The organism is Flavobacterium terrae (assembly GCF_900142035.1).
Classification (GTDB): domain Bacteria; phylum Bacteroidota; class Bacteroidia; order Flavobacteriales; family Flavobacteriaceae; genus Flavobacterium; species Flavobacterium terrae.
Map to the genome: position 1 here is coordinate 1 of NZ_FQZI01000005.1, position 57,671 is coordinate 57,671.

Annotated in this window: 53 protein-coding genes (1 of these 53 running past the window's edge); 26 read left to right on the forward strand and 27 right to left on the reverse strand. The window is 31.7% G+C overall.

All coding sequences use genetic code 11. From position 1 onward, the window contains the following. Positions 1-146: 146 nt before the first annotated feature. The 10 genes from BUC09_RS11865 (at position 147) to BUC09_RS11925 (ending at position 10,876) form a co-directional block, all read left to right on the forward strand. Positions 147-1,178, forward strand: coding sequence for a DNA cytosine methyltransferase (locus tag BUC09_RS11865; RefSeq protein WP_073311825.1), 1,032 nt, complete (start codon positions 147-149; stop codon positions 1,176-1,178). After that, positions 1,153-2,169 (forward strand): BsuBI/PstI family type II restriction endonuclease, encoded by a 1,017-nt coding sequence (locus tag BUC09_RS11870; protein WP_073311826.1) that lies wholly within the window; start codon positions 1,153-1,155, stop codon positions 2,167-2,169. Before BUC09_RS11865 ends, BUC09_RS11870 begins: the two co-directional genes overlap by 26 nt. Positions 2,170-2,354: 185 nt before the next feature. Continuing rightward, on the forward strand, positions 2,355-2,813 hold the full coding sequence (locus BUC09_RS11875; RefSeq protein WP_073311827.1) for a hypothetical protein: 459 nt from the start codon (positions 2,355-2,357) through the stop codon (positions 2,811-2,813). 174 nt (positions 2,814-2,987) lie between these two features. Further along, on the forward strand, positions 2,988-3,515 hold the full coding sequence (locus BUC09_RS11880) for a hypothetical protein (protein WP_073311828.1): 528 nt from the start codon (positions 2,988-2,990) through the stop codon (positions 3,513-3,515). 180 nt (positions 3,516-3,695) lie between these two features. After that, positions 3,696-4,772 (forward strand): ligand-binding sensor domain-containing protein, encoded by a 1,077-nt coding sequence (locus BUC09_RS11885; RefSeq protein WP_073312044.1) that lies wholly within the window; start codon positions 3,696-3,698, stop codon positions 4,770-4,772. Between the two features lie 1,103 nt (positions 4,773-5,875). Continuing rightward, complete coding sequence (locus BUC09_RS11900; protein WP_084127235.1) at positions 5,876-6,973, forward strand: serine hydrolase domain-containing protein; 1,098 nt, start codon at positions 5,876-5,878, stop codon at positions 6,971-6,973. Between the two features lie 1,077 nt (positions 6,974-8,050). After that, on the forward strand, positions 8,051-8,293 hold the full coding sequence (locus BUC09_RS14915; protein WP_234972625.1) for an ATP-binding cassette domain-containing protein: 243 nt from the start codon (positions 8,051-8,053) through the stop codon (positions 8,291-8,293). A gap of 252 nt (positions 8,294-8,545) precedes the next feature. After that, entirely contained in the window at positions 8,546-8,731 is a 186-nt protein-coding gene (locus BUC09_RS14920; RefSeq protein ID WP_234972627.1) for a hypothetical protein, read from the forward strand. Positions 8,732-8,867: 136 nt separating this feature from the next. Continuing rightward, a complete protein-coding gene (locus BUC09_RS11915) occupies positions 8,868-9,500 on the forward strand; it encodes a hypothetical protein (protein ID WP_143161925.1) in 633 nt (210 codons plus the stop codon). A gap of 161 nt (positions 9,501-9,661) precedes the next feature. Beyond that, positions 9,662-10,876 carry a rhodanese-like domain-containing protein gene (locus BUC09_RS11925; RefSeq protein WP_084127237.1) on the forward strand — a complete coding sequence of 405 codons (1,215 nt, stop codon included), beginning with the start codon at positions 9,662-9,664 and terminating at the stop codon, positions 10,874-10,876. Positions 10,877-10,911: 35 nt separating this feature from the next. On the opposite strand, the gene BUC09_RS11930 is transcribed toward BUC09_RS11925, so the two are convergent. Beyond that, positions 10,912-11,679: an SDR family NAD(P)-dependent oxidoreductase gene (locus BUC09_RS11930; RefSeq protein WP_073311832.1), complete on the reverse strand. Its 768-nt coding sequence runs from the start codon at positions 11,677-11,679 to the stop codon at positions 10,912-10,914. A gap of 89 nt (positions 11,680-11,768) precedes the next feature. Next, positions 11,769-12,698, reverse strand: a complete 930-nt coding sequence (locus BUC09_RS11935; RefSeq protein ID WP_073311833.1) for a helix-turn-helix domain-containing protein — start codon at positions 12,696-12,698, stop codon at positions 11,769-11,771. 199 nt (positions 12,699-12,897) lie between these two features. Here BUC09_RS11935 and BUC09_RS11940 point away from each other — a divergent pair, with 199 nt between their 5' ends. The 4 genes from BUC09_RS11940 to BUC09_RS11955 all read left to right on the forward strand — a co-directional run bounded on the left by BUC09_RS11940 (position 12,898) and on the right by BUC09_RS11955 (position 15,466). Then, entirely contained in the window at positions 12,898-13,428 is a 531-nt protein-coding gene (locus BUC09_RS11940; protein ID WP_073311834.1) for a carboxymuconolactone decarboxylase family protein, read from the forward strand. A gap of 66 nt (positions 13,429-13,494) precedes the next feature. Continuing rightward, positions 13,495-13,908 (forward strand): DUF1348 family protein, encoded by a 414-nt coding sequence (locus BUC09_RS11945; protein WP_073312047.1) that lies wholly within the window; start codon positions 13,495-13,497, stop codon positions 13,906-13,908. Positions 13,909-13,917: 9 nt separating this feature from the next. Then, complete coding sequence (locus BUC09_RS11950) at positions 13,918-14,799, forward strand: AraC family transcriptional regulator (RefSeq protein ID WP_073311835.1); 882 nt, start codon at positions 13,918-13,920, stop codon at positions 14,797-14,799. A gap of 94 nt (positions 14,800-14,893) precedes the next feature. Then, the gene (locus BUC09_RS11955) at positions 14,894-15,466 is read left to right on the forward strand and encodes a YdeI/OmpD-associated family protein (RefSeq protein WP_073311836.1); all 573 of its coding nucleotides are present in this window, start codon (positions 14,894-14,896) and stop codon (positions 15,464-15,466) included. Positions 15,467-15,516: 50 nt separating this feature from the next. Here BUC09_RS11955 and yajC read toward each other — a convergent pair whose 3' ends face one another. The 4 genes from yajC to BUC09_RS11975 form a co-directional block, all read right to left on the reverse strand. Next, positions 15,517-15,789 (reverse strand): preprotein translocase subunit YajC, encoded by a 273-nt coding sequence (gene yajC, locus BUC09_RS11960; protein ID WP_073311837.1) that lies wholly within the window; start codon positions 15,787-15,789, stop codon positions 15,517-15,519. A 1-nt stretch (position 15,790) separates the two neighbouring features. Beyond that, positions 15,791-16,294, reverse strand: coding sequence for a DUF1573 domain-containing protein (locus BUC09_RS11965; RefSeq protein ID WP_073311838.1), 504 nt, complete (start codon positions 16,292-16,294; stop codon positions 15,791-15,793). Positions 16,295-16,300: 6 nt separating this feature from the next. Continuing rightward, positions 16,301-17,209, reverse strand: a complete 909-nt coding sequence (gene nusB / locus BUC09_RS11970; RefSeq protein ID WP_073311839.1) for a transcription antitermination factor NusB — start codon at positions 17,207-17,209, stop codon at positions 16,301-16,303. Positions 17,210-17,379: 170 nt separating this feature from the next. Further along, positions 17,380-18,483: a Glu/Leu/Phe/Val family dehydrogenase gene (locus BUC09_RS11975; RefSeq protein WP_073311840.1), complete on the reverse strand. Its 1,104-nt coding sequence runs from the start codon at positions 18,481-18,483 to the stop codon at positions 17,380-17,382. Positions 18,484-18,680: 197 nt separating this feature from the next. On the opposite strand from BUC09_RS11975, the gene BUC09_RS11980 reads away from it, so the two are divergent. Together BUC09_RS11980 and BUC09_RS11985 are read left to right on the forward strand one after the other, a co-directional pair. After that, positions 18,681-20,441 (forward strand): ABC transporter ATP-binding protein, encoded by a 1,761-nt coding sequence (locus tag BUC09_RS11980; protein WP_073311841.1) that lies wholly within the window; start codon positions 18,681-18,683, stop codon positions 20,439-20,441. Positions 20,442-20,507: 66 nt separating this feature from the next. After that, positions 20,508-20,879 carry a PUR family DNA/RNA-binding protein gene (locus BUC09_RS11985; RefSeq protein ID WP_073312048.1) on the forward strand — a complete coding sequence of 124 codons (372 nt, stop codon included), beginning with the start codon at positions 20,508-20,510 and terminating at the stop codon, positions 20,877-20,879. 33 nt (positions 20,880-20,912) lie between these two features. Here BUC09_RS11985 and BUC09_RS11990 read toward each other — a convergent pair whose 3' ends face one another. The 9 genes from BUC09_RS11990 to BUC09_RS12030 all read right to left on the reverse strand — a co-directional run bounded on the left by BUC09_RS11990 (position 20,913) and on the right by BUC09_RS12030 (position 36,809). Then, positions 20,913-21,254, reverse strand: a complete 342-nt coding sequence (locus BUC09_RS11990) for a tRNA-binding protein (RefSeq protein WP_073311842.1) — start codon at positions 21,252-21,254, stop codon at positions 20,913-20,915. 59 nt (positions 21,255-21,313) lie between these two features. Further along, positions 21,314-24,268: a protein translocase subunit SecDF gene (gene secDF, locus BUC09_RS11995; protein WP_073311843.1), complete on the reverse strand. Its 2,955-nt coding sequence runs from the start codon at positions 24,266-24,268 to the stop codon at positions 21,314-21,316. 195 nt (positions 24,269-24,463) lie between these two features. Further along, positions 24,464-25,399, reverse strand: a complete 936-nt coding sequence (gene mdh, locus BUC09_RS12000) for a malate dehydrogenase (protein ID WP_073311844.1) — start codon at positions 25,397-25,399, stop codon at positions 24,464-24,466. Positions 25,400-25,432: 33 nt separating this feature from the next. Beyond that, the gene (gene gyrB / locus BUC09_RS12005) at positions 25,433-27,373 is read right to left on the reverse strand and encodes a DNA topoisomerase (ATP-hydrolyzing) subunit B (protein WP_073312049.1); all 1,941 of its coding nucleotides are present in this window, start codon (positions 27,371-27,373) and stop codon (positions 25,433-25,435) included. A 368-nt stretch (positions 27,374-27,741) separates the two neighbouring features. Next, a complete protein-coding gene (gene asnB / locus BUC09_RS12010) occupies positions 27,742-29,427 on the reverse strand; it encodes an asparagine synthase B (RefSeq protein ID WP_073311845.1) in 1,686 nt (561 codons plus the stop codon). Positions 29,428-29,690: 263 nt separating this feature from the next. Beyond that, positions 29,691-31,310 carry an amidohydrolase gene (locus BUC09_RS12015; protein ID WP_073311846.1) on the reverse strand — a complete coding sequence of 540 codons (1,620 nt, stop codon included), beginning with the start codon at positions 31,308-31,310 and terminating at the stop codon, positions 29,691-29,693. Continuing rightward, on the reverse strand, positions 31,310-31,759 hold the full coding sequence (locus BUC09_RS12020; protein WP_073311847.1) for a hypothetical protein: 450 nt from the start codon (positions 31,757-31,759) through the stop codon (positions 31,310-31,312). Before BUC09_RS12020 ends, BUC09_RS12015 begins: the two co-directional genes overlap by 1 nt. Positions 31,760-31,959: 200 nt before the next feature. Beyond that, complete coding sequence (locus tag BUC09_RS12025) at positions 31,960-33,735, reverse strand: TonB-dependent receptor domain-containing protein (RefSeq protein WP_073311848.1); 1,776 nt, start codon at positions 33,733-33,735, stop codon at positions 31,960-31,962. A 65-nt stretch (positions 33,736-33,800) separates the two neighbouring features. Further along, positions 33,801-36,809, reverse strand: a complete 3,009-nt coding sequence (locus tag BUC09_RS12030; RefSeq protein ID WP_073311849.1) for a tetratricopeptide repeat protein — start codon at positions 36,807-36,809, stop codon at positions 33,801-33,803. Positions 36,810-36,954: 145 nt separating this feature from the next. On the opposite strand from BUC09_RS12030, the gene BUC09_RS12035 reads away from it, so the two are divergent. From BUC09_RS12035 to BUC09_RS12060, 5 genes are all read left to right on the forward strand, one after another. After that, entirely contained in the window at positions 36,955-37,638 is a 684-nt protein-coding gene (locus BUC09_RS12035; RefSeq protein ID WP_073311850.1) for a cell division ATP-binding protein FtsE, read from the forward strand. A 279-nt stretch (positions 37,639-37,917) separates the two neighbouring features. Further along, positions 37,918-39,282 (forward strand): oxygen-independent coproporphyrinogen III oxidase, encoded by a 1,365-nt coding sequence (gene hemN, locus BUC09_RS12040; RefSeq protein ID WP_073311851.1) that lies wholly within the window; start codon positions 37,918-37,920, stop codon positions 39,280-39,282. 140 nt (positions 39,283-39,422) lie between these two features. Further along, positions 39,423-41,402: an ATP-binding protein gene (locus tag BUC09_RS12045; RefSeq protein ID WP_073311852.1), complete on the forward strand. Its 1,980-nt coding sequence runs from the start codon at positions 39,423-39,425 to the stop codon at positions 41,400-41,402. Positions 41,403-41,695: 293 nt separating this feature from the next. Next, the gene (locus BUC09_RS12055; protein ID WP_073311854.1) at positions 41,696-42,412 is read left to right on the forward strand and encodes a glycoside hydrolase family 25 protein; all 717 of its coding nucleotides are present in this window, start codon (positions 41,696-41,698) and stop codon (positions 42,410-42,412) included. 187 nt (positions 42,413-42,599) lie between these two features. Further along, complete coding sequence (locus tag BUC09_RS12060) at positions 42,600-43,562, forward strand: metal-dependent hydrolase (RefSeq protein ID WP_073311855.1); 963 nt, start codon at positions 42,600-42,602, stop codon at positions 43,560-43,562. A gap of 211 nt (positions 43,563-43,773) precedes the next feature. On the opposite strand, the gene BUC09_RS12065 is transcribed toward BUC09_RS12060, so the two are convergent. The 9 genes from BUC09_RS12065 to BUC09_RS12105 all read right to left on the reverse strand — a co-directional run bounded on the left by BUC09_RS12065 (position 43,774) and on the right by BUC09_RS12105 (position 53,124). Next, complete coding sequence (locus BUC09_RS12065) at positions 43,774-44,004, reverse strand: HP1242/YdcH family protein (protein WP_073311856.1); 231 nt, start codon at positions 44,002-44,004, stop codon at positions 43,774-43,776. 261 nt (positions 44,005-44,265) lie between these two features. Continuing rightward, positions 44,266-44,967: a sulfite exporter TauE/SafE family protein gene (locus tag BUC09_RS12070; protein ID WP_073311857.1), complete on the reverse strand. Its 702-nt coding sequence runs from the start codon at positions 44,965-44,967 to the stop codon at positions 44,266-44,268. A gap of 93 nt (positions 44,968-45,060) precedes the next feature. Beyond that, positions 45,061-45,507: a FixH family protein gene (locus BUC09_RS12075; protein ID WP_073311858.1), complete on the reverse strand. Its 447-nt coding sequence runs from the start codon at positions 45,505-45,507 to the stop codon at positions 45,061-45,063. Positions 45,508-45,639: 132 nt separating this feature from the next. Continuing rightward, positions 45,640-47,061: a cytochrome c oxidase accessory protein CcoG gene (ccoG, locus tag BUC09_RS12080; protein WP_073311859.1), complete on the reverse strand. Its 1,422-nt coding sequence runs from the start codon at positions 47,059-47,061 to the stop codon at positions 45,640-45,642. Between the two features lie 84 nt (positions 47,062-47,145). Beyond that, complete coding sequence (locus BUC09_RS12085; protein ID WP_073311860.1) at positions 47,146-48,084, reverse strand: cbb3-type cytochrome c oxidase N-terminal domain-containing protein; 939 nt, start codon at positions 48,082-48,084, stop codon at positions 47,146-47,148. A 3-nt stretch (positions 48,085-48,087) separates the two neighbouring features. Beyond that, positions 48,088-48,282: a CcoQ/FixQ family Cbb3-type cytochrome c oxidase assembly chaperone gene (locus BUC09_RS12090; RefSeq protein ID WP_073311861.1), complete on the reverse strand. Its 195-nt coding sequence runs from the start codon at positions 48,280-48,282 to the stop codon at positions 48,088-48,090. Positions 48,283-48,288: 6 nt separating this feature from the next. Beyond that, positions 48,289-50,475 (reverse strand): cytochrome-c oxidase, cbb3-type subunit I, encoded by a 2,187-nt coding sequence (ccoN, locus tag BUC09_RS12095; RefSeq protein WP_073311862.1) that lies wholly within the window; start codon positions 50,473-50,475, stop codon positions 48,289-48,291. 2 nt (positions 50,476-50,477) lie between these two features. Continuing rightward, positions 50,478-50,666 carry a cbb3-type cytochrome oxidase assembly protein CcoS gene (gene ccoS / locus BUC09_RS12100; protein ID WP_073311863.1) on the reverse strand — a complete coding sequence of 63 codons (189 nt, stop codon included), beginning with the start codon at positions 50,664-50,666 and terminating at the stop codon, positions 50,478-50,480. An 85-nt stretch (positions 50,667-50,751) separates the two neighbouring features. Then, positions 50,752-53,124: a heavy metal translocating P-type ATPase metal-binding domain-containing protein gene (locus BUC09_RS12105; RefSeq protein ID WP_073311864.1), complete on the reverse strand. Its 2,373-nt coding sequence runs from the start codon at positions 53,122-53,124 to the stop codon at positions 50,752-50,754. Positions 53,125-53,226: 102 nt separating this feature from the next. On the opposite strand from BUC09_RS12105, the gene BUC09_RS12110 reads away from it, so the two are divergent. Then, a complete protein-coding gene (locus BUC09_RS12110) occupies positions 53,227-53,907 on the forward strand; it encodes a Crp/Fnr family transcriptional regulator (RefSeq protein ID WP_073311865.1) in 681 nt (226 codons plus the stop codon). Positions 53,908-53,935: 28 nt separating this feature from the next. Here BUC09_RS12110 and BUC09_RS12115 read toward each other — a convergent pair whose 3' ends face one another. The 3 genes from BUC09_RS12115 to BUC09_RS12125 are packed head-to-tail and all read right to left on the reverse strand — an operon-like array spanning position 53,936 to position 55,422. Then, on the reverse strand, positions 53,936-54,250 hold the full coding sequence (locus BUC09_RS12115) for a rhodanese-like domain-containing protein (protein WP_073311866.1): 315 nt from the start codon (positions 54,248-54,250) through the stop codon (positions 53,936-53,938). A 23-nt stretch (positions 54,251-54,273) separates the two neighbouring features. Beyond that, positions 54,274-54,879, reverse strand: coding sequence for a thioredoxin family protein (locus BUC09_RS12120; protein WP_073311867.1), 606 nt, complete (start codon positions 54,877-54,879; stop codon positions 54,274-54,276). A 3-nt stretch (positions 54,880-54,882) separates the two neighbouring features. Next, entirely contained in the window at positions 54,883-55,422 is a 540-nt protein-coding gene (locus BUC09_RS12125; protein ID WP_073312050.1) for a TlpA disulfide reductase family protein, read from the reverse strand. A 138-nt stretch (positions 55,423-55,560) separates the two neighbouring features. Between BUC09_RS12125 and BUC09_RS12130 the strand changes: the two genes are divergently transcribed. The 4 genes from BUC09_RS12130 to BUC09_RS12145 all read left to right on the forward strand — a co-directional run. Continuing rightward, positions 55,561-56,013: a MarR family winged helix-turn-helix transcriptional regulator gene (locus BUC09_RS12130; protein WP_073311868.1), complete on the forward strand. Its 453-nt coding sequence runs from the start codon at positions 55,561-55,563 to the stop codon at positions 56,011-56,013. A 4-nt stretch (positions 56,014-56,017) separates the two neighbouring features. Beyond that, positions 56,018-56,650 (forward strand): NAD(P)H-dependent oxidoreductase, encoded by a 633-nt coding sequence (locus BUC09_RS12135; protein WP_073311869.1) that lies wholly within the window; start codon positions 56,018-56,020, stop codon positions 56,648-56,650. Positions 56,651-56,675: 25 nt separating this feature from the next. Further along, positions 56,676-57,242: a YceI family protein gene (locus BUC09_RS12140; RefSeq protein WP_073311870.1), complete on the forward strand. Its 567-nt coding sequence runs from the start codon at positions 56,676-56,678 to the stop codon at positions 57,240-57,242. 173 nt (positions 57,243-57,415) lie between these two features. Next, positions 57,416-57,671, forward strand: the 5' portion of a protein-coding gene (locus BUC09_RS12145; protein WP_073311871.1) for a hypothetical protein. It continues 692 nt past the right edge of the window; 256 of the gene's 948 nt are visible here — the first part of the coding sequence; it begins with the start codon at positions 57,416-57,418; its stop codon lies off the right edge, out of view.

Below are 57,671 nucleotides of genomic sequence, written 5' to 3' on the forward strand. Positions count from 1 at the left end.
CTACTCTATTTCAAGTTTTTTCTTTCAAACTTTTCGGTATATTTGTAAACATCAGTAACAAAAATCCCCGCCTTCACAAAGCCGGCGGGACGTTACCGCCAATGCTAGAAAACCGTAAACACAACAAAAATTCGTACCTTTGAAGAATGGAATATTGGGAAGAAATAAATAAAAAACTGAAACCTTGGATTGACACTGATTTGAATAAAACAGTGGTTGACCTTTTTGCGGGTTGCGGTGGACTTTCCCTTGGTTTTGAAGCTAATGGATTTAAAACTATTGGCTATGAAATGGACGAACAAGCAACCAATACATACAACAAAAACTTAATTGGAGAGTGCTTCAATGAAAAGTTGACAATTGAAACAATTTACCCGAAAGCTGACATTGTGATTGGCGGCCCACCTTGTCAACCATTTAGTGTAGGCGGAAAACAGCTTGGCTTAAAAGATTCAAGAGACGGATTTCCAATTTTTCTGTCAGCAATAAGACAGCTTGACCCAGAAGTGTTGCTTTTCGAAAATGTTCGTGGAATGCTTTACAAAAATAAGTGGTATTTAAAAGAAGTGATTGAAGAACTTGAAAGTTTAGGTTATTACATCAATTACGCCCTTTTAAATGCTGTAAACTATGAAGTTCCACAAAACAGAGAACGAGTAATTGTCATTGGCTCAAAACAAAAAATCAATCTTCCGAAAAAAGTAAATCGAAAAGTAACAGCAGGTCAAGCATTAGGAGAACTTGCCTTTCAATATGGTGAAGACTCTAAGTTTTTCACAGAATCTATGGACAGATACGTTGCGAATTATGAAAAAGCCTCAAAATGTATCAACCCAAGAGATTTATACTTAGACAGACCAGCAAGAACGTTGACTTGCAGAAATTTAGCAGGTGCAACGGGAGATATGCACCGAGTGAGATTAAAAGACGGTCGCAGACGTAGAATTACGGTTCGTGAAGCTGCAAGACTTCAAAGTTTTCCCGATTGGTTTGAGTTTTCAGGTACAGAAACTCATCAATACAATCAAATTGGCAACGCTGTTGCTCCAAATTTCGCATATCATTTGGCTTTAAATATCAAAAGATACTTGATGGACGAAGTAGAAAATCATTATACAATAACAGAAAACGAACAATTAAAATTATTTGAGAATGAAGCAGTATATCAGTCCCGATAATTCAAAAACATTTAGTGAAAAAGCACCACAGGTTCAGGAACTGATAAATACCACGCTTTACATCCTTGACACTTTTGGGATTCCTTTAGATGCCACGCCAAGAAGATTGGAAAGAATGGCAATTGCATTTTTAGCAAGTGGCGACATTAAAAAGATTGCAGACTTCAAAAAAGCAAAAGATTTGAATAGTGGTTACGCTCTCAAAACAAGAGACATTATCATTTATGTAAACAAGCATTTTGGAGAGAATATTAGTTCAGGTTCTTATGATGATATTCGGAGAAAAGACCTAAAACTACTAACAGTTGCAGAAGTTGTCTTGCAATCAAGCCCAAATTCAGCGACCAACGATTCAACACGTGGCTATTCAATCAATCCCACTTATGCTGAACTAATAAGAAATTTCGGCTCAAAAGATTGGAAGAAAATGGTGTCTGAAAAATTAAAGAATATTGAGCCGTTAAGCAAAAAACTGAAAAGGGAAAGAGAAATCGCAAAAGTTAATGTTACACTTCCATCAGGTGGCGAACTGACTTTTTCCGCAGGAGAACATAACGACTTACAAAAAGCAATTATAGAAGACTTTTTACCAAGATATGGACACGGTGCTGAAGTGCTTTATGTAGGAGACACCTCTGACAAATATCTTTATCTTGAAAAAGAGAAACTTGAAGAACTGAATTTCTTTGAAATTTCACACGAAGAATTGCCAGACGTAATTGCTTACTCAAAGAAAAAGAATTGGCTCTACTTGATTGAAGCGGTTCACTCTTCGGGACCGATAAGCGAGCTTAGGTTAATCCAACTTCAAAAACTTACTAAAGACTGCAAAGCTGACATTGTTTATGTAACGGCATTTTTGAACAGACCAAAATTTAGGCAATTTATGACAGATATTGCTTGGGAGACAGAAGTTTGGATTGCAGATAATCCAGACCATTTAGTGCATTTTAATGGAGACAAATTTCTCGGACCATATAAGCCTGAATAAAAAAGCACTAGGCGGTAACATCACCTATACGCAAGCAGGGGTTTCGTGCTTCGTAGGACAGGTAAATGCTAAATTTAAAGTTCAGTTCTTCGTAGGAAGTTCAGTGGTAAAAAGCCCTGCCTGCGTATAGCTGAGAACCGTTAGCAGAGATTTTAAAAAAACCGAACATAACAGAAAAAAACTAAATGGATATTAAGATTATATTGAAAATAATAATGATTATCACTATTGTTCTGGGTGCAATCAAAATCTTAATTGACAAAGCTAAAGACAGAAAAAAAGTTTCAGATAATCTTAATCAAAATATTGAACAAACTAATGAACTTAAAGTGCATTCATCAGTTTGTAGAAATTTTTTAGTTGATTTCGGAAGTGAATTCAGTTATTGCAAATTTTATTTTACCCAAAATGAAATTTATATGTTTAGTGGAAACTCATATCCTCTTAATCCTTACATTTTGAAATATCAAGAAGAGAGTAATTACTCTTATTTTAGTAAATTCAGAATAACTAAATTTATATTAAACAATCAAAATTTGAAAATTCAAATACAAAACAAATACTTTATTGGAACCAAATTAACTCTAAATATTGTGGACATTTCAGAAAAAGATAGAGAAATTTTAAATAAAAACCTCTGCTAACAGCGGTTTCACGCAATGGCGAGAATATTGGTAAATCCATATTTATATTTCGCTTTAAAATTTTATCTTAGTGGAAAATAAATCGTCCCGAAGTTCGCCACTTCGTGAAGCCGGCGGGACGTTAGCGGCAACTTTAGCAGACGACACAACAGACAATAAATCAACGAACAAACAATGAAGAGATTTCTATTTTATTTTGCAGTTACGGGTTGGACATTAGGACTAATTGTTCATTTACTTTCACTTGCCGACTTTGACATTACAGACAAAGTTCCATTTGTTTGGGTTTTACACATAGGTATTTTTGTTGTCTGGCTTCCGACAGTTCTTGACTTGAAAAAAAATGAAGAACTTAAAGCATACCAACAATCAGGAATGCTGAATAGAATGAACCCTTTTGCATTTTTTAAAATTATCTTCAGACAAACTCCAACTTGGCTGACAATAATTGCAATTGGAGGTTTCTTTTATGCCATAATAAATTTTATGTTGTTTATGACTTCCCAACTTGGTGTAACAGACATTAAGGACGGACAATATATTTTACATAATCACGGACAGCTAATCAAGACCTTGACTGAACAAGAATATCATCACTTTAAAGCAAATGAAGTGAGAGGGTTTTCAGGTCATTGGTTAGCGTTTTACGGAATTGCAGCAGCAGTTCTATTTCCATTCAACAGACAGGAAACAAATGAATAATATATTCGAAACTGAAAGAAAAGCAGCCGCTAACAGCACATTTGCAATAGTCGGGGTTTCGTGTTCCAAAGACAGTTTTGTGGTTAATCAAATCTTAGTTTTTCAAATCCTGTTTTGTGGTAAAAGTCCCGCCCTTCGGGTAGCTGCAAAACGTTGAGCGTCATATTAGGAAAACCCGAAATGAACAAAAAAATAGAATTGATTTACATCCTACTCATATTGATTCTAAACTTTTCTTGTGCTGAAAAGAAATCAACAGAAAAGGAGATAAACAATCCTACATTAGTTGCCATTTCAAATTTCAACACCTTAAAGTTTACTTCTGCAATACGTGCTATCTTTCAGGACAGTAAAGGCAATTATTGGTTTGGAAGTCATAATGAAGGTGTGACCTTTTATAATGGAAAATCATTTAAATACTTTACAACCAATGAAGGATTATCTGACAATCAAATTCGTTCAATTCAGGAAGACATGAACGGAACTATTTGGTTTGGAACGACAAATGGCGTGAGTAGTTATGATGGTAAAACTGTTCAGAAACACACTGTAATTCGAAATTCGGAAAGTGAATGGATGAAAACAGATGTTGACTTATGGTTTGATGCTGGAACAAGACAAGGTGTGTATAGATGTGATGGTCAAAAATTAAATTATTTACCCTTTCCTAATCCTAAAAATATAACTTCCGGAAGCACATATGCTGTAACCAGTATTTCAAAAAGAAAGAATGATATGATCTGGTTTGGCACTTATGCGGGTGTTTTTGGCTACAACGGCAGTGAGTTTACGATAATTAATGATGAAACACTTAGACTTACGGAAGATTCTGAAAAAATGCATGTAAGAAGTATTCTTGAAGATTCCCAAGGCAGACTTTGGATTGGAAATAATGGAATTGGCGTTATGCTTAAAAATGGAAACTCAATCATTAACTTCTCCAAAGAGGAAGGAAAATTAATCCCAATGAATGAGTTTGAAGCGAATTCCCTAAATAAACAGTTTACTAAAAACACAGGATTACAAGCCGTTTTTGCTATTACAGAAGATAGTCAAGGAAATATTTGGTTTGGAGATAGAGATTCAGGAGCTTGGAAATATGACGGTAAAACGTTGACAAACCATAAAATTGACACAAAATTGAAATCTCAAATGATATATAACATTTATGAAGACCAAAACAAAAACTTGCTTTTTGGAATGGCAGAAGGTGGTTTTTATAAATTCAACGGGAAAACATTTGAGAAACAATTTTAAAAAATACGAACGCACAACAGTACCTACCCAAAAGGTGGCCTTTCGTGTTCCAAAGAATGTTTTGTGGTTAATTCCGCCCTTCGTATTTGTGGTTTTAATCTCTCTTTTAAAAGAAACCTTTTTTTTCGACTTCTAAAAAGTTTTATTTTACCTTTATTGCGCTACATTGTATTATTTTGCAATCTTTTCTACAGATAGGTCATCAAAATAATATATTGTTAGTAAAATGCTTCTCCTAAGTAATGATTCTAAACAATCTTGAATTTTTTGAATTCTTTCTTTTTCATCAATATTTTCTAAAACAGTTTTAATTACTTTTACTTATTGCTAACTAAAATCTTAAATATAGAAAATACTATTTCCTTTTTTCTCTTTTTAAATAATCTAAACAAGTGTTATAAATGATATTGAAATTCAGATAGAAAATTTTGAGCATCCTTTAAATTTGTTTAATGACTTATTATTTTTTGAAACATCTCTAGGGGCTTCTTCTGCTTCCTCTAAGTTCATTACCCTTTTATAAGCCAAAGTAAACACTTAATCCTTATATCGATTTACTAATACAGTGATGCATTTGAGTTTCCCTCGATTATTTGGTTACTATAATGTTGATTGTTTATAATAGACATTTAATCATAAGACGAGATGCTCAATTAGGTTAAAAGTTTAAAATAAAGATATTTTAATAATTATGTAACCAAAATAAAACTTTTGTCGTCATAGTTTATGAACGCAATTATTACTAATCAATTTAAATCAAAAAATCATGTAAGAAGGTATTTAAATTCCACTAAGTTTATTTTCCTCAATTTTGGGCTTTATTTACCTTATTTATCAACAAGAAATAAAGAACGTCTAGTGCAAAGTACTGATGCAAGTATTTTTAATAGAAATAGTTATTCTTTTAAATCTTAGACTACTATTAATAGGAATTAGCATGGGTGTTTATATTGCTTTACAGTAGTGTCTTACACCACATTAAGGAAGGAGCTTTTACATGATAAGTATTTTTATTATGTCAGGAATAGCATTAGTTACAGATTTCAAGATAACATAAAAATTAACAACTAAATTTCGAATAAATCATCAATCAAAAAAATCAAATGAAAACAATTAAATTCAATTCAATCCATCTATTTGTAATCTTCTTTATCATTATTGGAAGTACTTTCAATACTGTTTATGCACAAAATCTAGAATCTAAAATTGATAGTTTACTTCTCAATGTCTTTAAAGATAAAAATGGACCAGGTGGTGAATTTTTGGTGTCAAAATCAGGAAAACCTATTTATCAAAAAGCATTTGGCAAAGCAAATATAGAATTAGATTTCAATCTAACTTCTGAAAATATATTTCAAATTGGTTCAATCACAAAGCAATTTACAGCAGTCTCTGTTTTAATATTGGAAGAAAAAGGAAAATTAAACGTGAATGACCCGATTTCTAAATACATTCCTGATTATCCAATGGGGGATAAAATCACCTTACATCATTTATTAACTCATACGTCTGGCCTTAAAGACTTTACAAAAATGAAATCACTACAAGAAATTTCACAAAAAGAAATGACCCCAAAAATGATAGTTGATTTCTTTAAAAATGAACCTGTTGATTTTGCTCCAGGAGAAAAATTTTACTATAGTAATTCAGGATATATAATTTTAGGATATATTATAGAATTAGTTTCGGGGGAAACTTACGAGGATTTTGTTCAAAAAAACATATTTGATAAAGCTGGAATGACCAAATCATTTTATGCAAGTGATAGAAAGATTATACCTAAAAGAGCTTACGGTTATCATAAAAAAGAAAATGGATATGTCAATAAAACACAAATTAGTTTGAGTATCCCATTTTCATCAGGTTCATTAATGTCAACTACAGTAGATATGTTGAAGTGGCAAAATGCTTTAAATCAGAATTTGCTGCTTAATCCAAAAACAATAAAAAAAGCATTCACAAAATACAAATTAAATGACGGACAAGAATTAAGTTATGGATATGGTTGGCATTTATCAGAAATAAACGGAGTACAATTAAGAAAACATGGTGGAAGTGTGTTTGGATTTAAATCAATGGGAGTTTATATTCCGAGCGAAGATATTTATGTTATTGGTTTAAGTAATTGCGACTGTAATTCACCAACAAAGGTTACTGAAGATATTGCTTTATTGACAATGAAAATATTAAAAAAGGCATAGAAACAAAATATGCCAGTTTACATCGGTTTACTGTCAGGAAAACTCGACGACTTATGGCCGTCGGGTTTTTTATGTAAGATAACTAGCTTATGTTTCATAGTGAACACAATATGTTTATCACACCTGTAAAAACAAGTTATCAGCCATTTTAGCGCATCTAACAATGAAAGAATATTTTACTTTACAATTAAAAATGCTAAATAGACAATTAACAGAATGGGGAATTGAACCTATAATTGGATATATAGTTGGTGTTTTCGCATTTATCGGATTTTCAACTAAATTATTCGAAGAAACTCAATATGGCGAATACATTTATATCGCACTGTCTTTGAGTTTGGTAATAAAAATGAATGAAATAAATAGAACCGAATTTTTGAAACTTTGTTATCCAAAAATTGAATTTATTAAATTAAAACTAATTGAGAACTTATTTTTTTCGATACCTTTTATTATCTTTTTGGTTTATAAAGAAAAATATTTGATTTCTATTTTACTTTTAATTTCGATTTGCCTTTTAACGTTCGTTGATTTAAAAAACAAAACAAACTTTACGTTACCAACTCCTTTTTATAAACATCCTTTTGAGTTTGTTGTTGGTTTTAGAACAAATTATTTACTCTATTTCTTTGCTTACTTTCTGACATTTATGTCAATAAGTGTCGGTAATTTCAATTTGGGACTTTTTTCGTTAATTCTGGTTTTGCTTTCTTGTCTTAATTATTATACAAATTCTGAAAACGAATTTTATGTTTGGATATTTTCATTGACTCCAAAAGAATTTATTATGTACAAATTTAAAAACATCATACTTTATTCAACAATTTTGAGTTTGCCCATATTAATAAGTTTATCTGTATTTTTTTTTACAAAAATTGATATAATATTGGGTTTTCAATGTTTAGGATATTTGTTTATTTTCACAACAATGTTAGCAAAATATTCAGTCTTTCCAGAAAAATTAAATATTAAATTTGGGATTGTCTTCGCATTAACATTGTGGTTTCCACCATTATTATTGCTAATTATCCCCTACTTGTACATTCAATCAACAAAAAAACTAAAAGAAATATTGCAATGATTACTATTGAAAACTTATCTAAATCGTATGGAACAAAAAAAGTATTAGATGGCATTAACTTAAACCTTGAAAAAGGAAAAGTTTATGGAATTGTTGGTGAAAATGGTGCAGGAAAAACCACATTGTTCAAATGTATTGCTGGATTAGAAAACATAATGGAACAATCAATTGTGAATATGGAAAACTTAAAGATTTTCTTGGCTATTTACAAACTGAACCTTACTTTTTTTCAAAAATAACAGGTAAAGAGTATATTCAATTATTATGCAATGCTAGAAATGTAACCAACACCGATCTAAAAGAAAAAAATATATTCGATTTACCATTAAATGAATATGCAGTAAAATATTCAACTGGCATGAAAAAAAAAACTCGCATTAACAGCAATATTATTACAAGAAAATAAATTATTCATTTTAGACGAGCCATTTAATGGTGTTGATATTCATAGTAATATAATAATTACTGAAATAATTCAAAAATTGAAAGAAATGGGAAAATCAATTATAATTTCTTCTCACATTTTTTCGACACTAAACGACACTTGCGATGAAATATTTTTATTAAAAAATGGACAAATTATTAAGAGAGTTGTGAAAGAAGAATTTAGCAATTTAGAAAGTGAAATGAAAGAGTTTACAATCGGAAATAAAATTGAAAAATTGAACCTAAAATAAAAAAAGGCTTATAACAGTTGTTTAGTACAATAACTACTTTTACCTTAACAACAAAGTTCGATTTTCAGCTGGAAAATCATATCTTAACAAAAAATAATCGTTCCACGCAGCCGATACAGCGCCAAGCCACTGAACGTTGGCAGCAATAATACAAAACAGAATGGTAAAAGGGATTAACTTAGTAGAAAAAATCATAGAATTTGTAGAATTAACTCCAGAAAACCTTGAGTGGAATTTCGAATCATTAAAGGATTTCCCAACTATTCTGTTAAGACTTAAACAAATTGAATCACTTTTAATTGCATTTAAATTACGAGATATTAAAAAGTTTTCTATTGAAGAAGACATAAAGAATATTTTAAATGGACAATTTTATCATAATACAGAACTAAATGAAAAAACAATTTCATTTATCCATAATTTCTTAAAAAAGAAAAATGTTGATGAAGAATATTTAACATTTATAAGTAATAATCAAATTAACTTTATTTTTCCCAAAATATTAAATTATAAAATTTTAAGTTATAAAATCTTAAACTTTAATTCAGGTTGGTTGGAATGCAATCCGAGATTCAATTTAGCTTATTTTCATGTTTTGATGGTAGATGAAATAAATGAAAATATTAAAGATAAATTTCAATTATTAGATGAAATTATAGAACTAATTATCAATCCTAATAATATAGAATTAACAGAAGTATTTCTAGTCGAAAATTTCAATTATATTTCCGAAGCAGAATTACATAAAATTGATTTGGATCATATTTGAAAATATAATTAGTGCTGCTACCAAGCGTTTAACAAGATTGCAAATTTTGTAGTAAATTCACATTATTATTAGTAGTAAGATGTTTTAATTTATTAGAAAATAAATTCTTTTAAGGCAAGATTTATTAGCCAAGTAAATAATAACAAACTAAACTTCAACTCATGGCTTTCAACGAAAACACAGTACAAAGAATTAGAACGTTTTTCCAAAATAAGAACGCTGATTTCTATGAAAAGAAAATGTTTAGTGGAGTTTGTTTTATGGTCGACGATAAAATGTGTTGCGGATCACATATTGACAAAGAAAGTGGAGAAGACTTTTTACTTTGTAGAATTGGTGAAGAAGTCTATGAAAAAGCATTAGAAATGCCTAATGTAATTCCTATGGAATTTACAGGAAAAGCTATGAAAGGATACATTTTCGTAACTGAAAACGGACATAAAAGCTCAAAAGATTTACAGTATTGGTTAGAGTTATGTTTAGAATTTAATCCTAGAGCAAAAGCAAGCAAAAAAAATAACATAATGAAAATATCTCCAGTAATTGAAATTGAAGAGTTAGTAAACATTAAAGGGGATTCTAATGTGAAAATTTTTGATGTAAGTAATGGAAAAAACAGCAAAGATAATTTTGAATTAGAACATTTAGAGGGGGCTTCTTTTGTAGATCTTAACACTCTACTAGCAGATATCAAAAGTGATGTTGCAAATGGTGGTCGACATCCTTTACCTGATATAAAAACATTCAAAAATACATTAACCTCATTAGGAATTTCTAAAAACACACATGTAATCATTTATGATAACAAAAAAGGATCTAATGCTGCAGCGAGATTTTGGTGGATGTTAAAATCTGTTGGACATCAAAAGGTTCAAGTTTTAAATGGTGGTTTTGACTACGCTAAAAAAAACAATTTCCCTTTAGAATCTGGTCACGGATCTCCAGCAAAAATAGATGAAAGCTATGCAATTGAAAATTGGCAATTACCAACTGTTACTATTCAAGAAGTTGAAAATGCAACATATAATAAAAATTATTTAATCGTTGATGTTAGAGACAAAGATAGATATGATGGTATAAGTGAACCTATTGATCTAATTGCTGGGCACATCCCTGGAGCAATAAACATTCCTTTCACAGAGAATTTAGACGAAAATGGTTTATTTCTAAATCCTAATGAATTAAAGAGGAAATATGAATCAATATTTCAAGAAATCAATCCAAAAAACATCATTATCCTTTGTGGTTCTGGAGTTACTGCTTGCCATACTTTATTAGCATTAGATTATGCTGGAATTGAAATCCCAAATCTTTATGTAGGTTCGTGGAGTGAATGGAGCAGAAACAATAAAGAGATTATAAAAAAGAGCAATTAAATATTGCTCTTTTTTATGATAAGAATTCTAAAAAATTAAATATGAACCCCTCCTGCTACTTCTATTCGCTGTGCATTTACCCATTTAGCATCATCACTACATAAAAATGCAACCACACTTCCTATATCGTCTGGTAAACCTACTCGACCTAATGCAGTTGTATTTGCTATCATTGCATTTAATTCAGCATTATCACGCACTGCTCCTCCTCCAAAATCTGTAGCAATCGCACCAGGAGCAATAGTATTCACTCTTATTTTTCTAGCACCAAATTCTTGAGCTTGATATCTAGATAAACTCTCAATAGCCGCTTTCATAATCGCATATGGAGCATAATTAGGATAACTAAATCTTGCTAAACCAGATGAAATATTAACTATAGCACCTCCATCAGTAATGATTGGCAAAAGTTTTTGGGTAATAAAGTAAGGGGCTTTTAAATGAATGCTAACCATGCTATCAAAAATTTCTTCTGAAGTATCGGCAATACTTGCATATGTTCCAACCCCTGCATTATTTACTAGAGCAAATAACTTATCTGTTCCAAAACCTTCCTTAAGTGTTGCTTTTACTTGATTAACAAAAGAATCAAAACTTTTTGAATCGGCAACATCTAATTGAAGCGCTTCAGCTTTTTTTCCTATAGCTACTATTTCTGTAACCACTTTTTTTGCTTCTTCAGCGTTAGTATTAAACGTAAAAATTATGTCAAAACCTCTCTTTGCTAATTGAAGAACCATATCTCTTCCTAATCCTCGACTTCCACCGGTAACCAAGGCAACTTTACTTAAATCTTTAGTCATTTTGTTTACTTTAAAATTAAAGTACAAATATCATGACTTTAACAAATAAGCTTATTACAATTAGCAATCTTTAATTTGTAAAATTCAAATCATCCTCTAAACTTCAAAGGAGATAAAGCAGTGTGCTTTTTAAAAAAGTTAGAAAAGTGTGCTACTTCTTCAAAACCTAATGCAAAAGCAATTTCCGAAACATTCCAATGTGTTTGTTTTAGCAGAATCTTTGCTTCTTCTGCAATTCTACCATTAATAATTTCTGTAGTACTTCTTCCTGTAGTTTCTTTTAAAACTTTATTCAAATGATTTGTATGAATACTTAAAGCATTAGCAAAATCAACTGGAGTTTTATGCTGAATAACTTGAGCATTATTTTCTATTGGAAACTGCCTTTCTAATAACTCAATAAATAAAGACGAAATTCTACCAGCCGCATTAGTATTACTCACAATACTCTCAATTGGTTTTAGTTTTTGACCTGAATGAATTAGTTCCAAAACATAATTTCGTAGCAAATCATATTTAAATGTATAATCCGAAGATAATTCAGTGTCCATTTTTTTGAATATGGCTTCAATTTCAAGATATTGCTCATCACTTAATTGATAAATAAAATCACTACTTGGAAGAAAAATAGGCAATTCATCAATTAACAATCCTGTCTTAGATTTAGACATAAATTCTTTTGTAAAAACACAAAAAAAACCAGATTGATTATTGTCTTGTGGAATATATCTGTATGGAATTTTTGGTGTAGCAAACAATATACCTTGCTTTTCAATAAGTACTTGCTTACCTGCGTACTCAACGAGGTTTTTACCTTTGATTAAACTTATCTTGTAATACAACCTGCGATTGTATGTCATTTCTGATTTTTTTCTATCACAATAATAGAATTTAACAATGTCAAAAACATTGAAATGACCTAAATCCATTGTGCTTTTACTATCTAAAAAGCTGTCTAGTTGACAACTGCTGTCTCCACAAATTTCTTTGTAAAAATCTCTAATGCTTACATTTTCCATATTTGCAAAATTCAAATCACTACAAAGATATTATTTTAAAAATTATTTACTCCAAAATAAGTACAATACTATTAGGAAATAAAATAATGCTCGATGGAAAATTGTCCATCAATAAGCGTTAAATATCCATTTAAAGAAGCAGTAATAAGCCACAACTTTGCAATGTCAATAATGACAAAGAATTTAAAAATCATAAAAAATGACAACATTTAAAGTTCCTACAAGAGAAGAAGTAGCACCAGCTAATCAAGCAATTTTTGATAATTTAAATAAAGCATTAGGATTTGTACCTAACTTATACGCAACCATTGCTTATTCAAAAAATGGTTTAGAAAGATTTTTAGCTTATCAAAATGCTAAAACATCATTAACAAACAAAGAAAAAGAAGCCGTAAACCTAATCGTAAGTCAAGTAAACGAATGTATTTACTGTCAAAGCGCTCATCTTGTCTTAGGCAAAATGAATGGTTTTAGCGATGAACAATTAAATGAAATTAGACACGGTAAATCGTCAGATAGTAAACTAAATGCATTAATCGTTCTTGCAGCAGATATCACAAAAAACAGAGGCTATGCAAATGACTCAAACATTAAAGCTTTTTTTGATGCAAATTATACCGAAGAAAATTTAGTCGATTTAATCCTTCTTGTAAGTGATAAAACTGCCATGAATTACTTGCATAATTTAACAAAAGTTCCCGTTGACTTTCCCATAGCTCAAGCAATTTAATTAATACTTTTGCGAACCATACTTGGATATGGTTCGCATATTTTCAAACAAATAAATATGGAAAATATAGAACAAAGGCTACCTTTACCTCCTTTCACATTGGAAACAGCTTTACAAAAAGTAAAACTTGCTGAAGATGCATGGAACAGTAAAAATCCAGACGAAATAGCTAAAGCTTACACCATAGATACACAATGGCGAAATAGAACTGAATTTATAAATGGTAGAGATGAAGTTGAAGCTTTTTTAAAACGAAAATGGCAAAAAGAAATCAATTATAAGTTAAAAAAGGAATTGTGGGGTTTTCGTGAAAACAGAATGGCAGTTCTTTTTGAATATGAATACCAAGATATTGATGGCCAATGGTGGAGAGCTTACGGAAATGAAAATTGGGAGTTTGACGAAAATGGATTGATGCAAAAAAGATTTGCAAGCATTAATGACTTACCTATTAACGAAAAAGACAGGAAAATTATATAAATAAAATTGATGATGAACGAAGATAATCTGACTTTGATTAACCCTCAAACTGGAAATTTAGCTTTTAAAATTTCTTCATTTATTGATAGTAATCCATTTGAAGAGCTACAAAGACTTAATCATTTTTCACTTATATGGATTAAAAAAGGAAAAGGGACAGTGAAAGCAGACTTTTCTGAATACAACTTTAATTCTAATACTTTATTTGCATTTTCTCCATATCAGCCATTCCTATTTCAAAACAATGAAAAAATAGAAGGTGTAGTTTTAAATTTCCACCCAGATTTCTTCTGTATACACAAACACCAACAAGAAGTAGCCTGTAATGGAATTTTATTCAACAACATATACAGTCCGCCGTTCGTTAAAATTGACGATACTGCTTCAAGCACTTTTGATATGCTTTTGACACAAATAAAAGCCGAAATGAATAATAAGGCTTTAGCTCAGTACGAATTACTAGTTTCTTATCTAAAAATATACTTAATCACGGCTTCACGTTTAAAATCAGAACAACAATCCGAATCAGAAATCATTGTCTCAGAAAACAAAGAACCTTTTATATTGCAGAATTTAAAAAATTACATTGAAATTCATTATAAAACCAAAAGATCTGCAAGTGATTATGCCAACCTGTTAAACATTACTCCAAAAGCCTTGGCAAGAATTACTAAAAACCATTTTAACAGAACACTTACTGATTTAATCTCAGAAAGAATAATTATTGAAGCAAAAAGAGAATTGTATTTGACTAATAAAGCAATAAAAGAAATTGCGCACAATTTAGGCTATGATGACGAATATTATTTTAGTCGTTTTTTTAAAAACAACACTGCAATTTCTCCACAATTATATCGAGATACAGTTGGTTTTGGCAAATCTATGAGTTGATCGACTGTAAACTTGCTTATTTTTAATAATAGTTGATAGATTAAAGTATATTTAATACTTTAGTTTTAATCATTTGATAAAGTAACAGCAAAAAATGGACAAATCAACTAAGACTTGGCAACAAAACGAGTTGTGGGAAAAAGAAATTGATCTATTAAAAGCAATAATTAATAAAACTCCTTTAGTCGAAACAGTGAAATGGGGAGGGATTGTATATACTTATAATAATAAAAACGTATTAGGAATAGGCGGCTTCAAATCCTATTTTGGTCTTTGGTTTTTCAATGGCGTTTTTTTAAAAGACAGTTTAAATATTTTAGTTAGTGGAAATGAAACTACTAAAGCCCTTCGACAATGGAGATTTAACTCATCAGAGGAACTTGATGAAAAAAAAATATTAGAGTATATAAGCGAAGCTATAGAGCTTGAAAAAGAAGGCAGAGTTCATAAAGCAGAAAAATCTCCTTTAGTTATGTCTGTTTTTTTTGAAGATTTTTTAAACCAAGAAAATTTAAATTCTGACTTCGAAAAGTTTACACTAACAAAGAAAAAAGAGTTTGTGGAGTATATTGATACTGCAAAACAGGAAAAGACTAAGCTAGCAAGGCTCGAAAAAATAAAACCAATGATTATCGAAGGCATTGGTTTAAATGATAAGTACAGATAAATAAAAAAGTCCCGAAATCGGGACTTTTTTATTTATAAGATGAAATGCTATTATTTCTTATTAGCTGCTGCACTTAATTCGTTAGATACTGAAGATCTTTCAATTTTTAATTTACCAGACATAGTTTCGATAACAATAGTAGTTTCTGCCATTTCAGAAACTTTACCGTGTAAACCACTTTTAGTAACGATTTTATCTCCAACTTTCAAAGATGCTTCAAATTCTTTTTCTTTTTTAATTCGCTTTTGTTGTGGCATTATCATAAAAAAATAGATAACGACAAACATTAATATATAAGGTAAAAATTGTGTTAGTTGCGCCATTTTATTTTGCTTTTGGTATTACATTTGCTTTAAATTTAATTAATTCGTGACCTGACTCTGTATTAGTAGTCAAAGTCACAGTTTTACTTTGTTGACCAGGTTTACCCGCAGAATTAAAAACAATTTTTATTTCTCCAGACTCGCCAACCTTTAATGGTTCTTTTGTCCATTCTGGAACTGTACATCCGCAACTTGCACGTGCATCTACCACAACTAAATCACCTTTCTTTCCAACATTTTTGAACTTAAAAACATGTTCAACTTTGTCACCTTCGTTAATATTTCCAAAATCAAACTCACCCTTGTTCTCAATCTCTATCTGAGGATAATCCTCTGGCTTCATTGTAGTTTTAATTTTTGTCACTTCGCCAGTAACAACATCGTTTGCAATAACCATATTGTTTTTTTCATCAATTTTTATCTCAGAAAACTGGTCTTTTTCTTTACAGGATACAGCCATTAAAACAAAAACTAAAGCTGCAAAACCTATCACCTTGTTATTCATAGTTTTTTACATTAATCCGCGACCTACTTTTTTAAGCTTATCAGCAGCGGTAAATTCTTTAATTAAATTATCTAAAATTCCGTTGATAAATATAGAACTTTTTGGAGTAGAATACTCTTTTGCTAATTCTAAATATTCGTTAATTGTTACCTTAACTGGAATAGAAGGAAACTTCAAAAACTCACAAATTGCCATCTTCAATATTATAGAATCAATTTCTGCAATACGCTCTGACTCCCAGTTTGGAGTTTTGTCTGCAAATTCTTTTGCAAGTGTATCATTATTCAAAATTGTTTTTCTAAATAACTGACTAACAAAATCTTTATCATCTACATCATTGTACAATTTTGGCACAACAAAAATATGTTCTTCGTCTTTTATAGACTTCAATTGCTTTAAAATCAAAGTGTTTACTAAAGGAATATCATCAATCCAAGTTAGTTTTTGATCTTCAAGATATTCATATAGTTTGATATTAGGAGCAATAATATCAGCATATACAGCAACAATAAAACTCAAATCATCTGCAAATGAGTTTTCATTTTTGTTCATATAGCTTTTATACAATTCACTCTCTTTAACTTCATCTAAAAGAATTTGAATGTATTCGTCATTTACTTTCCAGTTATTGATCTTACGATTTTCAACTGCAATAGAAAGTGAATTACTTTCAGACAAAACATTTAATACTTTGTTATTAACAAATCTTAAATTTGGATTTTTTTCTTCTTTAGTTGCTAAATGCTTGTTACGAGAAATTTCGATAAAAGCTTCTTCTTTATTTTTCATTTCTACAAGTGTAGAAACTAAAATAAGGTACAAATCCTGTACATTTTCAATACTTTGAAATAAGAATCTTTCTTCTTTTTCAAGATTATCAGAATGATTTTGATGCATAGAATAAAGAGTTTGCATCACTTTTACTCGAATATGTCTTCTGTTTAGCACTTATAAGAACTTTTAAAAATTAAGGAAGCGAAAGAAATTCTTTCGCTTCACAAAAGTACAATTTTATTTAAATTTTACTAGACTTATCTAAAATTTGACTCTTAAAATATTAAGACTCTAATTTTTTGTTTCTAGTTTTATTTTGCCAATTCTTTCTTTCTCAAATCAATTCTGTTTTGAGCGATTTTGAAAGCAGCTTCATGAGTAGTAATATTATTTGCTTCAGCAAAATCAAAAATCTCTAAAGTAGTATTATAGATATTTTCTGTTTTACGCATTGCTTCAGCTTTGTCATACTTAACAATTTCGGCGTAAACATTGATAATTCCACCAGCATTAATCAAGAAGTCAGGAGCATATAAAATTCCTTTATCCTTTAACATTTGACCGTGTTTAATTTCATTAGCCAACTGATTATTAGCTGCTCCAGCAATAACTTGGGCTTTTAATCGACTAATTGTATCGTCATTAATTGTTGCTCCTAAAGCACATGGCGCATAGATATCAACATCTGCACTATACAAATCATCACCAGTGAAGATTTTTGCACCATATTTATTACCAATTTCTTTTAAACGATCTTCGTTGATATCCGAAATTACAACTTTAGCTCCTTCAGCAGTTAAATAGTCAACTAGAGTTTCTCCTACGTGACCAATACCTTGAACTAAAACTTTTTTACCATCTAAATTATCTGAACCAAATTTATATTTAGCTGCAGCTTTCATTCCCATATAAACACCGTAAGCAGTTACTGGTGAAGGATTTCCAGAACCTCCAATAGATTCAGATATACCTGTTACATGCTCAGTATATTTACGGATTAAGTCCATATCAGCAGTAGTCGTACCAACATCTTCTGCAGTGATATATCTTCCGCTTAAAGAATTAACATATTGACCAAATTTAGCAATCATCTCGGGTGTTTTATCCACCTTAGAATCTCCAATGATTACCGCTTTACCTCCACCTAAATTCAATCCTGAAATGGCAGATTTATAAGTCATACCTCTTGACAAACGTAAAACATCGTTTAACGCTTCCCATTCGTTAGTATATTTCCACATTCTTGTACCTCCTAAAGCCGGTCCTAAAACTGTGTTATGAATTCCAATTATTGCTTTTAATCCTGTATCTTTGTCATTACAAAAAACAATTTGTTCGTGATTATCAAATGATATTTGTCCAAATACTGGGTCAATTTTGTGAAGCTCACTAGCTTTTAAAGATTCAGTAATCATAATTTATAGTGTGTTTTTTATTTTATACTTTTTAAAAAGTCGGTGCAAAATTACGCTTTTAATTTAAAAGTTTGCAATAATAACACAAAATATTAATATAATTTTAGTAAATCAATAATTACACATTTGTTATTAAATTTAATATTTTAGTTAATTTTAAACAACAAATACTTAATTTAAGTGTTTTTTTTATCGCAATGAAAGAGTTAAGCTATATAAATCATTATTTTGTTAAATACAAAACCCATTTTATTGGAGGAATCATAATAACAATAATTGCACAAATTTTCTCACTTTACACACCAGAGTTAATTGGTGATTCTATAGCAACAATTGAATCACATTTAAAAACTGAAGGTTCAAATATTGAATCTGTAAAAAAAATACTACTCAACAATATTATTTGGATAATCGCAACAACCTTAATTGCAGGAATCTTAACGTTCTTAATGCGTCAAACACTAATAGTAATGTCAAGACATGTTGAGTTTGATTTAAAAAATGAAGTTTTCAAACAATACGAAAGACTAAGTCAGAATTTCTATAAAAAAAATAGAACTGGTGATTTAATGAATAGAATTAGTGAAGACGTTGGAAGAGTAAGAATGTATGTTGGTCCAGCAGTAATGTACACCATAAATACATTTATAAGATTTTCTGTTGTAATATTCTATATGTATAGAGTTTCTCCAAAACTTACTTTCATCACATTACTCCCCTTACCTATTCTGTCCTATTTTATTTTCAAACTCAGCTCTGAGATTAATAAAAAAAGTACTGAATTTCAAAAGAACTTATCTGTACTTTCAAGTTTTACTCAAGAATTCTTCTCTGGTGTAAGGGTGATAAAATCTTACAGTATAGAAAATTACAAACAAAATGATTTTTCAAATCTTGCCCAAGAAAGTAATGAAAAGAGTTTAACACTAGCAAAAACTCAAGCCTATTTTGGTCCTTTGATGTTATTATTAATTGGAATAAGCAATTTATTAATCATATCAATTGGAGGTTTTATGTACATAAATGGCTCAATAAATAACATAGGAGTTATTGCAAAATTTATTCTATACATCAACATGCTAGTTTGGCCCGTTGCTTCATTAGGATGGGTATCTTCCCTTGTACAAGAAGCAGAAGCATCACAAAAAAGAATTAATGAATTTCTAAAAATTGAACCAGACATTAAAAACGAAATCTCTGAAAAGATGACATTTGAAGGTAATATTGCTTTTGAAAATGTAACTTTACTTTATGAAGATACCAACATAAAAGCCCTGGACAACATTTCCTTTGAAGTAAAAAAAGGAGAAACTCTAGCTATAATAGGTAGAACTGGTTCAGGAAAATCAACAATACTTTCATTAATAAGCAGATTAATCGATCCGTCTTCAGGAAACATAACTATAGATAATATAAATCTTAAAAAAGTAAACTTAGATAATTTACGAAGCTCCATTGGAGTTGTACCACAAGATGCTTTTTTATTTTCTGACACCATAAAGAACAACATTAAATTTGGTAATGAAAACGCAACTGATGAAGATGTTATACAAGCTGCTAAATATGCCGATGTTCATGACAATATAATTAACTTTAAGGATCAATATGATACCATTTTAGGAGAAAGAGGTATAACTCTATCGGGTGGACAAAAGCAAAGAGTCTCTATTGCCAGAGCATTAATCAAAAATCCTGAAATTTTATTATTAGATGATTGCCTATCTGCGGTAGACACAGAAACTGAAGAAACTATCCTGAACAATTTAGACATAGTTTGCAAAAACAAAACAACTATAATAGTTAGCCACAGAGTGTCGTCTGCAAAAAATGCAGATAAAATTATAGTCTTAGACAATGGCAAAATAACACAACAAGGCACTCATTATCAACTAGTAAACAAAGAAGGATACTATAAAGAATTGTTTTTAAAACAAATTGCTGAAAAAGAATTACAGTAATTTTTTGTTTAGTTGTGTTTTTTTTTTCAAATTTGGGAAACAATAAACCTATCTGATAGAATGAATATGAACGAACACGACATGTTAGAAAAAGAAGAAATCTTTTCTAAAGTTTTGCGTGCTGGAAGAAGAACCTACTTTTTTGATGTGCGCTCTACAAAAGCTGATGATTATTATGTAACTATTACTGAAAGTAAAAAATTTACTGAAGAAGATGGTTCATTTCACTTCAAAAAGCATAAAATTTACTTGTATAAAGAAGATTTTGCTGCTTTTACTGATATCCTAGGAGAAATGACTGATTTTGTTCTTAAACAAAAAGGAGAAGAAGTAATTTCTGAAAGACACCAAAAAGATTTCAAAAAGGAATATTATTCTGAAAGATCAGAAGAAGAACCTAGAAACAATTTTACAGATATCGATTTTGATGATATTTAATAAAAAAGCCCAAACTTTGTTTGGGCTTTTTTATTATCCAATCCTAAGCCCATTTGCTACCTTTAAATCACTTGTAAGCAAGACAATATCATTATCTTCTCCAACGGAACCTAAAACTAAACATTCACTCATAAATGACCCTATTTGTTTTTTAGGAAAATTTACAACTGCTATAATCTGCTTATTGAGTAAATCTTCTTTTAAGTATCTTTTTGTGATTTGAGCTGATGATTTTTTAATTCCTAATTCTGTTCCAAAATCTATTGTTAATTGAAATGCAGGCTTTCGTGCCTCTGGAAAATCATTGACATCAATAATAGTCCCTATTCTCATTTCAATTTTCTCAAAATCATTCCAATTAATTATTCCTTCCATAACTAAAAATAAAAAAGTCCCGAAATAATCGGGACTTCTAAAATATTAAAAACTTTGAATTATTTATTTAATTCAGCATGTCTTCTTTCAATTTCTTCTTTATCTTTTTTAGATAAAGTATCAACTAATACTGGAGTTGCAATAAACAATGATGAATATGTACCTACAACAATACCTATTAACATAGCAAAGATAAATCCTCTAATTGACTCACCACCAAAAATAAACATGATAGCTAATACTAAAATCATTGTTAATGAAGTATTGATTGTTCTTGACAATGTAGTATTAATAGATTCGTTTACAATATGTTTAAAATCTCCTTTTAAGTTACCCGCTAAGAACTCACGAATTCTATCGAATACGATTACTGTATCATTCATTGAATAACCAATAACCGTTAAGATTGCAGCTATAAAATGCTGATCCATTTCCATATGGAATGGCATAAATTTATAACATAATGAGTAAATTCCTAAAACGAAAATTACGTCGTGTGCAACTGCAGCGATAGCTCCTAATGAATACCCTAATTTACGGAATGAAACTACTAGATATAAACCAACTACTAACATAGCTCCTAAAACTGCCCAAAAAGAGTTAGTTTTAATATCGTTAGAAATAGCAGCACCTACTTTAGATCCTGATAAAACTCCAAACTTTTTACCTTCAGTAAGTGTAATGAAAGTTTTATAATCCATTCCAGGGAAATGTTTAGACAAACCTTGGTATAACATTTTGTTTACTTCCTCATCAACAGCAACACCTTCTTCTTCAATTTTGTATTTAGTTGTAATTCTTAATTGGTCAGAATCACCAAATACTTTTGCTTCAGCAGGTACTCCAAATACTTTACCTAGTTCATCTGACACTGTAGCAGCATCAACAGGCTTTTCAAATTTTACTTGGAAAGTTCTACCTCCAACAAAATCTACACCTTCATCTAATCCATTTACAAAGAATATTGAAACTAAACTGATAACAGTTACAGCCAATGAGAATCCGTAAGAGAATTTTTTGATCTTTAAGAAATCAAAATGATATCCTGTAAACCAGTTTTTAGACCAGCTTGTAGTGAATGATAAACTTTCACCTTTAGCTACAGCTCTATCTAAGAAAATTCTAGTGATAAAAATTGATGTAAATAACGATGTAACAATACCAATTAATAAAGTAGTTGCGAAACCTTTGATAGGTCCTGAACCAAAAGTATATAAAATAGCACCTGTTAAAACGTGTGTTACGTTAGCATCAATGATTGAACGCATAGCTCCTGTCCAAGAGAATGATTTTTTAACCGTTTCTCCTAAACTTAATCCGTGTCTTAATTCTTCTTTTGCTCTTTCGTAAATAATAATGTTAGCATCTACCGCTGTACCCAATGTTAAAACAATACCTGCAATACCTGGTAATGTTAAAACAGCACCTAAACTTGATAAAATACCAAATAAGAACAATAAGTTAACTACTAACGCAATATTCGCATAAGATCCAGATTTACCATAGTAAACCCACATCCATACCATTACTAATAATAAACCTACGATAGCAGAAGTAGTACCGTTATCGATAGCTTTTTGACCTAATGAAGGACCTACAACTTCAGATTGAACGATTTCTGCAGCAGCTGGTAATTTACCAGCACGTAGAACGTTAGCTAAATCTTTAGTTTCTTCTACTGTAAATACACCAGAGATTTCTGAACGACCTCCTGCAATTGGACCTGAAGTAACACCCGGTGCAGAATAAACGATATTATCTAAAACAATAGCAATATTACTTTGTTGTGAATAAGCTCTACCTGTTAATTCTTCCCAGATTTTAGCACCTTTACCATTCATTTGCATTGTAACCGATGGTTTACCCATTTGGTCAAATGAATCAGCAGCATCCACAAGAACGCTTCCACTCATTGGAGGTGTATTAGTTCTATTACCTTTTAATGCATACATTTCAACAAATTCAGCATCATCAGTTCTAGGCTTACCATAAACAAATTTTGCATCTACTAAATTAGTAGGCAATAATGCTTTAATATCTGCTCTTTTTAAATAAGCATTTACAGCAGCAGTATCTTTTGGTGCTATCATCCCTAAAACCGGACCACTTTGACCAATAGGCATTAATTTATCAAATAAAGGATTATTTCCTTTTTTTGCAGCAGCAGAATCTTTTGATTTATCAACTAATAATGAATCAATATTTGAAGTTGCTTTAGCAGCTTCAGCTACTGGCGCTTTTTCAGTTTTCTTTAAAGCCTCATTAACAGTCATTAAGTAGTTACCTACTTCTTCAACTTTAAGAGTTTCCCAAAACTCTAATTGAGCTGTAGATGATAATAATTTTTTAGCTCTATCAACATCCTTAGCACCAGGTAATTCTACAAGGATACGACCCGTGTTTCCTAACTTAACAATGTTAGGCTGAGTAACACCAAATTTGTCGATACGCTCACGTAATACCCCAAAAGCACTTTCTACAGACTCATCAACTTTTTTGTTGATTACTTTTTTAACCTGATCTTCAGACATATTAAAATTAATCTCATCTGCTAAGTTTCTGTTACCAAAAACATCAGGCGAAGCTAATTTTGTTCCTGAACCCGCTGAAGCTGCTTCAAAAGCATCATAGAAAGCATCTAAATATGATTGATTTCCTCTTTGATTTCTTTTAGCATCAGCAAGAGCTTTATTGAAAACTGGGTTAGCTGTATTGTTTGCTAAACCTTTTAATACGTCTTTTACCGAAATTTGAAGAGTAACATTGATACCTCCCTCTAAGTCAAGACCTTTGTTTATTTGCTTATCAGCAACCTCATTGTAAGTGAAATAGTTTAAAAATACTTTTTCTTTTCCAATTGAGTCAAGGTATTTGATTTCTTTTTCCTGATCTCCTTTTGCAAATGCTTTTGCATCGCTTTTAACTTTGTTTGCCACAAAGGTGAACGACAGCTGGTAAATACTTACCACTGCAAACAAAATTGCAAAAAATTTAATAAGTCCTCTATTCTGCATTCTTTGTAAAAATTAATTAATTCTTTTTTGTTTTGTTTTTGGTTAGTTTAATATAAATGAGACACAAAGACACTGCCCCAATTTTAGAAAACGTGCAAATATATAATTCTGAATGTGATTAACCAATTTATTTATTGATTAATATCAAAAAAAAGACTGCAAAAAAGCAGTCTTTTTTTATTTATTTTCAAAAGATTATCCTAAAACTGTAGTTAGGGCATCATTCATACTACGAACCGCATCAGCACTCTTAGCAAATAACGCTTTTTCGGCATCATTTAATTTGATATCGATGATTTCTTCAACACCATTTTTACCAATGATACATGGTACTCCTATACAAATATCATTTTGACCATATTCACCTTCAACAAAAACTGAACATGCAATCATTTTCTTTTGATCGTTTAAGATAGAATCTACTAAATAAGCCACAGAAGCTCCAGGAGCATACCAAGCAGAAGTACCTAATAACGCCGTTAAAGTCGCACCACCAACCATAGTATCAGCCGCTACTTTATCTAATTGCTCTTGTGATAAAAATTGAGAAACTGGAATTCCGTTGTAAGAAGCCAAACGTGTTAAAGGAATCATAGTTGTATCTCCGTGACCACCAATAACCATTGCCGAAATATCATTAGCTGGTTTATCTAATGCAAGAGATAAATACGTTCTAAAACGTGAGCTATCTAAAGCACCACCCATACCTATAATTCTGTTTTTAGGTAATCCTAAAGACTTATATGCTAAATAAGTCATGGTATCCATTGGATTTGAAACTATTACAAAAATTGCCTCTGGAGAATGTGCTAGTAAATTTTCTGCTACCGATTTTACAATACCTGCATTGATTCCAATTAATTCTTCACGAGTCATTCCTGGTTTTCTAGGAATTCCTGAAGTGATTACCACTACATTACTTCCTGCAGTTTTTGAATAATCATTAGTAACACCTGTTACTTTTGTATTAAAACCAGTATTTGTAGCACATTGAGTGATATCTAAAGCTTTTCCTTCTGCAAAACCTTCTCTAATATCAAGCAAAACAATTTCACTTGCAATTCCTCTGTAAGCCATAACATCAGCACATGTAGCACCTACGTTTCCAGCTCCAACTATTGTAACTTTCATTTTATGTATTTTTTGGTTGATTAAATTAATTTCTTAAGCATCAATATTAGCATATACTGCATTTTTCTCGATAAACTCTCTACGTGGCGGAACCTCATCCCCCATTAACATAGAGAATACACGATCAGCTTCTGCTAAACTATCAATATTCACTTGACGTAATGTTCTATATTCTGGATTTAAAGTTGTTTCCCACAACTGCTCAGCATTCATCTCTCCAAGACCTTTATAACGTTGAATGTTTGCTCCTCCGCCCATTCTTTCGTTAGCCACATCCCTTTGCGCTTCAGTCCAACAATATTCTTTTTTATTTCCTTTTTTAACTAAATATAAAGGAGGTGTAGCAATATATACGTGACCTTCTTCTATTAATTCTTTCATGAAACGGAAGAAGAAAGTCAATATTAAGGTAGAAATGTGACTACCGTCGATATCAGCATCACACATAATCACTACCTTATGATAACGTAGTTTTTCTAGATTCAAAGCTTTACTATCTTCTGCAGTACCAATAGTTACACCTAAAGCTGTGAAAATATTACGAATCTCTTCATTTTCAAACACTTTGTGATGCATTGCTTTTTCTACATTTAGAATCTTACCTCTTAATGGTAAAATAGCCTGAAATGCACGGTCACGACCTTGTTTTGCCGTTCCACCCGCCGAGTCTCCCTCGACAAGGAAGATTTCACATCTTTGTGGATCTTGCTCAGAACAATCTGATAATTTACCTGGCAATCCACCGCCGCCCATAACAGTTTTACGTTGCACCATTTCACGCGCTTTTTTAGCAGCATGACGTGCTTGAGCAGCAAGAATAACTTTTTGAACAATGATTTTTGCATCGTTAGGATTTTCTTCTAAGTAGTTTTCTAACATCTCTGCTACCGCTTGAGACACAGGAGACACTACTTCTCTATTTCCTAATTTGGTTTTTGTTTGACCCTCGAACTGTGGTTCAGCAACTTTTACAGAAATAATTGCCGTTAAACCTTCACGGAAGTCATCACCAGAAATTTCAAATTTTAACTTATCCAATAACCCAGAAGCATCTGCATATTTCTTTAGTGTACGAGTCAATCCCATACGGAAACCTTGCAAGTGTGTTCCCCCTTCGTGAGTATTAATATTATTTACATATGAAAAGATGTTTTCAGCATAACTTTCATTATAAATCAAAGCAACCTCTACAGGTATTTCTCCTTTTTCATTCTCCATTGAAATAACGTGACCAATAATAGGTACACGGTTTCCATCTAAGAACTTAACAAATTCTTTCAAACCTTCTTTCGAATGGAAAGTTTCACTCCTAACAACTCCTTTATCATCGATATCGCGTTTGTCTGTAAGAGTGATTGTAATTCCTTTGTTCAAGAAAGATAATTCACGCATACGAGCCGCTAAAGTATCATATGAATACTCTAAAGTTTGTTGGAAAATTGTACCATCTGGTTTAAAAGTAACAATCGTACCTCTTTTTTCAGTTGTTCCAATTTGCTTAACTGGATATAAAGCTTTACCTCTTTCGTATTCTTGCTCATAAACTTTACCTTCTCTATGAACAGTCGCACGTAAATGATCAGAAAGCGCATTTACACACGATACACCTACTCCGTGAAGACCTCCAGAAACCTTGTACGAGTCCTTATCAAACTTACCTCCTGCACCAATTTTAGTCATTACAACTTCAAGGGCAGAAACACCTTCTTTTTTGTGAATATCTACAGGAATACCACGACCATTATCTTCTACAGTAATGGAATTATCTTCATTTATAATTACAGAAATAGTATCACAATGTCCAGCTAAAGCTTCGTCAATTGAGTTATCTACTACTTCATAAACTAAGTGATGTAAACCTCTTACCCCAGTATCACCAATGTACATGGATGGACGCATACGTACGTGCTCCATCCCCTCAAGGGCCTGAATACTGTCGGCAGAATAATTATTCTTTTTAACTTCTTCGCTCATAATATCTTTTTCAGAATTGTTTTTTTTGTATAACAAGCAAATATAATGAAACCGAGATTTTTTTTACACAAAAAAACCTTAAAACAGCTCTAAGTTATCAACAAGTGTTAATAATAAGATAATTGCTTAAATCGCTTAAAAATAGCCTTAAACTTGATTTCAATACTTTTTTATTGCTTTGAAAAATATCTAAAATAAGAAAATCGATATAAAAGCCTTAAAATGGATTTTTTGAAAGTCAAAAAAATCCAGAAAACTGATTTTTACCATAAAAATGAAACCTCAATAACAAAATGCAATTGAGGTTTCAACTTCCTATTCAGCGTAGTGTGAATTTATATGGAAGTAAATTTAATCAAACTAATTATTTACAACACAACTTTTTCATTTTCATAAGCTTCTTCATGAACATTTGCTACAGCTCTACCAGATGGATCATTTAATTTTTTAAAAGCTTCATCCCATTCTAAAGCAATTTTTGTACTGCATGCCACACTAGCTTCTTGTGGTACACATAGAGCCGCAGTATCACTAGGATAATGTTCGCTAAAAATTGTACGATAATAGTACTCCTCTTTATTCATTGGAGTCTGGATTGGGAATCTGAATTTAGCATTTGCTAATTGTTCATCAGAAACTGCTTCAGCCACAACTTCTTTCAAAGTATCGATCCAGCTATAGCCTACTCCATCGCTAAATTGTTCTTTTTGACGCCAAGCTACACTTGCCGGTAACATATCTTCAAATGCTTTACGAAGTACCCACTTTTCCATACGCTCTCCGTTAATCATTTTATCTTGCGGGTTGATTCGCATTGCCACATCCATAAATTCTTTGTCTAAAAACGGTACACGACCCTCAATTCCCCAAGCCGCTAAACTTTTGTTAGCTCTTAAACAATCATACATATGTAATTTGCTTAATTTGCGAACTGTTTCTTCATGAAATTCCTTAGCATTTGGTGCTTTATGAAAATATAAATATCCGCCAAACAACTCATCAGAACCTTCACCAGATAAAACCATTTTAATACCCATTGATTTAATAACACGAGCCATCAAATACATTGGCGTACTAGCACGAACTGTAGTTACATCATAGGTCTCTAAGTTATAAATCACATCACGAATCGCATCTAAACCTTCCTGAATGGTGAATTTAATTTCGTGATGAATTGTCCCTAAATGATCAGCTACTTTTTGAGCAGCAGCCAAATCTGGAGATCCTTCTAAACCAACAGCAAAAGAATGCAATTGAGGATACCAAGCTTCTGACTTATCATCAGTCTCGATGCGACGGCTAGCGTATTTTTTGGCAATAGCCGAAGTTATAGAAGAATCCAAGCCACCTGAAAGTAACACTCCATAAGGCACATCACTCATCAGTTGACGATGTACTGCTGCTTCTAAAGCTTCACGAATAGCCTGAATACTAGTTTCATTTTCTTTTACTGCATCATAGTCTGTCCATTCTCTATCATACCATTTTACTAGCTGTCCATCTTTACTATGTAAATAATGTCCTGGAGGAAATAATTCAATTTTTGAACAATATCCTTCTAAAGCTTTTAATTCAGAAGCTAGATAAAATGTGCCATGTTTATCCCATCCAATATACAATGGAATAATTCCCATATGATCGCGAGCAATAAAATACTCATCTTTTTCAACATCATACAAAGCAAAGCCAAAAATTCCGTTCATTTCATCGACAAACGTTGGACCTTTTTCTTTATACAAAGCCAAAATAACTTCACAATCGCTTTGGGTTTGAAACTCATACTTGCCCTCAAATTGTTTGCGTAAATCACGATGGTTGTATATTTCTCCATTTGCAGCCAAAACCAAATTACCGTCTGTACTAAACAAAGGTTGTTTACCAGAAGCCGGATCTACAATCGCTAAACGCTCATGAGCTAAAATAGCTTTATCATTAGAAAAAATTCCGCTCCAATCTGGTCCACGATGACGGATGATTTTAGCCATTTCTAAAACTTGAGGTCGCAATGATTCTGATTTTTGCTTTAAATCGAAGGCGCATACAATTCCACACATATTCTTTTGAATTATAAATTATGAATTATGAGTTCATAATTAGGTTTTACTTATTATTTTATTTCTGAAGCAAAAATGATTATTAATGTTTTAATTTTAAACAATAAAATAATTTTTAGTTATAAATTATAATTAAAATATAAATTATTAGTTATAAATAAAACTTAAACACTAAAAATATAAGCTCAATAATTAAAAACTGTAATTTTTAAAACAAAAAAGCCAGTCTATAGACTGGCTTTTTATTACTATACTAATAAGAATTATTTTACTTGGATGCCTTTAATAAAAGTGTTCACAGGTTTTACATAAGGGATTGCGTCAATATCTTCGGTTAATAAATCATTATCGAAAATGGTAAAATCAGCCCATTTCCCTACTTCAAGACTTCCTTTTTCATTTTCTTCAAAGTTTGAATACGCTGCCCAAATGGTCATTCCTTTCAAAGTCTCTTCTCTAGAAAGTGCATTTTCAGGCTGAAAACCTCCTTCCGGATAATTTTTTAAATCTTTACGCGCCACAGCTGCATAGAAAGTTAACATAGGATTCACTTCTTCAATAGGAAAATCGGTTCCTAAAGCAATTATTCCTGCTTTGTCTAACATCTTTTTATAAGCGTAAGAATGTTTAATACGCTCTTTACCTACTCTTTCTTCTGCCCAATACATATCAGACGTAGCATGCGTAGGCTGAACCGAAGGAATAATATTTAAACTAAATGAATCAAAATCTTTTTCTTGCATAATTTGAGCATGTTCAATTTTCCATCTACGATTTTCTTTCCCTTTAAGAACATCTTTATATATGTTTAGCAAAACAGTGTTTGTTGAATCACCTATGGCATGAGAGTTCATTTGATAATCAGATCCAGCAATTTGCTTTGCGATTCTTTTAATATCTTCAACTGATGACAATAAAGCCCCGTAATGACTAGGTCTATCACTATAAGGTTTATGCAAACATGCTCCACGAGAACCCAACGCTCCATCTCCCATAAATTTAAACGAACGTACATTTAAATTATCAGTTTGATATGGACCTAATTGTGTATACAAATCGACATTTTCCTGAGAAGCCATTACCATTGCATATACATTTATCTTGAGCTCTTTTCTTTGTTGTAATGTATCTATTAAGTCAATAATATCTTTTTCAAGACCTGCTTCGTTAATAGTCGTTAAACCATAATCAAACATCACTTTCTCAGCATCTTTCAAGGCTTTGATTTGAGTTTCAACTTTTGGTTTAGGAATAATATTGTAAACCAAATCCATTGGGTTGTCTACAACAATTCCTGTAGTTTCTCCATTTATAACTTGAATTTCCCCACCTTCTACTTTAGTTGTTGCGCTAATTTTAGCCAATTCTAAAGCTTTACTGTTTGCCAAAAGTGCATGACCGTCAATGCGAGTTAACACAACTGGAATGTTTGGAAATAATTTATCCAATTCTGCTTTTGTTGGAAATTCTTTTACAGTCCAATCGTTTTGATCCCAACCTCGACCTGTGATAAAATCTGTGTTATTTTCTTTTTGAAATTTTACTACTCTATCTAAAACCTCTTGGTAACTTTTTGTTCCTCTTAAATCAACTTTTTGAAGATTTAATCCAAAGCTATAAAAATGGGCATGAGCATCATAAAATCCGGGATAGACATATTTATCTGAAGCATCAATATTTTTTGTTGCTTGGTACTTTTTTTGAATTTCAGAAGTTGTTCCAATGGCAATAATTTTTCCATTTTTTACCGCCATAGCTTCTGCTTTAGAAAAATCTTTATTAACAGTATAAATAGTGGCTTTGGTAATTATTAAATCGGCTTTTTGCTTTTGAGCCAGAAGAAACTGACTTATTAAAAAGAAAAACAGGATATTTTTTTTCATTATTCTATAGTTAAAATTTGATATGGAACATTGTTTAAATTAAATGCATGATTATTGTCTTTCCCAAAAAGTTCTTGACCTAAGGGTGACTGAGGAGAAATACCAAAAATGGTTTGCCCATCAACGACAAGTTTAGGTAAAGCACAGCTTACAAAAACTGTTAGTTTATTTGTTTTGACAAGGCTCCCTAAAGCTACTTTTTGATGAATTTGTGTTGGATCAATTTTTTCTAAAATTGATTTATATTCAATCGCTTCTCGAAGTTTTGAAGAAAGCTTTTCCTGTTCTAAATGCATCATTGACAATGCCGTTTCGTGCTTGTCACCAGCCGAACCTTTTGCATCGTTTAAAGAATCTTGCATTAATCCTTCAATCATGTCTTGAAAAACATCGATTTTATCCTGAACGATTTGGAGGTATTTTTGATGAATTGTTTGTTTAAGAGTCATACTGTTTTATTTATGTTCATTTTCTTTGCTTCTCCAAAGAAAACGAACCAAAAGAAAGGAGACTTTTGCAAGGTATTTTTGTTTCACAAAATCACAAATAAAATTCTAAATTTCCTACAAGGATTCGTAAATTTTAAACGATTTTATTTGTTGTACTTCGCAAAAGCTCAAAGACCTTCTCTTTAAAACAATATTTTTTTTTAAAAATCAAATTTATAACTCGCACCGAATATACCCTGAACTCCTTGTACTGGATAATTCAACCAACGGTTGTAGTTTTGGTTTGCTAAATTATTTCCTTTTAAGAAAAATGTAAATCGATCATTAAATTTATACCCAATATGCGCATTGATATCAAAATAACTATCTAACGTTTGAGTTTCATCTGGTGTTGCAAAACCTGAAAAACTTGTGAATTCATCTTTTCTTTCTCCTACAAAATAAAGTTGTGTTCCAGCATACCATTTTTTACCAATATTAAAATCGGCGGTTAATGATCCTTTAACTGTTGGTAAGTTCCAAGCTTCTCTTTCAAATTTTGTCCCATAATCCAAAACTTCTGCGTTAATTCCAAAAGTTACATTTTTATTAATATCTGCTTTGATTTCTCCAAAAAACGATAGTGTTTTTACATTATCATATACTACAGTAAATGAGTTACCAAAGCTATAATTTGTTGAAGGATCAGATAACAACGGGTTTGTTTTAAATAAAGGCTTGCTATTAGTTGCATCATAAGAAGCTTTTACATTGTAAGCCACTGCGCTCGTTAACTTACCTCTTAAACCCGCATACACATTGTATTGATTATCTGAAGGCTCAATTAGCAATGTTGGTGATAAAAATTTATTTACAGAAGCAAAATCAGCATAGGAATTTTGTCTTAATCCTCCCTCTGCACCAGCCACAAAAACCATTAAATCACCTACTACTTTATAAGAAGCGTTGATTTTAGGATAGATGAAAAAATCGCTTTTGGTATTGTTTTTAATTCCTGCATAAACATCCTTCATCCTTGAGAAATAAGCAAATTCAGCACCTAACTCGATAGACAGATCATCTCTTAATATTTTAAAACTTGGATTAGCTGTTACAATAAAATTAGATTTTTCAATTTTATAACTCGTATCATCAACAGGAGCGGTTAATTGATAAGATGAATCAAATTTTGTATTCAAATAATCTAAACCAAATTTAGCTTTTACTGCTGATTCTCCTATGTCAAAATTAAATACAGGTTTAATGATAAATCTATTTTCTGACGATTTTTTATTATCTGTAAATGATATAAATCCAACATTTACTTTTTCAAAAAAACTTTTTGAAATACCTAAATCACCACCTAAAGACAAAGTAGAGTATCTATGACTAGGTTTGATTAATAAATCATATACTGGATCATAATTTGGACTTTCGACTGGTACTCCATACCAATTGTACATTTCTGTTTTATAACCCAAATTGGCTTTAAAATCAATTTCATTTCTATTATAACCGTACATTGCATTAATGCCGGTTTCTAAAAAATCATCATCAAGCTTTACACCTTTAATTCCTCCTTGTGACGACAAATGAGTTACTTTACCTCCTACATATTGATAATTATCTATTTTATGCGTTAAAAACAACTCGGCATTCGCAGTTAAGTAATTGCCAATTCCAGCCGTAACATAATTAGTATATAATCTTTCCTGTTTTGCTTTTTCTACACCAGCAGCTTTTCCTTTTGCAGGTGTAAAAGTAGAAGCTACGGGGAATGAGAAAATTTGGTATTTTACTTCTTCCTTTTTTGAGGTTTCGTTATCATCTAAAGTTGGTACTTCTTTTACTTTGAAGGCATCAGAAACTGTTGGTGAATAAGGCTTCACTACATTTACAACTTCTGTTCCTATATTCTCGTCTTTCTTTTGGGCAGAAAGTATTTGAGAAAAAGTTAAAGCAATTACTAACGATGTGTATATTTTGATTTTATTCATAGATTTTATTCTTAATGACACTTCGACTACGCTCAGTGTCCAACTTTAAACAACTAAATTTTAAACTACTTAACAGACGAATTTGTTTTTGCTTCTTCTGCTTTGATAGCATTCAAATCGGTTTGTGCTTCTGCAACTACATCTGAAAACTCTTGGAAGTTTTTAATCACACTTTCCAAGATATAAGTTGCTTGAAAACTATCTTTTAATCCGTAGAAATTTTTAGCCATCACGATTAGACCTTTGGCACCAAAATATTTATAACCTGAATAGTCTTTTGCTAATTTTTGAACTACAGTATTCGATGCTTCAAATTTTGATTCTTTATTTTTAAAGTAAGCATCATAATACAATGCCTCTGCAGCTAATTCTCCTTTAGCAATTTTCAATAATTTAGCATACGACTCTTTAGCTTTTACTTCATCACCTACTTTAATGGCAGAACGTGCGATTATAATTTGAGCATCACTTTTTATTTTATCGTCTGTTTTAGGATTTTCTAATACTTTATCAGCATAAACAACTGCTTTTGCATAATCTTTTCCTTCGTAATATGCTTTCATCAAGTTAGCTTGTGCATACGTTTTGTTTTGAGGGAAATCAGACTCAACTTCCAATCTACTTAACACAGGAATTGCTTTATCGTAATCACCTTTTTTGACAAAAATCTCACAAAGTCTGGTTAACGATTGCTCTGTGTACTCATTTCTATTTTTAGACACCACAAACTCATAATGTTTAACAGAATTAGCTGATTGACTGTCTTTATAGTAAGACTCGGCCAAATAAAAATTAGCTTTTAACGAATGTAATCCGTTAGGAAACCCTGAAACATAACTATTTAAATTAGAAATAGCTTGTCTAGTATTTCCTTGCAAGTATTGTTTTTCGGCTGCTTCCCAAGTATCGTTATCTAATTCGGCATCAGAAACTTCAACATAATCTAAGGTTTTCACCCAAGCTGCATACTCATCAACTCGACCTTTATCTACATAAATTAAACGAGCAGTTTTTACTGCTTCTAACGATTCGTCTGTACGAGGAAATTCTGAAGCTACTTTTTTAAATTTGGTTAAAGCCAAATCATCTTTATCTCCGTTATAATAAATAAGTCCTTGACGAAGAATTGCTTTTGCCGAATAATTTCCGTTTTTATATTCTTCGATTAAAGTATCATACGTTTTAATTGCCGAAGCTGTATCATTTACACTAGTATACGTGTTTGCCAATTCAAACATGGCATCGTCACGGTACTGTGACTTAGGATAGTTTTTAATAAACTGATTGAATTCGGAAATCTTTTTATCGTTTTTGCCCATAAAACCATAACAAATCGCTTTATGATACGCCGCATAATCAGCATCTAAGGTTTTTAAACTAATTGCTTTATCATAAGCTTCAAGCGCAGGATTGTATTTAGACGTCACAAAACGACAATCTCCTAAACGCAAATAGGCATCTGTTAAACGCGTTTTATCATCTCGAGACACTTCTGTATAACGCTCAAAATAATTTCCAGCTTGATCGTATTCTTTTAATTTGAAATGTGAATAGGCAATATTATAGTCAATGTTTTTAAATTCATCAGTTGTTTTTACCTCAGGGTAATTAGCAAACTGCTTAAAGCTTAGTAAAGCATTTTGAAAATCATCCAATACATATTCAGTCTCTGCTTTCCAGAAAGTACCTCTAGCCGAAAACTTAGCATCTTTTTGTTCTGCAATCGATTTTTTGAAAATGGCTAAAGCCTCTTTATAATTCCCATCAGTAAACAATTCGATACCTCTGTAAAAAGATACTTTTTGATATGCTCCTTTTGCTCCTAAAGACTTGTTCTTTTCTAACAAAGTCAAGGCTTCTTTGTAATTTTTAGAAGTTATGTATGAATTAACCAATAATCCTTCTATTTCTAGTTTATTAGGATTGTTAGGATATTTGGCCATAAAACCATTTAAAACATCTGGCACACTCTGGTACGAATTTCCAATATCATAACTCAAACGAGCATAGTTAAGATACGCATCTTCTTGAATTTTAGAATCAAAACTCATCTCCGAAGCATTTTTAAATGCGTTCAAAGCTTGTTGCTTTTTATCTGTTTTTAAGTAACTTTCTCCTAAATGGTAATAAGCATTTTGAGCTACAAAATCATTACCTCCAATAATTTTATTGAACTGCGTGATTGCATTCTCGTAATCATTTTGCTTGTAATACGCATACCCTAATTGGTAATAATCTGTATTGTTCCACTTCCCTTTTTTTCCTTTGTATTCTTTAAGATAAGAAATCGATTTGTCGTATTGTTTTAAATTGAAATAACTTTCACCAATAATCTTATTTAGTTCCGATTTTTCAATTTCATTCGATTTAGCCATTGCCGCTTTACCCAACTTGATGGCTTCTTCAAATTTTCCAAGTTTGAAATTCATATCCGCCTGAAAGTAAGACAACTTCTCTTTGTATTTTTCTTCTCCCGAAACTTCATCAAAATACTTTGAAGCTTCTTTGTAATCGTCACCTTCATAAGCCATAAATCCTAAATAATATTTGGCTTGAGAACCAAATTCTTTAGAATTAATTACTTTATTAAAATATTGTGAAGCCTCTTTTTTTCTTCCCGAATTAAAAAAACTGTAGCCTTTGTAAAAATTAAACTTTTCTAATTCGTCTTGTGTCAAACTAGATTCATCGACTTTATCAAACCATTCAAGCGCCTGAGGATATTTCCCTTGCTCAAAATAGTACATCGCCACTTCAGAATATGCTAGGTTTTGTTTCGAACTTGTTGGATAATTTTTCACAAAATACTCCATTTTCTCCTCTGCATTCGACTGATTTAATCGAATAGCACAATTTGCAATGTAATAACTACAATCTGCTTCTAGTTCGTTAGTTGCATTTTGTTTTACTTTTTCAAAAATAATTTGTGCCGATTGGTATTGTTTGTCTCTGTATAAAGTAAGAGCCTTGTTGTAGTCTACTAAACTGTTCGTGTAAATTTCAGATTGTTGTGCAAAAAGGACACTTGAACCAGAAAAAAGAACTAACAAGAGTGACAATTTGAATTTGTGCATGAAGAAAAATTTTAATTCTCAAAAATAAGGTTTCTCAATTTAAAAACGAGGAAAAAATGGGTTTAGTATCTATTTCCTTGATTTGATAAAATTTATTTTGAATACGTTCGTTAACTTATTACTTTTACGAAATAAATTAAAAATCATGTCGCAAACCATCTTATCGTTAAACAGCGTTAATATATACCAAGAAGGAAATAAAATTTTATCAGATATTAATCTTAAAGTAAGTCCAGGTGAGTTTTTGTACATTATAGGTAAAACAGGTTCAGGAAAAAGTAGTTTCATGAAAACACTTTATGCCGATTTGCCTTTAACTCATGGTGAAGGAACTATTGTTGACTATGATTTGAATGGTTTAGTTGATGATGACATTCCTTTTTTAAGAAGACGAATAGGAATTGTTTTCCAAGATTTTAAATTATTACCAGACCGAAGCGTAAACAACAACATGCTTTTTGTTTTAAAAGCTACGGGTTGGGAGGACCAAGGAGCAATGCAAGATAAAATTGATGAAGTATTGGACAAAGTTGGAATGAAAAATCTAGCGAATAAAATGCCACATCAATTGTCTGGAGGAGAGCAGCAACGCGTTGCCATTGCTAGAGCCTTACTAAACGATCCTGAGTTAATTCTTGCTGATGAACCTACCGGAAACCTAGATCCTCAAACGAGTATGGAAGTTATGGAAGTTTTGAAAAAAATTAACCAAAACGGTAAAACCATCATCATGGCGACACACGATTACGCTTTATTGATGAAATATCCTTCAAAAACATTAAAATGTGAAGACGGAGCTATATTTGAAGTAGTTCAAAGAACAGTTTAAAACATTCAGTTATATAATTTAAGAGAGGCATTTGCCTCTTTTTTTATTTACTATTCTTAGCTAGCCCACACTTCGACTACGCTCAGTGTGCGTCAATCAAACAAAGAACCTTTTTAAAATGGGCGTTTGACCAAATCCGAAACATAATTACATAAAAAATAAAACTTTACCTCTCAAACAACACTTCGACTACGCTCAGTGTTCAGCTACAAGTATGACAATTATCATTTTTAATACAAATAACTCAAAGTATTTTTGAATTTGTAAAATCATATCATTATGACCACTTCATTAGTTCAAAAATACAACGTTCCAGGACCAAGATATACCAGCTACCCTACCGTGCCGTATTGGGAAGAAGAACATTTTTCTTCAGAGAAATGGAAACAAACCTTAATACAATCTTTTAAGGAAAGTAATACCACCGAAGGCATCAGTTTGTATATCCATTTACCGTTTTGCGAAAGCTTGTGTACCTTTTGTGGTTGTCACAAACGCATTACCAAACGCCACGAGGTCGAAGATCCTTACATTACAGCCGTCCTAAAAGAGTGGGAATTGTATTGCGAGTTGTTTCCAGAAAAACCTATCATAAAAGAAATTCATTTGGGTGGTGGCACACCTACATTTTTCTCTAGTCATAATCTAAAACGCTTGATTAATGGTATTACCAGTAAAGCTACAATCGCTCCTGAACACGAATTTAGCTTTGAAGGCCATCCTAACAATACTACACGAGAGCATTTACAAACCTTATACGATTTAGGCTTTCGCCGAGTAAGTTATGGTGTGCAAGATTATAGCGAAACCGTTCAAAAAGCGATTCATCGTATGCAACCGTTTCATAATGTAGCCAAAGTAACGCTTTGGGCCAAAGAAATAGGCTACACCTCTATTTCGCATGACTTGGTTTTTGGTTTACCTTTTCAAGGCATCGAAAATATCGTAGACACCATAGAAAAAACCAAATCCCTCTCCCCTGACCGACTAGCATTTTACAGTTACGCGCATGTACCGTGGATAAAAGGCAATGGCCAACGCGGCTTTAAAGATGAAGATGTACCAAAAGACGAAGAAAAACGCAAACTCTACGAAATAGGCAAACAGCTACTAGCAAAAAAAGGCTATCACGAGATAGGCATGGATCATTTTGCAAAGAAAAATGACAGTATGTACGAAGCCTTTCGAGAAGGGAAATTACACCGCAACTTTATGGGCTACACGGCATCAAAAACTCAACTTATGATAGGATTAGGAGCATCGTCTATAAGTGATAGTTGGTACAGTTTTGCTCAAAACGAGAAAAATATTGAAGACTATTATGCTCGACTAGAACAGAACGAAATACCAGTATATCGTGGACATATTTTATCAACAGAAGACCTCATCATACGCCAACACATTTTAAACTTAATGTGCCAGTTTACGACTTCATGGGATGAAAAGCATTTATATTTTCCTGAACTACCCGAAGTACTCTCTCGACTAGAAGAAATGGAGCACGATGGTCTACTTATCCTGCAACACAACGCGATCACCGTTACCGAAAAAGGCAAACCGTTTGTACGCAACATTTGCATGGCTTTTGACTTACGATTGAAACGCAAAGCACCTCAAACACAGTTGTTTTCTATGACTGTTTAACAAGATTTTTTTTATAAGTATTTTGGTTTTACTGAAACTCATTTTGTAGATTTGGGGTAAAGAGTATATCCAGCTTATTTTATTGAGTTGTGTGTATTTTTGATATAGACAATATTTAAAAAAATTGCAACAATAAAAAAATGAAGATAACTTTACTCGATAAATACAAATCATTACATCCATTTGAAAGTGACGAATTAGATTCTCTGACAGTTATTACTGGTAAGAATGGAAGCGGAAAATCTCAATTATTAAATTTAATTTTCACTAAATTCAAAAATGCTCCTGAAGTTTCAAGCATCAGAATAAGTCTTTCGCCTGAAGTAGAAAGAATTCAATTTGAAGGTATTATAAAAGATAATCTTAAAAATATCTCATACGACGAATGGAAATCGGTAGTCAAAAAACTTCTAGATGATTTTAAAAATTTAAATGGAAACAATATTAAATTATTAGAATACATTTTAGATAAAAATTTGCAAAGTAAAATTAAATATTCAATTTTAAGCAAAATCCTATCTGATGAGCCTGAATATTTAGAATTGTTAAAAATCAACGTTTCAGAAGTTTTGAATCGAAATATTGAAACCATTACAAGAATAACAAAAACAGATGAAAATAATGTTTTAAGAAAAATTTACAACAATAGAACCGAGAAACTTTTTCATTTCATTAAACATCTTAGCGAAAAATCAGGCAAAGCAATCGAAGCACTTACAGAATTGGATTTTTTTAATTTACCAATAGACGAAAGTCTAATAGACAAAAACGAGTTATTCAGCTCCCAAATAGAGTATATATTCTATAATTATGCTAAAAGAAGAGATATAAATCGTAAAAATTGGTTTTTCAAAAAAGAGGATGGCGAAGAAAACGACTCAATTTCAGATGAAGATTTTATTCAATCTTTCCCTCAACCTTGGGAAATTATTAATAGCATCTTGGAGGCCAATGGCTTGGATTTTTATTTTAAAGGAATAGAAAAGAAAGAGTTTAGTACAGATATCACTATCGATTTCACACTTTTAAAGAAGTCAACTTCAGAAGAAATACCGTTTAATGATCTATCTTCAGGTGAAAAAGTAATTATTGGTTTGATATTAAAACTTTTTACTTCTGAATATTATGGAAGAAATTTAAATTTTCCAGACCTAATTTTATTAGATGAGCCTGATGCTCATTTACATCCAGAAATGTCTAATCTTTTGATAAATGTATTAGAAAAAACGTTTGTCACAAACTTTGGTATAAAAGTAATTTTTACAACACATAGTCCATCAACTATTGCATTATTAAATGAGAATAATATATATCAGATTTCAAATGGCCAAGACACATCATTAAAAAAAATTTCGAAGGACGAAGCATTAAAAATGCTTACCAGTTTCATTCCTACATTAAACATAGATTATAAAAATCACAAACAAGTATTTGTAGAAAGCCCAACTGATAGATTTTATTATCAAATAATTTTTGACAAGAGATCACAATATGAGAAATACCCATTTAAGTTGTATTTCATTTCTAATGGTTATGGAAAAGGTAGCAGTTCTCAAGTAATCGAAACCGTAGATGCAATCAGAAAATCTGAAAACAAGTCATTTTTTGGCATAATTGATTGGGACAAAGTAAATGAAGATAGCGATTATATAAAAGTTCATGGTGAAAATATCAGATATAGCATTGAAAACTATGTTTATGATCCAATCTATTTAGTAATGCAATTGATGGAACTGAAAGCTCATAATGTTCATGGTGAACTTGGTTTGGATGAAACCTATAATCAATATCAATTAGGTAATGAAAAAGATTTAGCTGAAAAAGCAGTAGACTGGTTTTTTGAGAAATTCTACAATAAATTCCAAATATCAGAAGAACTTAAACAAAATAGAAGAACAGTAAAATTTCTTAATGGTATGGATTTTTTGATTCCAATTTGGTATCTTGAATTTCAAGGACATGATTTGGAATCTAAACTTAAGACTGTATTTCCTGCATTAGAAAAATACAGAAATGAAGGTGAATTGCAGAAGAACTTGAGTATCATTTCGGCAAAATGTTATCCTTTTGTTCATTTCGATACGATTGAAGTTTTTGAAAAAATAATAGACATCGGTTAACACCTCTATAACACAAATTTACTTCTTCTGTTCGCTTCGCTCGAGTATAATCCGTGCTAGAAAAAAAAAGTCAACTACTTTTCTGTTTCAAAAAAATTATTCCAAAAATTTTGAAACACTTTTTGTTGCAAAAAAATTATTCAAACTATTTTGCCACAGCTTTTGTGTTTAAAAATAAACCACAAAGTTTTTTACAGCAAAAACTTAATTTCATTACGAATAATCATCTGCTTAAAATCATAATTGTAAGAAAAAACTCATTTGATTATATTTGAAACTTATAATTACACCAAATGATTTCAAAATATTATCAATTCTCAATTACACTTTTGCTTATTGCATTGATTTGTTTATCTGCAATCCCTAAAAATCAAAATATTGATTCGACCATATCTGGTATCGACATTTCTCATTTTCAAGGCGATGAAATTGATTATTTGAATAAAAAAGGAAGTCAGTTGGATTTTGTAATTTGTAAAGCAACAGAAGGACTAACGTATACAGACCCAGATTTTAAGAGTAATTGGTCCATGATTAAAGAGCGTGGTTTTGTAAGAGGTGCTTATCATTTTTACCATTGTGCCGATGATCCAATACTACAGGCTAATTATTATCTAAGCGTCATTGGTAATTTATCTTCAACTGATTTTCCTCCTATTGTAGATTTTGAAGAAAACAGTATTGATGCAGGTTGCAATAAATCGAATCTACAAAAAAACTTGCTTCAGTTTTTATCCATTTTAGAACAAAAAACAGGACGAAAACCCATTTTGTATACAGACACCAACATTGGTAACGCCGAAATTAAAGATCCCGCTTTTGCAAATTACAAACTATGGATTGCCGATTACAATCCAGGTGTATCTGCTGCGGTTCCATCGGTTTGGAAAACAACTTCATGGACGATATGGCAAAAAACTCAAAGTTATTCATTAGATAACTACACTAACGACTTTGATGTATTTAATGGTGACAGCGAAACCTTTGCTAAAGTCATATTGGGTAATTAATTATTGAGTAGAAATAAGCTTCTTTATTTACCCTCTTTAATCTTTGTTTCATTCATATATCATTTAGCCATACCATAACTATAGTGAAACTCATAACCAGTTATTATCGATTACAATATAGATTCTCAATTAATATTATAATAAAAAGTATTTCTATTGTAAGTTTGGTCTTTTAAAGTAAATCCAAATGGATAGTATTACACAAGCAGTTCTAGGTGCAGCAATAGGCGAAGTTGTTTTAGGTAAAAAAATTGGTTCCAAGGCAGCTTTATACGGCGCTGTTATTGGTTCGATTCCTGATTTTGATGTTGCCTTACGTCTATTTTATAGTCCTTATGAAATGCTTAGTATTCATAGGGGTTATAGTCACTCAATACTTTTTAGTTTTTTAGGCGCATTATTTCTTTCTTTTGGGCTCAAGAAGCTAAATCTATTTAAAACAATTTCTTATCCAATAATTTATCTTTTTACGTGGTTGTGTTTGTTTACACACATGCTTTTAGATGCATTCACTGCTTATGGAACGCAATTATTTTTACCTTTTAGCAATACCCGTTTTGGTTTTGATAGTGTAAATGTAATTGATCCAGTTTACACACTTCCTTTACTGTTAGGGCTTATACTAAGTATTAAAATATATTCTAACACTAATGATCGTAGTAAGTATGCTAAATACGGGTTGTGGTTTAGCACTTCGTATTTAGTATTAACACTGGTTCATAAGGAAATGGTAAAAGAAAAGTTTTACAGCTCTTTTTCAGAAAAAAAAATAGCAACAAAAGAACTTCTAACTATGCCCGTTGGCATTGCTAACCTTAACTGGTATGGAATCGCAAAAACAAACGATAGCTTGTATATGCAACAGTACTCATTGTTAGGTGGTCTAAAAAATGAAGTTCACTCTTTTCCTATACACGAAAATTATTTAAACGAAGTAGATGCAGAAATGGCCAATACAATGCGTTGGTTTGCCAAAGGTTTTTATACGGTTGACAAAGTTGATAATGAAATTCGTATTTACAATTTACAAGTTGATATGCGAGGGGTGATTTTTGACGGTAAAAAATTAGTTCCTACAGCTGGTTATTTCAAATTGTTTTCTAATAATGGTAAAACCGAATTTGGCTCAGGAACAATTAGAAAAAAATAAGCATAAATCGTTCAAATACAACTCCGTGCTAAAAAAATATTTTCTATAAAAAAGATACGGTTTTTGTGCCTAAAAAATGAAAATATAAAATTAGACACAAATTTTAGCTTGTATAAGACAGGCTCAGTTGTACCTATAAAAGCTCAGTACACTTTGCAAAAAAATTATTTAACTATAAAAAAAAAGCCCACTGTATAAGTGGGCTTTTGACTTAATTTTTCAACATGATGAATATCTCGTCTTTTAAAAACAATAACTTGGCTTTAAGCTCGTGCAGGTGTTCGTCTGTTGTGACTTCGGCACCAGAATTGTATTTGTGAATTTCGTGTTCCACTTCGTGGTATTCGTCAAAAAGTTTTCTAAAGTGATTGTCGGTTGTTTTTAAATCGTGAATTTTAGTAGTGAATTCTGGGAATTCGTTTAGTAAATTGTGTCTTTCCATAGTATTAAAATTGTTAATTAGTTATTTTTTCATGTTCATTTTCTTTGCTTGTCCAAAGAAAACGAACCAAAAGAAAGGACACTTTTACAAGGTGTTTTTGACTTCGTCAAAACCGGAACTGAAATTCTAAAATTCCTACAAGGATTCGGAATTTTTTACGAATTTCGTTTCTACACTACGTAAAAGAGTTGCAATGCTTTATATTACTTTTGTCTTATAATTAGAAACTTAACTTTTGTTTCTTTTGCAACAAATAAAAATTTATCGGCAATGCGGTGTGTTTTGCACAAACAAACTCACATTGCTTGGTGATACAAACGGAATGTCCAACCCCATACCTCTTAGCACAAACAATACCCCTACTCCTATTATCACCAAAGGAATTAGGTTCTGAATTGTATTGCGAACGGGTAGTGTCATTACATTTGAAACATAAACTACCAAACTCATTAAAGGAATGGTTCCTACTCCGTACAAAGCCATATAAAAAACACTTAAATGAACTTGTTGCATCGCAATGGCTCCAAAAAGCGCTACATAGACTAATCCGCAGGGTAAAAAACCATTGAGCAACCCAATAGTGAATAACGAACCATAGGTTTTCTTTTTAAACTGTGCTCCCAGCTTGGCTTTTACTTGACTAATAATCTTAAACACTGGTTTTGAAAAATTATATTGGGCGAAGACTTTTTCAGGCACTACAACTGCTGTTATCATTAAAATACCAACTAAAATTGACATTTTTTGCTGAAATCCAGCAAGAAAAAGTCCTCGTCCCAACAAACCAAAAAACAGTCCTAAAATGGAATAGGAAATTATTCTACCTAAATGATAGGTCATTATTTGTGTTACTTTTTTAGCCTCATTAGTTCTGTCTACAGGTAGCATCATCGCAATAGGGCCACACATGCCCATGCAATGCAAACTACTTATTAAACCTAATATGAGTGCTGAATAGATCATTTTATGTTCTTTAAGATAAGAGACAATAGACTAATAGATTAAAGACAATTAAAAATATCTATCATCTCTAAGTCTTTCATCTATTTTCTCTTTTTATAAGTTTACTTTCTCTTTATTCAAATATCCTTTGCCTTGATACTTCCAATCGATTGCAATGTCCCAGCGACCGCCTACCAACTTTGTTTTAGGTATGAGCAAATTTGAAGAAGATAACGATATAGGTATATCGAAATCTAATTTCTGGTTCGACGGTCGGTACAAGGACACATTTCCTTTTATTTTTTTGTAATCAAACCCTTTTGGAAAACATATTAGCAATCCTTCGCTTTTGGTTACTACTGTTACTTTTTCTGCAAGATCATAGGCATTTTGTGCTTTATCTAATTGTTCTTGATAGCCTAATTCTTTTTTATAATATTCTTCGGTAACCATTTCATGGTCGTACTTCATATCACCTTGCACTTTAAAAACAAAGTACAAAATGAACGTAATAAACAATGCAAATGCTATTACGATTCCTGTGCCCCAATTTGCTTTCATAATTTTATTTTTATTAGAGAATAGATAATAGACAGATAGATAATAGACTATAAAACCCTTATTTTACTTTTATCTTTTTATCGTAATTTCTGTCTATCTATCATCTTTTCGTCTATTATCATTCTGTCTGAATTAATTAAAACTTCTAGGACCTAAAAAATTGGTCGTAGTTGTTTCTAACAATTCATTATTGTTGTATACTTCAATTTTGACTTTGGTTTTATCCCCTTTTAAAAATGCAGGATGAATTATGATAAACAAAGTTCCTTGTGCCATGGCTTCTTTTTTCAAAGGAAACGATTGATTACCTACCAATTTGATTTGGCCTTCTTGATCTACCAATTTAAAATGAACATTGTCGAAATCACGAATGGTTTTATTGACTATTTTATACGTAAACACATTACTTATTTTGTCGCCTTTATGCTCAAACAATTGGCCTGGTAATCGAAGAACATCTGCTTCTACATCATTACGTAAAAACAACATTCCGATGAAGATTCCAATAAGAATTGACAATACTGCAACATAACCTTTCATACGATTCGTGAAAACAAATTTTTCTTTTTTCACTATCTCATCTTCACTAGCGTATCGAATTAAATTTATAGGCAAATTCACGCTTTTCATGATCGTATTGCATTCGTCTATACAAGCTGTGCAATTCACACACTCTAACTGTGTTCCGTTACGAATATCGATACCTGTTGGACAAACATTTACACATTGATGACAATCGATGCAATCTCCTTTACCTGTTAATGTTCTATCTTCTCCTTTTTTAAATTTGGCTCTGCCTGATTCACCTTCCCCACGAACATGATCATAGGTCACATTAATCGTTTTATTATCGAGTAAAACCCCTTGCATACGACCGTACGGACAAGCTATAATACAAACTTGTTCTCTAAACCAAGCGTAAACAAAATAGAACACATAGGTAAATATGATTAAGGCTATCAAAGTATTGGTATTAGACAATGGTCCTTGTCGAACCATATCTAAAACATGATCGCTACCAACTAAATACGCCAAAAAGACATTAGCAATCAAAAAAGAAACCACATAAAATACAAACCATTTGGTTACTCGCTTTCTAATTTTTTCGGCATCCCAAGCTTGTTTATCTAATTTGATTTGAGCGCCTCGATCACCTTCTATCCAATATTCTATTCTTCGGAAAACCATTTCCATGAAAATAGTTTGAGGACATATCCAACCGCAAAAAATACGACCAAAAGCAACCGTAAATAAGGCTAAACCAACCACTCCAATTATCATACAGACAACAACTAAGTGAAAATCTTGTGGCCAAAACGGAAATCCAAAGATGGAAAACTTACGTTCTAAAACATTAAATAATAAAAACTGATTTCCGTTAATTTTAATAAAAGGTGCTGAAAAAAGAAATGCCAGTAAAAAATAACTCACCCATTTTCTTCTATCATATAGTTTTCCACTTGGCTTTTTAGGAAAAATCCAAGCACGTTTGCCTTCTTTATCAATAGTAGCTATGGAATCTCTAAAATTATCGTCTGGTAAATTGGCTGCCATTTTTTTCTCTTTTTACATTCTGGCTTGCCGAAGAGTCTATCTAGACTCCTCGACATAACTCAGAGTGACAACATTAAAAATTTATTATTTTGTTTGGGTTGAGTCAACTGTTGTTGATGCTTTTACCTCTTTAGGCATTGCAGCTCCTTCTTCTGCCCAAATATCTCCTTCAGGTTCTTTTGCTCCTGCTGGATTTGTTCCTTGAAGACTTAAAACATAACTGGCTACTTTTTGAATATCTGATGGTTTAATTTGATCTTTCCAAGAAATCATACCTTTACCTGAACGCCCACCTTCCATAATAGTGTTGAATACATTTTTGATTCCTCCACCTAATATCCAGTTTTTATCTGTTAAATTTGGACCAATAGCACCTCCTCCATCAGCTTTGTGACAAGCAATACAATTGGTTTGGAAAATAGCTTTACCAGCATTGATACTCTCAGCATCTGTTAATAGAGTAACCTTATCCTTATCCATTAAGTCAGGTGCTGTTTTTTTGTATTCTTCCACTTGAATTTTAGCTTCGGCCATTTCTTTATCAAATTCGGCTTTTTGATCATCATGCCCTAGAACATGAAAGCGAACCAAGTAAATAAATGAAAAAGCAATAGTAGCATAGAATAAATACACCCACCATGGTGGCAATACATTATCTAACTCTTGAATGCCATCATAATTATGATGCAAAAGCAATTCTCCTTCTTCCTCAACTTTACGTGTTCGAGTAAGTTTTTGCATAATTCCTTTATAGAATTGTGTCTCTGTAAAAGGAAGATTGTCTTCAATTTCTTTTGCTTTACGTTGTTCTTCAGTTAATAAAGTATCAATCACTCTATCTGTTGCATTTACAACTAATTCGACTGCGATTAAAACCAACAAGAACATTAATAAGACCAATATCAAAATAGGATACTTGACAAATGCAGGGCGGTCTCCAGAATCGATAAAGAATTCCGTTGCTAAGAAAAACAATGTGAAAAAAACCGGAATTCTTACATATATGGGAAATAACTTTTTCATGGACTATAATTTTAAAAATTCATCTGAAGTTCCTTCTGAAAATGGCAGGTTGCTTAACTGATTGATTTTCTCTTTTTTATAAGTAAACACCCAGAAATACAATCCAACGAAGAATAAAAAGAAAATCAGCAATGAAATGATTGGATAAATTTCTATCCCAGAAATTGTTTCCATATTGTGTTTAATAAACTTTAACATGATTTCTTATTTTTGAGTTTCTTTTACTTTAATATCAGTTCCTAAGCGTTGTAAATAAGCGATTAATGCGACTATTTCACGATCTTTCATTGGTACAAAAGTTTCACCTTTTGCTTTTGCATTTTTCTCACTTTGCTCATAGCTTTTTACAAAGTCAGGGTCATTTTTTAAATTCTCTTCAATTTTTGCCGATTGAGTGGCGATTGAAACTTTAGCATTTTTCACCTCTTCATCTGTATAAGGCACGCCAAGAGTTTGCATAACACTCATTTTCTTTTCAATGTCAGAATAATTAGCTGGCTTATTATCGAACAACCATTTGTATCCTGGCATAATTGAACCAGATGATGTACTTTGCGGATCCCACATGTGATTGAAATGCCAGTTATCGTTGTATTTTCCACCCACACGCATCAAGTCAGGACCAGTTCGTTTTGAACCCCATAAGAATGGATGATCGTATACATATTCCCCTGATTTAGAATATTCACCATAACGCGCTACTTCTGATCGGAAAGGACGAACCATTTGAGAGTGGCATCCCACACAACCCTCGCGGATGTATAAGTCACGACCTTCAAGCTCTAATGGCGTATATGGTTTTACACTTGAAATGGTAGGAATATTTGATTTCACAACTATGGTTGGTACAATTTGTATAACACCTCCAATTAAAATAGCTATGGTAGCTAAAATGGTAAGCTGAATAGGTTTTCTTTCTAACCATCCATGGAATTTTTCATTTTTAAGACGGTACGGAGCAATTTTCGCTAAAGCTGGCGCTTCTGCTAATTCATCTTCTACAGCATTTCCGTTAGCAACTGTTTTGTAAGCATTATAAACCATCACCAACATTCCAATTAAATACATTGTTCCTCCAATGGCACGCATGGCATACATTGGCATAATTTGGTTTACTGTTTCTAAAAAGTTACCATATACTAAAGAACCGTCTGGGTTGAACTGTTTCCACATTTGAGCTTGCACAAATCCAGCCACATACATGGGTAAGGCATACATTACGATTCCCAGAGTACCAATCCAAAAGTGGAAATTGGCTAATTTTTGAGAATACAATTCTGATTTTGTCAATCTTGGTAACAACCAATAGATGATACCGAAAGTCATAAAACCGTTCCAAGCTAAAGCTCCTACGTGTACGTGAGCCACGATCCAATCGGTAAAGTGAGCAATCGCATTAACGTTTTTTAATGAAAGCATTGGTCCTTCAAAAGTTGCCATTCCATAACCTGTAATTGCTATTACGAAGAATTTCAATACAACATCGGTACGAACTTTATCCCAAACTCCTCTTAAGGTTAACAATCCATTGATCATACCTCCCCAAGATGGAGCAATAAGCATTACTGAAAAAACAACACCTAAATTTTGTGCCCAATCAGGCAAAGAGGTATATAATAAGTGGTGAGGTCCAGCCCAAATGTATAAGAAGATTAACGACCAAAAGTGAATGATCGACAAACGATACGAATATACTGGACGGTTAGCCGCTTTTGGCATAAAATAATACATTAATCCTAAGAATGGAGTCGTTAAGAAAAATGCCACTGCATTATGTCCGTACCACCATTGCACTAAAGCATCTTGAACTCCTGCATAGACTGAATATGATTTTAAACCATTAACGGGTAATTCTAAGCTGTTAAAAATGTGTAAAACAGCAACTGTCACAAAAGTAGCAATGTAGAACCAAATAGCCACATACAAATGACGCTCTCTACGACGTAAAATGGTCATTATCATATTAATACCAAAGACAACCCAAATCACAGCAATAGCAATATCAATAGGCCATTCTAATTCGGCATATTCTTTTGAAGTTGTGTAGCCTAATGGTAACGAAATAGCGGCCGCTAAAATAATTAACTGCCATCCCCAAAAGTTGATGTTACTCATAACATCACTATACATTCTGGTTTTTAAAAGTCGCTGAATTGAATAGTAATATCCAGCAAACATAGCATTACCTACAAAGGCAAATATTACTGCATTAGTATGTAACGGGCGTAAACGGCCATAGCTTAACCACGAGATTCCATCGGTGAGATTAGGAAATAGATACATAGTGGCTAATAATAATCCAACTAGCATTCCTACCACACCAAAAACTATCGTAGCATAAATGAACTTGTTTACAATTTTGTTATCGTAATAAAATTGTTGCATTTCCATAATTAGTCTTGATTTTCTGAATTTATATCTGTTTTGGGTTTACTCTTTTTTAGTTCATCTTCGAATAACATGCGTACCGAAGGGGTGTAGTCATCGTCAAATTGGCCACTTCTTACAGCTCTAATGAAAATGTAGAGAAATGTAACCGCCAGCACGATGCTGATGCAGATTAATAGATAAATAACACTCATACCTTAAATTTTATACTTCAAAAGTAGTTTGAGCTTTCGGGATAAAATATGACATTTATCATGCCTAATAATTTTATTATTAAGTTTATCTTCTAGCATAAAAATTGCTCATTAAAGTCACAAAACTTACAATGGTTACAGTACTTAAGGGCATAATGATTGCTGCAACTATGGGTAACAAATTTCCGCTTACAGCATAACTCAACCCCACCACATTATAAAGTAGCGACAATCCAAAACTCATGTAAATCGTTTTCATGGCATTTTTGGAAAAACGTAGGAAATAATCAATTTTTGAGAATTGAGAAGCATCTAAAATTCCATCACAAGCTGGAGAAAATACATTCACATTTTCGGAGATTGAAATTCCAACATTGCTTTGTGCTAAAGCTCCAGCATCATTTAACCCATCGCCAATCATCATGACGTTTTTGCCTTGTTTTTGAAGGTTTTCTATGTATTCCAATTTTTGCTCTGGTTTTTGATTGAAGACTAAAATGGTGGCTTGAGGCAACATTTTTTCGAGAATTTTACGTTCTCCATCATTATCACCAGAAAGCACTACTAGATTATATTTCTTCGCTAAGTTTTCAAATAGTTTTTCTAAACCTTCCCGATATTGATTATTGAATACATAACTGCCTTTGTAAACAGCATCAATTTCTACATGAACTTTTGTTTTTTTATGCGTGTTTTCGCTCATATGTTGCAAAAACTGCGAAGAGCCTAACTTTACAGAATGATTATCGATTTCGGCAAAAATTCCTTTCCCTGTGACTTCTTCAAAATGAGTAACTTCCAGCTTATCTTGATTAGGAATAAAATCGTACAATCTTCTACTTAAAGGATGATTAGACCCACGAAGTACATTTTTCAGAAGTTTTAATTCCAATAAATCTAGTTCAGTCCCTTCATACGTAATAGCTGTTTTTTTATTCGTGGTAATCGTTCCCGTTTTATCAAAAACTAGGGTATCTACTTTAGTAAATTGCTCAATGACCGTAGTATTTTTTAAATAGAGTTTTTTATAACCCATAATTCGGAGTACATTTCCTAAAGTAAAAGGAGCAGTCAAGGCCAGTGCACAAGGACACGCCACTATTAAAATTGCTGTAAAAACGTTAAAAGCAGTAACCACCTCTTTGAAAACCCAAAATCCAAAAGATGCAAAAGCTAATAAAAGTAAAGCTGGTGTGAAATACCGGCTAATCGTATCTGTAACATTTTTGTACTTCTGCTCTACTCTTTTTTGAAAAACATCGTTACTCCACAATTGAGTGAGATAACTTTGCGAAACCGAATGCAAAACTTCCATTTCAATGACTTTTCCTATTTGTTTTCCACCGGCAAATATTTTATCTCCTGATTTTTTGGTAATTGCAATGGCTTCACCAGTTACAAAACTATAATCGATTGAAGCTTCAGGTGAGATCAGAATTCCGTCGACAGGAATGAGTTCTTGGTTTCTAATTAGTAGCCGGTCGCCTTTTACAATGTCGTAAATTTGTATAGGTTCTTCCTGTCCATCGGAATTTACTTTGGTTACAGCAATAGGAAAATACGATTTATAATCTCTTTCAAATGATAAGAAATTGTAAGTTTTTTGCTGAAATAATTTCCCTAGTAACATAAAGAAAATTAGTCCGCACATGCTGTCGAAAAACCCTTGTCCGTAATCGAAAAAAATATCAATAGTACTTCGCACAAACATTACTACAATTCCCAAAGCAATAGGAATATCGATATTGAGCATTTTGGATTTAATACTTTTCCAAGCGGAAACATAATATCCTGAGGCCGAATAGAAAAAAGGCGGTAAAGCCAAAGCAAAAATCAACCATCGAAAAAAACCTTTGTACTGTTCAATCCAAAACTCACCAACTTCAAAATATTCGGGAAAAGATAATAGCATTATATTTCCGAATGAGAAGAATGCTACTCCAATCTTATAAATAAGTGTCCGATCAATTGTTGGCTTTTTGTTTTCGTAATTTTCTAGACTGATGTAAGGTTCGTAGCCTATTGTACTTAACAATTCAACTATCTTCTTTAAATGGGTTTCTTCTGGACCGTATATAATTCTTACTTTCTTTTCGTGGAAATTTACTTGAGAAGATACTATTCCTTTGTCGAGTTTTTGTAAATTCTCCAAAATCCAAATACACGAACTACAGTGAATATGCGGTATGTACAATGAAACAATATGTGTTCCTTGTTCTTCAAAATCCAATAATTTCGAAACAATTTTTTCATCATTTAAAAAGTCGTACTTCCCTTTAATATCTAGTGGTGTCGCTCCGGGTGATTTCTCAAAATCATAATAACAGCTTAAATCATTTTGGCTAAATATCTCATATACTGTCCTACAACCGACACAACAAAACGATTTTTCTTCAAAAATAATTTCGTCGCGCTTCACTACCTCGTTACCACAATGGAAACAATTCTCTGTACTCATAAAATTTGCTCATTTACCTAGAACAAATTTCAAAATAGCTAGAAGGATAATCTATGATATTTATCATACTTTTAAATATATTTGCAATTCAAACGAGGTACCATGAGTAAATGTGAACAATGTATTGTTAGACAGTTTAGTTCCTTAAAAGCTTTATCTAAAGATGAACTTTTAAGAATGGCCGAATGCAAAACATCCTACACCATCAAAAAAGGAGAACTTATTTTTGAAGAGGGTGAAATGACTAATGGAATTTTTTGTGTAAAAGATGGTGTATGTAAAATGACAAAATTGAGCGCCAACGGTAAAGATCAAATTGTAAAATTGGTTAAAGCTGGTGAACTATTAGGTCAACGTTCTATGATAAGCGAAGAGCCCGCTAATTTAAGTGCAGTTGCATTAGAGGACATGGAAGTTTGTTTTGTACCAAAAAGTGAAATACTACATTTTTTTAATCAGAACAATCAATTTTCTATGAATGTTATGAAAACGATTTGTGGTGATTTAAAAGAAGCTGATGATCACATGGTTTCTATGGCACAAAAAAGTGTAAAAGAACGTTTAGCTGAGACTTTGCTTTATCTTGAAGATACTTTTGGTAACAACGAAGATGGTTCTTTGCGTATTCAATTGTCTAGAGAAGAATTGGCAGGAATGATAGGAACCGCTACTGAGAGTTGTATTCGTTTACTATCTGAGTTCAATAAAAATGGATGGGTTGATTTAACGGGAAAGAAAATCACCATCAAAAATAAAAATCAGCTCAAAAAATTATCTGAATAAAAAAAAGGGAGCAAAAAGCTCCCTTTTTTTATTTTGGCATATCAACAGGTCCATCCCATTCTGAGAATCCTCCCATTAAATTATAAGTAGTTTCAAAACCCATTTGATTCATGATACTACAAGCTTGAGCACTTCTTCCTCCTGCTTTGCAATACACATAATAGTTTTTTGATTTATCAAGTTCTTCCACTTGGTATATAAAACCTTGTCCTTTATAAATATCAATATTAATTGCATTAGGAATAATACCATCATTCCATTCATCTTCTGTACGAACGTCAAGAATAACAGCATTATCGTCTTCTTGAAGCTTTTTCCACCAATCTTCTTGTGTCAAATTCATAGCTTTATTTTTTATCAAAAATACTATGCTTTAATTGAACATCCAATAGCCTTAGTTGTTTTTACAGCAATTTCTTCATCTTTCAATAATGAGTTGATTGCATTTTCAAGGTATTTGGTCTTAACAGCACTTTCATCAGCATAATTATCGTCTATAGCGCCAATATATTTTACAACATTTCCTTTACTTGTCTTTTGGAGTAAATAAACATGAGGCGTTTTTGTTGCTCCATATTGAGGATATATTTTTTGTCCTTCATCAAATAAATAAGGGAATGTAAATCCTTTTTCTTTTGCTCTTTTTTTCATCAATTCAAAACTATCATCTTTTTGAACATCAGGATTATTAGGGTTTATTGCTATAACAGGATAGCCCAAATCTTTATATTTTTTATCAATAGCTATAATTCTATCTTCATAGGCTTTTGCAAATGGGCAATGGTTGCATGTAAAAATTACCACAAATCCTTTAGCATCCTTGTAGTCTTTTAATGAAACCACTTTATCGTTAACATTTTTTAATGCAAAATCAGTAGCCACATCTCCTACTTGATAACCTCCTGAATTAATAGAAAAGGCACTAGCTAATCCTAACACTAAAGCTAAGGCAAGCATTTTAATTGTTCTCATAATTTATTTTTTAATGATTGTTAATAATTCTTCTTCTAATTCTTTCAGTGATGAGTAGGAATCTTCGGCAAAAACTCTACTATTTTTATTGTATATCACTGTTGCAGGTATAGAACCTGCCCAACTTTTATCTACTTTTTCGATCCAAGTATTTGCATCAGGATCATTTAAATGTATTATCTCCGATTTTAAATTTTTCTTTTTTATGAAGGGAATCAAATTACTTTCTACTTTTTTAGGCAAATCCAAGCTAACCAAAATTACTTTTACATTTTGACCTTTGTATTTTTCATTTAATTGCTCAAAATAAGGTAACTCCTTTACACATGGCAGACACCATGTTGCCCAAAAATTTATAACATATGTTGTTTCATCGTTTTGATGCAAATAAGGCTCAAATGAGTTAAAATCAAATGATTTTACTGTAATACCGTCTTTAACATACTCCTTTATAGGAATCGATGATTTCAAATACTCCTGACTACTTTGCTGGGAGAAAGCAAATGATGATATGAACAACAACAATAAACCAATTCTTTTCATATTTAAATATTTTGAGCTCATTAAAATTAAACAATCTAAAAGCCTCAAAATAAAAATTAACAAATATTTAATACACATTTGTATATACAAATAAAAAAAGTTTATACATTTGTACGTACAAATTTTGTAACTACAAATATGAAAATTGAAGATATCATAAAATCGACAGTAACCTTAAATGCAGCTAAAAGAGCAGTACTTAATGTCATGTTTGCAGATTTAGTTGTAACAGATCATTTTAATGAAATTTTAAAACCTTTTGACTTATCTCCAGAACAGTATAATGTGTTACGCATTTTGAGAGGTCAAAAAGGAAAGCCAGCTAACATGTGTACAATTCAAGAGAGAATGATTGCAAAAACCAGCAACACAACAAGATTAGTAGACAAATTATTATTGAAAGAATTAGTTACACGAGAAGTTTGTCCCGACAATAGAAGAAAAATGGAAGTTGAAATAACAGAAAAAGGTTTAAATGTTTTAGCAGAAATTGATCCTAAAGCAATAGAACATGAAAATTATTTTGCTTCCAAATTAACCAGCGAAGAGTTGGAAATATTTAATAATTTATTAGAAAAATACAGAAGTTAATACCATGAGTAAATTTATAGAAAGCCAAAATTGGCGTTATGCAACAAAAAAATTTGATGCAAGTAAAAAAATTTCAGATACAGATTTAGAAGTTTTAAAAGAAGCAATTAGATTAAGTTCTTCTTCATACGGATTACAACCTTATAAAGTTTTAATTGTTGAAAATCCTGAATTAAGAGCGAAACTTCAGCCTGCTGCTTGGGGACAATCTCAAATAGTAGATTCCTCTCACCTATTTGTTTTTGCAAACATCATAAATGTTGGTGAAAAAGAAATAGATACTTATTTAGAAAATATAGCAGAAACAAGAGGAATTCCTGCAGAAAATATTGCTGGTTATGGAGATTTTATGAAATCTAAAATCACCTCTCTGCCTGAAGATGTAAAAAACACTTGGACAGCAAAGCAAACTTATTTAGCATTAGGAAACCTTTTAAATGCTGCGGCAGAACTAAAAATAGATGCAACTCCTATGGAAGGTTTTGAACCAGAAAAAGTGAATGAAATTTTAGGTTTAAACGCATTAGGTTTAAACGCTACTCTTATTGCAACAGTAGGATATCGTCATGAAGAAGACGCTAATCAACATGCAAAAAAAGTAAGAAAATCAAAAGAAGAATTATTTATCAAATTATAATTATTAATTAAATCAAAATTTAAACATGAAAAATTTAAAATCAATCGCTTTAGCATTAGTAGTTGCTTTAGGAACATTAACAGCAACAGCTCAAACAACAAAAAAAGTTGACGCTTCAAAAAGTAAAGTATTATGGTTAGCTAAAAAAGTTGGTGGTCAACATAATGGTGATGTTAACTTAAAAGAAGGTGCTTTAGTTTTTAACGGAAAAAAATTAGTTGGTGGAAACTTTACAGTAGACATGACTTCAATTAACACTACTGATTTACAAGGTGAGTATAAAGGTAAATTAGATGGTCACTTAAAAAATGATGATTTCTTTGCTGTTGAAAAATTCCCAACTTCAACTTTAGTTTTTAAATCAATTGGTGCAAAATCTGCTAATACTTACACAGTTACTGCTGACTTAACAATTAAAGGTATTACTGCTCCAGTAACTTTTGATATTGTTGCTAACAAAGGTGTTGCTAATGCAACTGTAATGGTTGACAGAACTAAATATGATATTAAATACGCTTCAAAAAACTTTGGTGCTTTAGCTGATAAAGCAATTGATGATGAATTTGAATTAAAAGTTAGCTTAAAATACTAATCAAACTCAGATTTGACCCAAAAAAAGAGCCGTTCTTGATGAACGGCTTTTTTCTTTTTTAAATACATTGAAGTATATATTTAAAATTATTAAAAAGTTAATTAATTCATTTTAAATGTTTTATTAAAATTTTGTACTATTTTTACTACAATATTAATTTTAAACCAAATAAAATGAAAACAAAATTTGTAAATGCCTTTAAAGGTTTATTAGTGCTTTCTGCTCTAATAATCAACAGTTGCCAAGATGACAGTATCGACACCGCGCAAAAAAGTTCTAATGAAAAACAATCAATCGAAAGTTTAAAGCAAGAATTAACTCCTGTTTCTTCACAGGAATTACCTCAAACTGTTCAAAACCAAATTGATCTTTCTAAAGCAAATCTTTCAAAGTATCTGAATAGTGATCTACAAATTGATCAAGTTGTTG

Coding starts and splice junctions, on each gene's coding strand:
- BUC09_RS12035 (WP_073311850.1), top strand. CDS start 36,955: ATGTCGCAAACCATCTTATCGTTAAACAGCGTTAATATATACCAAGAA.
- BUC09_RS12075 (WP_073311858.1), bottom strand. CDS start 45,507: ATGAAAGCAAATTGGGGCACAGGAATCGTAATAGCATTTGCATTGTTT.
- BUC09_RS12125 (WP_073312050.1), bottom strand. CDS start 55,422: ATGAAAAGAATTGGTTTATTGTTGTTGTTCATATCATCATTTGCTTTC.
- BUC09_RS12025 (WP_073311848.1), bottom strand. CDS start 33,735: ATGAATAAAATCAAAATATACACATCGTTAGTAATTGCTTTAACTTTT.
- BUC09_RS12020 (WP_073311847.1), bottom strand. CDS start 31,759: ATGACTCTTAAACAAACAATTCATCAAAAATACCTCCAAATCGTTCAG.
- gyrB (WP_073312049.1), bottom strand. CDS start 27,373: ATGAGCGAAGAAGTTAAAAAGAATAATTATTCTGCCGACAGTATTCAG.
- BUC09_RS12110 (WP_073311865.1), top strand. CDS start 53,227: ATGAGTAAATGTGAACAATGTATTGTTAGACAGTTTAGTTCCTTAAAA.
- BUC09_RS11965 (WP_073311838.1), bottom strand. CDS start 16,294: ATGAATAACAAGGTGATAGGTTTTGCAGCTTTAGTTTTTGTTTTAATG.
- BUC09_RS12085 (WP_073311860.1), bottom strand. CDS start 48,084: ATGAAAAAGTTATTTCCCATATATGTAAGAATTCCGGTTTTTTTCACA.
- BUC09_RS11950 (WP_073311835.1), top strand. CDS start 13,918: ATGATGAACGAAGATAATCTGACTTTGATTAACCCTCAAACTGGAAAT.
- nusB (WP_073311839.1), bottom strand. CDS start 17,209: ATGCAAACTCTTTATTCTATGCATCAAAATCATTCTGATAATCTTGAA.
- BUC09_RS12135 (WP_073311869.1), top strand. CDS start 56,018: ATGAGTAAATTTATAGAAAGCCAAAATTGGCGTTATGCAACAAAAAAA.
- BUC09_RS11975 (WP_073311840.1), bottom strand. CDS start 18,483: ATGATTACTGAATCTTTAAAAGCTAGTGAGCTTCACAAAATTGACCCA.
- BUC09_RS11880 (WP_073311828.1), top strand. CDS start 2,988: ATGAAGAGATTTCTATTTTATTTTGCAGTTACGGGTTGGACATTAGGA.
- BUC09_RS11885 (WP_073312044.1), top strand. CDS start 3,696: ATGAACAAAAAAATAGAATTGATTTACATCCTACTCATATTGATTCTA.
- BUC09_RS11985 (WP_073312048.1), top strand. CDS start 20,508: ATGAACGAACACGACATGTTAGAAAAAGAAGAAATCTTTTCTAAAGTT.
- BUC09_RS12045 (WP_073311852.1), top strand. CDS start 39,423: ATGAAGATAACTTTACTCGATAAATACAAATCATTACATCCATTTGAA.
- BUC09_RS11980 (WP_073311841.1), top strand. CDS start 18,681: ATGAAAGAGTTAAGCTATATAAATCATTATTTTGTTAAATACAAAACC.
- BUC09_RS12070 (WP_073311857.1), bottom strand. CDS start 44,967: ATGATCTATTCAGCACTCATATTAGGTTTAATAAGTAGTTTGCATTGC.
- BUC09_RS12030 (WP_073311849.1), bottom strand. CDS start 36,809: ATGCACAAATTCAAATTGTCACTCTTGTTAGTTCTTTTTTCTGGTTCA.
- BUC09_RS12065 (WP_073311856.1), bottom strand. CDS start 44,004: ATGGAAAGACACAATTTACTAAACGAATTCCCAGAATTCACTACTAAA.
- BUC09_RS11875 (WP_073311827.1), top strand. CDS start 2,355: ATGGATATTAAGATTATATTGAAAATAATAATGATTATCACTATTGTT.
- mdh (WP_073311844.1), bottom strand. CDS start 25,399: ATGAAAGTTACAATAGTTGGAGCTGGAAACGTAGGTGCTACATGTGCT.
- hemN (WP_073311851.1), top strand. CDS start 37,918: ATGACCACTTCATTAGTTCAAAAATACAACGTTCCAGGACCAAGATAT.
- BUC09_RS11955 (WP_073311836.1), top strand. CDS start 14,894: ATGGACAAATCAACTAAGACTTGGCAACAAAACGAGTTGTGGGAAAAA.
- BUC09_RS14915 (WP_234972625.1), top strand. CDS start 8,051: ATGATTACTATTGAAAACTTATCTAAATCGTATGGAACAAAAAAAGTA.
- ccoN (WP_073311862.1), bottom strand. CDS start 50,475: ATGGAAATGCAACAATTTTATTACGATAACAAAATTGTAAACAAGTTC.
- BUC09_RS12140 (WP_073311870.1), top strand. CDS start 56,676: ATGAAAAATTTAAAATCAATCGCTTTAGCATTAGTAGTTGCTTTAGGA.
- BUC09_RS11900 (WP_084127235.1), top strand. CDS start 5,876: ATGAAAACAATTAAATTCAATTCAATCCATCTATTTGTAATCTTCTTT.
- BUC09_RS12130 (WP_073311868.1), top strand. CDS start 55,561: ATGAAAATTGAAGATATCATAAAATCGACAGTAACCTTAAATGCAGCT.
- asnB (WP_073311845.1), bottom strand. CDS start 29,427: ATGTGTGGAATTGTATGCGCCTTCGATTTAAAGCAAAAATCAGAATCA.
- BUC09_RS12105 (WP_073311864.1), bottom strand. CDS start 53,124: ATGAGTACAGAGAATTGTTTCCATTGTGGTAACGAGGTAGTGAAGCGC.
- BUC09_RS11930 (WP_073311832.1), bottom strand. CDS start 11,679: ATGACTAAAGATTTAAGTAAAGTTGCCTTGGTTACCGGTGGAAGTCGA.
- BUC09_RS12015 (WP_073311846.1), bottom strand. CDS start 31,310: ATGAAAAAAAATATCCTGTTTTTCTTTTTAATAAGTCAGTTTCTTCTG.
- BUC09_RS11935 (WP_073311833.1), bottom strand. CDS start 12,698: ATGGAAAATGTAAGCATTAGAGATTTTTACAAAGAAATTTGTGGAGAC.
- BUC09_RS14920 (WP_234972627.1), top strand. CDS start 8,546: ATGGGAAAATCAATTATAATTTCTTCTCACATTTTTTCGACACTAAAC.
- BUC09_RS12115 (WP_073311866.1), bottom strand. CDS start 54,250: ATGAATTTGACACAAGAAGATTGGTGGAAAAAGCTTCAAGAAGACGAT.
- BUC09_RS12120 (WP_073311867.1), bottom strand. CDS start 54,879: ATGAGAACAATTAAAATGCTTGCCTTAGCTTTAGTGTTAGGATTAGCT.
- BUC09_RS12060 (WP_073311855.1), top strand. CDS start 42,600: ATGGATAGTATTACACAAGCAGTTCTAGGTGCAGCAATAGGCGAAGTT.
- BUC09_RS11925 (WP_084127237.1), top strand. CDS start 9,662: ATGGCTTTCAACGAAAACACAGTACAAAGAATTAGAACGTTTTTCCAA.
- BUC09_RS12055 (WP_073311854.1), top strand. CDS start 41,696: ATGATTTCAAAATATTATCAATTCTCAATTACACTTTTGCTTATTGCA.
- BUC09_RS11940 (WP_073311834.1), top strand. CDS start 12,898: ATGACAACATTTAAAGTTCCTACAAGAGAAGAAGTAGCACCAGCTAAT.
- BUC09_RS11870 (WP_073311826.1), top strand. CDS start 1,153: ATGAAGCAGTATATCAGTCCCGATAATTCAAAAACATTTAGTGAAAAA.
- secDF (WP_073311843.1), bottom strand. CDS start 24,268: ATGCAGAATAGAGGACTTATTAAATTTTTTGCAATTTTGTTTGCAGTG.
- yajC (WP_073311837.1), bottom strand. CDS start 15,789: ATGGCGCAACTAACACAATTTTTACCTTATATATTAATGTTTGTCGTT.
- ccoG (WP_073311859.1), bottom strand. CDS start 47,061: ATGGCAGCCAATTTACCAGACGATAATTTTAGAGATTCCATAGCTACT.
- BUC09_RS11990 (WP_073311842.1), bottom strand. CDS start 21,254: ATGGAAGGAATAATTAATTGGAATGATTTTGAGAAAATTGAAATGAGA.
- BUC09_RS12090 (WP_073311861.1), bottom strand. CDS start 48,282: ATGTTAAAGTTTATTAAACACAATATGGAAACAATTTCTGGGATAGAA.
- ccoS (WP_073311863.1), bottom strand. CDS start 50,666: ATGAGTGTTATTTATCTATTAATCTGCATCAGCATCGTGCTGGCGGTT.
- BUC09_RS11865 (WP_073311825.1), top strand. CDS start 147: ATGGAATATTGGGAAGAAATAAATAAAAAACTGAAACCTTGGATTGAC.